General features: G+C 69.7%; 48 protein-coding genes (1 of these 48 running past the window's edge). 27 read left to right on the top strand and 21 right to left on the bottom strand.

The annotated features are described in order from the left end of the window. Nucleotides 1–176, top strand: partial view of a hypothetical protein gene (locus FMQ63_RS19405; protein ID WP_011551509.1) — the end only. 949 nt of this gene lie to the left of the window's left edge; only the last 176 of its 1,125 coding nucleotides appear in the window; its start codon lies off the left edge, out of view; the stop codon is at nucleotides 174–176. 12 nt (nucleotides 177–188) lie between these two features. Here the strand turns inward: FMQ63_RS19405 and FMQ63_RS19400 are convergent, their stop codons facing one another. The 8 genes from FMQ63_RS19400 to FMQ63_RS19365 form a co-directional block, all read right to left on the bottom strand. Continuing rightward, nucleotides 189–2,540, bottom strand: a complete 2,352-nt coding sequence (locus FMQ63_RS19400) for a Tex family protein (protein WP_011551508.1) — start codon at nucleotides 2,538–2,540, stop codon at nucleotides 189–191. A 59-nt stretch (nucleotides 2,541–2,599) separates the two neighbouring features. After that, nucleotides 2,600–3,157 (bottom strand): GNAT family N-acetyltransferase, encoded by a 558-nt coding sequence (locus tag FMQ63_RS19395; RefSeq protein WP_011551507.1) that lies wholly within the window; start codon nucleotides 3,155–3,157, stop codon nucleotides 2,600–2,602. 202 nt (nucleotides 3,158–3,359) lie between these two features. Beyond that, nucleotides 3,360–5,585 carry an alkaline phosphatase gene (locus tag FMQ63_RS19390; RefSeq protein WP_011551506.1) on the bottom strand — a complete coding sequence of 742 codons (2,226 nt, stop codon included), beginning with the start codon at nucleotides 5,583–5,585 and terminating at the stop codon, nucleotides 3,360–3,362. A 163-nt stretch (nucleotides 5,586–5,748) separates the two neighbouring features. Continuing rightward, nucleotides 5,749–6,840, bottom strand: coding sequence for a recombinase RecA (gene recA / locus FMQ63_RS19385; RefSeq protein ID WP_011551505.1), 1,092 nt, complete (start codon nucleotides 6,838–6,840; stop codon nucleotides 5,749–5,751). A 112-nt stretch (nucleotides 6,841–6,952) separates the two neighbouring features. After that, nucleotides 6,953–7,738 (bottom strand): hypothetical protein, encoded by a 786-nt coding sequence (locus FMQ63_RS19380; RefSeq protein ID WP_228556452.1) that lies wholly within the window; start codon nucleotides 7,736–7,738, stop codon nucleotides 6,953–6,955. Nucleotides 7,739–7,999: 261 nt separating this feature from the next. Further along, nucleotides 8,000–9,835, bottom strand: a complete 1,836-nt coding sequence (glmS, locus tag FMQ63_RS19375) for a glutamine--fructose-6-phosphate transaminase (isomerizing) (protein ID WP_011551503.1) — start codon at nucleotides 9,833–9,835, stop codon at nucleotides 8,000–8,002. A gap of 107 nt (nucleotides 9,836–9,942) precedes the next feature. Further along, nucleotides 9,943–11,343, bottom strand: a complete 1,401-nt coding sequence (gene glmU / locus FMQ63_RS19370; RefSeq protein ID WP_011551502.1) for a bifunctional UDP-N-acetylglucosamine diphosphorylase/glucosamine-1-phosphate N-acetyltransferase GlmU — start codon at nucleotides 11,341–11,343, stop codon at nucleotides 9,943–9,945. An 11-nt stretch (nucleotides 11,344–11,354) separates the two neighbouring features. Then, nucleotides 11,355–11,561, bottom strand: coding sequence for a hypothetical protein (locus FMQ63_RS19365; protein WP_011551501.1), 207 nt, complete (start codon nucleotides 11,559–11,561; stop codon nucleotides 11,355–11,357). 214 nt (nucleotides 11,562–11,775) lie between these two features. On the opposite strand from FMQ63_RS19365, the gene ggt reads away from it, so the two are divergent. The 3 genes from ggt to FMQ63_RS19350 all read left to right on the top strand — a co-directional run bounded on the left by ggt (nucleotide 11,776) and on the right by FMQ63_RS19350 (nucleotide 16,605). Beyond that, the gene (ggt, locus tag FMQ63_RS19360; RefSeq protein ID WP_011551500.1) at nucleotides 11,776–13,584 is read left to right on the top strand and encodes a gamma-glutamyltransferase; all 1,809 of its coding nucleotides are present in this window, start codon (nucleotides 11,776–11,778) and stop codon (nucleotides 13,582–13,584) included. Between the two features lie 3 nt (nucleotides 13,585–13,587). Next, nucleotides 13,588–14,370 (top strand): TatD family hydrolase, encoded by a 783-nt coding sequence (locus FMQ63_RS19355; protein WP_011551499.1) that lies wholly within the window; start codon nucleotides 13,588–13,590, stop codon nucleotides 14,368–14,370. Nucleotides 14,371–14,547: 177 nt separating this feature from the next. Then, entirely contained in the window at nucleotides 14,548–16,605 is a 2,058-nt protein-coding gene (locus FMQ63_RS19350; protein ID WP_020477752.1) for a M3 family metallopeptidase, read from the top strand. Between the two features lie 111 nt (nucleotides 16,606–16,716). Here FMQ63_RS19350 and FMQ63_RS19345 read toward each other — a convergent pair whose 3' ends face one another. Then, on the bottom strand, nucleotides 16,717–16,995 hold the full coding sequence (locus tag FMQ63_RS19345; protein WP_011551497.1) for a hypothetical protein: 279 nt from the start codon (nucleotides 16,993–16,995) through the stop codon (nucleotides 16,717–16,719). Between the two features lie 249 nt (nucleotides 16,996–17,244). Between FMQ63_RS19345 and FMQ63_RS19340 the strand changes: the two genes are divergently transcribed. The 6 genes from FMQ63_RS19340 to FMQ63_RS19315 all read left to right on the top strand — a co-directional run bounded on the left by FMQ63_RS19340 (nucleotide 17,245) and on the right by FMQ63_RS19315 (nucleotide 22,359). Then, the gene (locus FMQ63_RS19340; RefSeq protein ID WP_020477753.1) at nucleotides 17,245–17,472 is read left to right on the top strand and encodes a hypothetical protein; all 228 of its coding nucleotides are present in this window, start codon (nucleotides 17,245–17,247) and stop codon (nucleotides 17,470–17,472) included. 14 nt (nucleotides 17,473–17,486) lie between these two features. Next, nucleotides 17,487–18,434 carry an amidohydrolase family protein gene (locus tag FMQ63_RS19335; RefSeq protein WP_020477754.1) on the top strand — a complete coding sequence of 316 codons (948 nt, stop codon included), beginning with the start codon at nucleotides 17,487–17,489 and terminating at the stop codon, nucleotides 18,432–18,434. A 159-nt stretch (nucleotides 18,435–18,593) separates the two neighbouring features. Beyond that, on the top strand, nucleotides 18,594–18,971 hold the full coding sequence (locus tag FMQ63_RS19330; protein ID WP_011551495.1) for a response regulator: 378 nt from the start codon (nucleotides 18,594–18,596) through the stop codon (nucleotides 18,969–18,971). Nucleotides 18,972–19,061: 90 nt separating this feature from the next. Further along, on the top strand, nucleotides 19,062–19,883 hold the full coding sequence (locus FMQ63_RS19325) for an ABC transporter ATP-binding protein (RefSeq protein WP_020477755.1): 822 nt from the start codon (nucleotides 19,062–19,064) through the stop codon (nucleotides 19,881–19,883). After that, nucleotides 19,880–21,535: a hypothetical protein gene (locus FMQ63_RS19320; RefSeq protein ID WP_011551493.1), complete on the top strand. Its 1,656-nt coding sequence runs from the start codon at nucleotides 19,880–19,882 to the stop codon at nucleotides 21,533–21,535. Before FMQ63_RS19325 ends, FMQ63_RS19320 begins: the two co-directional genes overlap by 4 nt. A 38-nt stretch (nucleotides 21,536–21,573) precedes the next feature. Next, complete coding sequence (locus FMQ63_RS19315) at nucleotides 21,574–22,359, top strand: alpha/beta fold hydrolase (RefSeq protein WP_020477756.1); 786 nt, start codon at nucleotides 21,574–21,576, stop codon at nucleotides 22,357–22,359. 64 nt (nucleotides 22,360–22,423) lie between these two features. Here FMQ63_RS19315 and FMQ63_RS19310 read toward each other — a convergent pair whose 3' ends face one another. After that, complete coding sequence (locus FMQ63_RS19310; RefSeq protein ID WP_026113833.1) at nucleotides 22,424–23,686, bottom strand: vWA domain-containing protein; 1,263 nt, start codon at nucleotides 23,684–23,686, stop codon at nucleotides 22,424–22,426. 134 nt (nucleotides 23,687–23,820) lie between these two features. Here FMQ63_RS19310 and FMQ63_RS19305 point away from each other — a divergent pair, with 134 nt between their 5' ends. The 10 genes from FMQ63_RS19305 (at nucleotide 23,821) to FMQ63_RS19260 (ending at nucleotide 34,711) form a co-directional block, all read left to right on the top strand. After that, nucleotides 23,821–24,720 (top strand): histone deacetylase, encoded by a 900-nt coding sequence (locus tag FMQ63_RS19305; RefSeq protein WP_011551490.1) that lies wholly within the window; start codon nucleotides 23,821–23,823, stop codon nucleotides 24,718–24,720. A gap of 75 nt (nucleotides 24,721–24,795) precedes the next feature. Further along, a complete protein-coding gene (locus tag FMQ63_RS19300; protein ID WP_225909781.1) occupies nucleotides 24,796–25,512 on the top strand; it encodes a hypothetical protein in 717 nt (238 codons plus the stop codon). Between the two features lie 239 nt (nucleotides 25,513–25,751). Then, nucleotides 25,752–26,129, top strand: a complete 378-nt coding sequence (locus FMQ63_RS19295) for a peptide chain release factor-like protein (protein WP_026113834.1) — start codon at nucleotides 25,752–25,754, stop codon at nucleotides 26,127–26,129. A gap of 240 nt (nucleotides 26,130–26,369) precedes the next feature. Further along, entirely contained in the window at nucleotides 26,370–26,768 is a 399-nt protein-coding gene (locus FMQ63_RS19290) for a pilus assembly protein N-terminal domain-containing protein (RefSeq protein WP_020477757.1), read from the top strand. Then, on the top strand, nucleotides 26,765–27,472 hold the full coding sequence (locus tag FMQ63_RS19285) for a prepilin-type N-terminal cleavage/methylation domain-containing protein (protein WP_011551486.1): 708 nt from the start codon (nucleotides 26,765–26,767) through the stop codon (nucleotides 27,470–27,472). Before FMQ63_RS19290 ends, FMQ63_RS19285 begins: the two co-directional genes overlap by 4 nt. After that, a complete protein-coding gene (locus FMQ63_RS19280) occupies nucleotides 27,469–28,023 on the top strand; it encodes a hypothetical protein (RefSeq protein WP_011551485.1) in 555 nt (184 codons plus the stop codon). Before FMQ63_RS19285 ends, FMQ63_RS19280 begins: the two co-directional genes overlap by 4 nt. After that, complete coding sequence (locus FMQ63_RS19275; RefSeq protein WP_011551484.1) at nucleotides 28,020–29,207, top strand: PilW family protein; 1,188 nt, start codon at nucleotides 28,020–28,022, stop codon at nucleotides 29,205–29,207. The genes FMQ63_RS19280 and FMQ63_RS19275 overlap by 4 nt, the downstream gene beginning before the upstream one ends. Nucleotides 29,208–29,212: 5 nt before the next feature. After that, nucleotides 29,213–29,710 carry a hypothetical protein gene (locus FMQ63_RS19270; protein WP_011551483.1) on the top strand — a complete coding sequence of 166 codons (498 nt, stop codon included), beginning with the start codon at nucleotides 29,213–29,215 and terminating at the stop codon, nucleotides 29,708–29,710. 33 nt (nucleotides 29,711–29,743) lie between these two features. Further along, nucleotides 29,744–34,228, top strand: a complete 4,485-nt coding sequence (locus tag FMQ63_RS19265; RefSeq protein WP_011551482.1) for a PilC/PilY family type IV pilus protein — start codon at nucleotides 29,744–29,746, stop codon at nucleotides 34,226–34,228. Between the two features lie 60 nt (nucleotides 34,229–34,288). Further along, on the top strand, nucleotides 34,289–34,711 hold the full coding sequence (locus tag FMQ63_RS19260; protein WP_011551481.1) for an HD domain-containing protein: 423 nt from the start codon (nucleotides 34,289–34,291) through the stop codon (nucleotides 34,709–34,711). A gap of 98 nt (nucleotides 34,712–34,809) precedes the next feature. On the opposite strand, the gene acnA is transcribed toward FMQ63_RS19260, so the two are convergent. The 5 genes from acnA to FMQ63_RS19235 form a co-directional block, all read right to left on the bottom strand. Further along, nucleotides 34,810–37,539: an aconitate hydratase AcnA gene (gene acnA / locus FMQ63_RS19255; protein WP_011551480.1), complete on the bottom strand. Its 2,730-nt coding sequence runs from the start codon at nucleotides 37,537–37,539 to the stop codon at nucleotides 34,810–34,812. A 167-nt stretch (nucleotides 37,540–37,706) separates the two neighbouring features. Continuing rightward, nucleotides 37,707–38,969, bottom strand: a complete 1,263-nt coding sequence (locus FMQ63_RS19250) for a phosphatidylserine/phosphatidylglycerophosphate/cardiolipin synthase family protein (protein WP_225909780.1) — start codon at nucleotides 38,967–38,969, stop codon at nucleotides 37,707–37,709. A 138-nt stretch (nucleotides 38,970–39,107) separates the two neighbouring features. Further along, the gene (locus tag FMQ63_RS19245; RefSeq protein ID WP_011551478.1) at nucleotides 39,108–40,679 is read right to left on the bottom strand and encodes an FHA domain-containing protein; all 1,572 of its coding nucleotides are present in this window, start codon (nucleotides 40,677–40,679) and stop codon (nucleotides 39,108–39,110) included. A gap of 6 nt (nucleotides 40,680–40,685) precedes the next feature. Next, nucleotides 40,686–41,615 carry a YafY family protein gene (locus FMQ63_RS19240; RefSeq protein ID WP_011551477.1) on the bottom strand — a complete coding sequence of 310 codons (930 nt, stop codon included), beginning with the start codon at nucleotides 41,613–41,615 and terminating at the stop codon, nucleotides 40,686–40,688. Continuing rightward, complete coding sequence (locus tag FMQ63_RS19235; protein WP_011551476.1) at nucleotides 41,612–42,634, bottom strand: YafY family protein; 1,023 nt, start codon at nucleotides 42,632–42,634, stop codon at nucleotides 41,612–41,614. Before FMQ63_RS19235 ends, FMQ63_RS19240 begins: the two co-directional genes overlap by 4 nt. A gap of 312 nt (nucleotides 42,635–42,946) precedes the next feature. Here FMQ63_RS19235 and FMQ63_RS19230 point away from each other — a divergent pair, with 312 nt between their 5' ends. Continuing rightward, on the top strand, nucleotides 42,947–43,417 hold the full coding sequence (locus tag FMQ63_RS19230; RefSeq protein WP_225888583.1) for a hypothetical protein: 471 nt from the start codon (nucleotides 42,947–42,949) through the stop codon (nucleotides 43,415–43,417). A 16-nt stretch (nucleotides 43,418–43,433) separates the two neighbouring features. On the opposite strand, the gene proB is transcribed toward FMQ63_RS19230, so the two are convergent. Continuing rightward, nucleotides 43,434–44,567 (bottom strand): glutamate 5-kinase, encoded by a 1,134-nt coding sequence (proB, locus tag FMQ63_RS19225; protein WP_011551474.1) that lies wholly within the window; start codon nucleotides 44,565–44,567, stop codon nucleotides 43,434–43,436. A 122-nt stretch (nucleotides 44,568–44,689) separates the two neighbouring features. Here proB and hflX point away from each other — a divergent pair, with 122 nt between their 5' ends. Together hflX and FMQ63_RS19215 are read left to right on the top strand one after the other, a co-directional pair. Next, entirely contained in the window at nucleotides 44,690–46,342 is a 1,653-nt protein-coding gene (gene hflX, locus FMQ63_RS19220; protein WP_011551473.1) for a GTPase HflX, read from the top strand. A gap of 47 nt (nucleotides 46,343–46,389) precedes the next feature. Next, nucleotides 46,390–46,815, top strand: coding sequence for a hypothetical protein (locus tag FMQ63_RS19215; RefSeq protein WP_011551472.1), 426 nt, complete (start codon nucleotides 46,390–46,392; stop codon nucleotides 46,813–46,815). Between the two features lie 7 nt (nucleotides 46,816–46,822). Here FMQ63_RS19215 and FMQ63_RS19210 read toward each other — a convergent pair whose 3' ends face one another. Continuing rightward, entirely contained in the window at nucleotides 46,823–47,830 is a 1,008-nt protein-coding gene (locus FMQ63_RS19210) for an NAD(P)H-dependent glycerol-3-phosphate dehydrogenase (protein ID WP_011551471.1), read from the bottom strand. Between the two features lie 11 nt (nucleotides 47,831–47,841). Beyond that, nucleotides 47,842–48,750: a hypothetical protein gene (locus FMQ63_RS19205; RefSeq protein WP_020477758.1), complete on the bottom strand. Its 909-nt coding sequence runs from the start codon at nucleotides 48,748–48,750 to the stop codon at nucleotides 47,842–47,844. A gap of 401 nt (nucleotides 48,751–49,151) precedes the next feature. Here FMQ63_RS19205 and FMQ63_RS19200 point away from each other — a divergent pair, with 401 nt between their 5' ends. Then, nucleotides 49,152–49,736: a hypothetical protein gene (locus FMQ63_RS19200; RefSeq protein ID WP_011551469.1), complete on the top strand. Its 585-nt coding sequence runs from the start codon at nucleotides 49,152–49,154 to the stop codon at nucleotides 49,734–49,736. A gap of 24 nt (nucleotides 49,737–49,760) precedes the next feature. On the opposite strand, the gene FMQ63_RS19195 is transcribed toward FMQ63_RS19200, so the two are convergent. Then, on the bottom strand, nucleotides 49,761–51,770 hold the full coding sequence (locus tag FMQ63_RS19195) for a c-type cytochrome (RefSeq protein WP_011551468.1): 2,010 nt from the start codon (nucleotides 51,768–51,770) through the stop codon (nucleotides 49,761–49,763). Nucleotides 51,771–52,019: 249 nt separating this feature from the next. Here FMQ63_RS19195 and FMQ63_RS19190 point away from each other — a divergent pair, with 249 nt between their 5' ends. Continuing rightward, a complete protein-coding gene (locus FMQ63_RS19190) occupies nucleotides 52,020–53,549 on the top strand; it encodes a cell wall metabolism sensor histidine kinase WalK (protein ID WP_011551467.1) in 1,530 nt (509 codons plus the stop codon). Continuing rightward, a complete protein-coding gene (locus tag FMQ63_RS19185) occupies nucleotides 53,546–54,244 on the top strand; it encodes a response regulator transcription factor (protein WP_011551466.1) in 699 nt (232 codons plus the stop codon). Before FMQ63_RS19190 ends, FMQ63_RS19185 begins: the two co-directional genes overlap by 4 nt. Nucleotides 54,245–54,251: 7 nt before the next feature. On the opposite strand, the gene FMQ63_RS19180 is transcribed toward FMQ63_RS19185, so the two are convergent. Further along, nucleotides 54,252–54,950, bottom strand: a complete 699-nt coding sequence (locus FMQ63_RS19180) for a bifunctional 2-polyprenyl-6-hydroxyphenol methylase/3-demethylubiquinol 3-O-methyltransferase UbiG (protein ID WP_026113835.1) — start codon at nucleotides 54,948–54,950, stop codon at nucleotides 54,252–54,254. Between the two features lie 209 nt (nucleotides 54,951–55,159). Between FMQ63_RS19180 and FMQ63_RS19175 the strand changes: the two genes are divergently transcribed. Then, nucleotides 55,160–56,800: a hypothetical protein gene (locus FMQ63_RS19175; protein ID WP_043611747.1), complete on the top strand. Its 1,641-nt coding sequence runs from the start codon at nucleotides 55,160–55,162 to the stop codon at nucleotides 56,798–56,800. A 78-nt stretch (nucleotides 56,801–56,878) separates the two neighbouring features. On the opposite strand, the gene FMQ63_RS19170 is transcribed toward FMQ63_RS19175, so the two are convergent. Next, nucleotides 56,879–57,460, bottom strand: coding sequence for a hypothetical protein (locus FMQ63_RS19170; protein WP_011551463.1), 582 nt, complete (start codon nucleotides 57,458–57,460; stop codon nucleotides 56,879–56,881). Nucleotides 57,461–57,671 lie beyond the last annotated feature (211 nt).

Here is a 57,671-nt window from a genome sequence, read left to right as displayed (position 1 = left end):
ACCAGGCGGATGGCGGCTACGACGTCCGGGCCCTGCATGCCTGGACGCTGGGGCAGGCCCGGGACATCGCGAACCGCTTCGACACACGCAACGGGACGGACCGGTTCGCGAAGCTGCTGGCGCGCAACCAGGTGCTCGCGGGGGAAGTCCGTCCCTTCCCCATCGACGCGAAGTGAGGCGACGCCCCGTCAGCGCTTGAGCTTGCTGAACGGGTTGTTGAACGGCTCCGGGCCTTTCTTCTCACCGGGCCCCGAAGCCGGCTTCGGCCCCGGGCCGGAGGCAGGCCGGGCGCCCTGACGAGGCCCGCCGCTTCCGCCACCGCGCTCCGTCATGCGGCTCGGTCCCGTGGCCCCGCCGACGGGGGGACGGCCCGACGGCTGCGGCGCTCCACCCTCCTGCACCGCGCGCACGGAGAGCGCCAGCCGCTTGCGCGCCAGGTCCACGGTGAGCACGCGCACCGTCAGCCGGTCGCCCACCTTCACCACTTCGGAGGGGTCCTTCACGAAGCGCGTGGAGATTTGCGACACGTGGACGAGGCCGTCCTGGTGCACGCCCACGTCCACGAAGGCGCCGAACGCGGTGACGTTCGTCACCACGCCCTGGAGCACCATGCCCTCCTTCACGTCCTCCAGCGAGCGCAGGTCCTCGCGGTGCTGGGGCGCGGTGAAGTCGCCGCGCGGGTCGCGGCTGGGCTTCTCCAGCTCCGCCAGGATGTCCTTGAGCGTCATCTCGCCCAGGTCCGGGCCCAGGTAGCGCTTCAGGTCAATCTTGCGGACCAGCTCGGCATTGCCCACCAGCGCGCTCACGGCCACGCCCAAATCCTTGGCCATGCGCTCCACGACGCCGTAGCGCTCCGGATGGACGGCGCTGGCGTCCAGCGGCTCCGTCCCACGCACGCGCAGGAAGCCCGCCGCCTGTTCGAACGTCTTGGGCCCCAGGCCACTCACCTTCAGCAGCTCGCGCCGCGTGGTGAAGCGGCCCTTCGACGCGCGGTGCGCCACCAGCTTCTTCGCCAGGGACGGCCCCACGCCGGACACGTGCTCCAACAACTGCGGAGACGCGGTGTTGACGTCCACGCCCACCGCGTTGACGCACGAGTCCACCACCTCACCCAGCTTCTTCTTGAGCAGCCCCTGGTCCACGTCGTGCTGGTACTGCCCCACGCCGATGCTCTTGGGGTCGATCTTCACCAGCTCCGCCAGCGGGTCCTGGAGGCGCCGGCCAATGGACACCGCGCCGCGCAGGCTGACGTCCAGGTCCGGGAACTCGTCGCGGGCCACCTCGGAGGCGGAGTAGATGGACGCGCCCTGCTCGCTCACCGACACCACGGGGACCTGCGAACCCATCGCCTTCAGCGTGTCGCGCACGAAGACTTCCGCCTCGCGGCTGCCCGTGCCGTTGCCCACGGCGACGAGCTCCGGCTTGTGCTTCTGCACCACCGCGGCCAGCAGCTTCGCCGCGCGGGCGCGCTCGTCCGCTCCGCGCTCCGAGTAGAGCGTCAGCGTCTCCACCACCTTGCCGGTGACGTCCATCATCGCCAGCTTGGTGCCCGTGCGAAGGCCCGGGTCCAGGGCCAGCACCGCGCGGGCGCCCGCGGGCGGCGTGAGCAGCAGGTGGCGCAGGTTCTCCCCGAAGACGCCAATGGCCTGCCGGTCCGCGCGCTCCTTCAGCTCCGAGCGCAGCTCCGCCTCCAGCGACGGCCCCATCAGCCGGTCCCAGCTGTCCTCCACGGCGGCGCGCAGCTCCTGTGAGAAGATGGACTGCGGCTTCGTCACCACGCGCCCGGCCAGCAGGCCCTTCACCTCGTCATCGGGCAGGGAGAGCTTCACCTTCAGCACGCCCTCTTCCTCGCCGCGCAGCAGTGCCAGCACGCGGTGCGAGGGGGCCTGGGACAGGGGCTCCTCGTGGCCATAGTAGTTCTCGAACTTGGTCGTCTCGCCCTTCTTCGCGGGCACCACGTTCGAACACAGCGTGCCCCGGCGCGCGCTCACCTCGCGGGCCTCGCGGCGCAGGCCGGCGTCCTCGGCCACGCGCTCGGCGCAGATGTCGCGCGCGCCCGCGAGCGCCGCGGCCTGGTCCGGTACGTCCTTCTCCGGGTTGACGTAGGGGCGCACGCGCGCGGCCACGTCCTCGCCGCGACGACCGTCCTGCTTCCACACCAGGTCCGCCAGCGGCTCCAGCCCGCGCTCCCGGGCAATGGCGGCGCGCGTGCGGCGCTTGGGCTTGTAAGGAAGGTAGAGGTCCTCCAGCTCCGTGCGCGCCCTGGCGGCCTTGAGCGCCTTCGCGAGCTCCGGCGTCAGCTTCCCCTGCTCCTCGATGGAGCGGAGGATGGTGTCGCGCCGGGAGTCCAGCTCGGCGCGCTCGGTGGCCCGGTCGAAGAGGGTTTGAATCTGGACCTCGTCCAGGCCGCCCGTGACTTCCTTGCGGTAGCGCGCGATGAAAGGGACTGTGGCTCCGTCCTCTTGCAGCGCGAGGGTCCGGTCCACCTGCTCGGGCCTGAGGCCCAGCTCCTGGGAAAGCTCAGCGGCGTAGGGATGCATGACGCCGCTTCTATAACCCGGGCCCCCCACTGCTCCCAGAGACCGGTCGTCCGAAGCGCTCAGCCCGCGACGAACGCCGCGCGCCGGGCGTCCCACTCCGGGCGCAGCAGGCCCCAGAGTTGCTGGTCCCGGCGTTGCCCCTGGAACAGACAGTGCCCGCGCAGGGTGCCTTCCATCGTGAAGCCCACCTTGCGCGCCACGCCCTGAGAGCCCGTGTTCTCCGCCAGCGTCGTCAGCCACACCCGCTGGAGGTAGGGCAGCGTGAACAACTGCTCCAGCATCAACCCCACCGCGCGGGAGCCCAGGCCCCGGCCGTGGTGCGCGTCCGCCATCATGTAGCCCAGCTCGATGCGGCCATGCACGCGCGACAAATCCCGCGCGGACACCGTCCCCACGAGCTGCCCGTCCGCCTCCACGAACCACCGGAAGCTCCGCGCGCGGGGCTCACCCAACGCGCCCGCTTCCAGGATGCGCCGCAGGAGCAGCTCCCGCGTGTCGTCCTCCGTGTCCACGAAGCGCCGCGCGCCAGGGGCCGCCCGCATGTCCAGCCAGAAGTCCACGTGCTCCGGCCGGGCGCGAACGAGTCGGACATCGGAAACGGGAGCACCGGGCAACATGCCTCGCTTCTAGCGCGCCCCACGCCGCGGCGCAGCAATTCAGGAGGCCCGCGCGAACCAGGACCGGAAGCGCCTGCGCCATGCACCTTGCCGGCATTCCACCGGGCGCGCCCCACCCTGAAACGGCCGAGGGCCGCGGCCCGGAGCACGTGGCTCCCGGCGCGGCCCTCGCTCCTCACCGAACAGGTGAGGCATTCTCTCCTCAGGCGGAGGTGATGGTGCCGTCCTTGATGATGAAGTCGCGGCGGGTGAACTTCGCCGTCAGCTCGGAGGGCTGGCGCAGCGAGTAGTCCTTGGCGATTTCCGTGCTCGGGATGAGGTGGAAGGCCGCCTTCGCCTCCGTGCCGCCGACCTCCAGCACCACGAAGCCGTGGGCATCACCGTCCACGAACGCCATGCCGGGGTGCGCTTCCTTCAGCGACTTGTCCAGCTCCGTCACGATGTACCGGTACACCGTGCTGCCGGTGGAGAAGCCCGCGCCGATGACGGCCAGGCCCGCCAGCTCCTTGATGGAGCCGGAGGAGATGGCCGGCGTCGTCAGCGCGGGGATGCCGGACTCCACGGACGCGAAGGACGCGTGGATGTCGCCGGAGATGAACAGCGCGTTCTTCACCTGGCTGTCGCGCAGGAACTTCAAGAACTCCTGCTTCTTCGTGGGGAAGCCGTCCCACTGGTCCACGTTGAAGTAGAAGTCCTGGCGCAGCGTGGGGTCCGGGACGTCCGCCTTCTCGCTCAGCTTGAACACCATGGAGGTGAGCGAAATCGAGGAGACGATGATCTTCCACGCGTTGTCCGCCTGCACGGACTCCTGGAGCCACGCCTGCTGCTCGTTGCCGAAGATGCCCTCCGAGGCTCCCGCGGTGCCCATGTACTTGATGGCCGCGTACAGGTCGAAGATGGGCTTCACCACGACGTAGCGCGAGCCCTGGATGCCGAAGAGGCCCGTCTTGCCCATGTGCGCATAGGCCAGACCGCGCGGCGCGCCCGTCGCGGGGATGAGCGGAATGGCCGAATCGCCCGCCGCCTCACGCGCCTGGTTGACGGCGTTGAGCACCTGGTTGACGTAGAACAGCGACAGCCCACCGGAGACCCAGGCGCCCGCCTTCTCGGTCGCCTCTCCCGACGTGAGCCCGGCGGCGACGGCCTGCTGCACGTACACGCCCGTGAGGATCTGCTTGTAGGGCGCCAGCTCCGCCGCGTCGATGTCCACGTAGGCGAACATGTCGGACTGCAACTGCGCCTGCGTGGCCTCCGGCAGCGACGACAGCACCAGGGCCAGCTGCTCGGCCGGCACCGCCACCTTGCCCGGGTACGCGTCCTCGGGGATGAGGTGGTCCGGGCGGTACGTGCGCGTGTCCGTCACCAGCAGCTTCAGGTTCCGGCCGAACTCGAAGTCGCGGTAGATGCGCGTCGGCTGGGCCACCACGGCGTTGATGTCGATGGCGCCCGCGTCGCTCGCGCCGTGGTCCATGGGGATGTACTCGAAGAAGGCCTGCTCCGCGTTGCGGCGGCGCTCGGTCTGCTTCTCGTTGGTGCGCTCGTCTGTGTACGTGGCGACGTCGCCCCAGCAGTCGTCGGAGAACTCGTGGTCATCCCACGTGATGACGAACGGGTAGCGCTCGTGCACCTGCTGGATGACCTTATCCGTGCGCAGGGTCTTGTAGAGGTCGCGGTAGTTGGACAGCGAGTTGGCCGCGTAGAACGCCGTCAGGCCCGTGCCCTGGCGGAGCGCCTTCTCGGGCTCGCTGAAGACGATGCCGCGTCCGTCCACGGACTGGAACGACGCGTCGCCCGTCGTCTCGTAGACGTAGTCGCCCAGGAACACGACGAAGTCGAGGTCCTCGTTGAGCTGCAGCAGGTGCTGCCACGCGTTGTAGTAACGACCGATGTAGTCCTGGCAGCTGGCGAAGACGAACTTCACCGGCACGTCGTCGCCCGCGGCCGGCGCGGTGCGGGTGCGGCCCGTCACCGTGGAGTACTTCTGACCGTTCGCGTCGATGGTGAAGCGGTAGTAGTACGTCGTGCGCGCCGACAGGTTGGTGACCTTCACCTTCAACGCATGGTCGAACTGCGCCTGCGCGGTGAACTGCTGGTCCAGCACCACGCTGCTGAACGACTCGCTGGTGGACACCTCCAGCCGCACCTGCGTGTTCGCCCCCGCGTTGTCCGGGTCCACCGCCCGCACCCACAACACCACGCTGTCCGGACGCGGGTCACCCGAGCACACGGACTGCGGGAAGTACTTCTCGCCAGCATCCGACGTCGTCTCGTCGTCGGAACATCCGAACGCAGTGGTCGCGGCAACGGCGACGACGGCCTGGAGGAAACTGCGGCGTTTGAATCTATCGAACAAGGCGGGACTCCGGGTTGCGCGGGTTAGGAGACAGGGCCGCGAGTCTAGAGCGCTCTTCCACTCAGCAGGAAACATCCCCACGGAATGAAACGACAACGCATCGTGTCACCCACGCCCGGTGCGAACCCACGCGAAGGACGCCGGACACCAAGCAAAAGGGCCGCCCACCTCGCGGCGGACGGCCCTCTGGCTTTCATGGTGAATTGCCACCATCCGGGGAAAAGCCCCGGGGACCGGACTACTTCACGGCCTTCACACGGCCGCGCTTCTCGCTGCCACCTTCGGCCGGCGCGGACTCGTCCGGCGCCGCGGCGACGGGCGCACCCGACTTGCCGATGCCGTACTTCTCCAGCACGCGGCCTTCGATGTCCTTCGCGATCTCCGGGTGCTCGCGCAGGTACTCCTTCACGTTCTCCCGGCCCTGGCCGATGCGCTCACCATTGAAGGAGAACCAGCTGCCGCTCTTCTCCACGATGTTCTCGTTGGAGGCGAGGTCGATGAGGTCGCCCTCACGGGAGATGCCCGTGCCGTACATGATGTCGAACTCGACTTCCTTGAACGGCGGCGCGACCTTGTTCTTCACCACCTTCACGCGGGTGCGGCTGCCCACCACGTTGTCGCCATTCTTGATGGCGCCGATGCGGCGGATGTCCAGGCGCTGCGACGCGTAGAACTTCAGCGCGTTACCGCCCGTCGTCGTCTCCGGGTTGCCGAACATCACGCCAATCTTCATGCGAATCTGGTTGATGAAGATGACGCACGTCTGGCTCTTGGCGATGGTGCCCGTCAGCTTGCGGAGCGCCTGGCTCATGAGGCGGGCCTGCACACCCATGTGCGCGTCGCCCATCTCACCCTCGAGCTCCGCCTTCGGCACGAGCGCGGCCACCGAGTCCACCACCAGCACGTCGATGGCGCCCGAGCGCACCAGCATCTCCGCGATTTCCAGCGCCTGCTCACCGGTGTCCGGCTGGCTCAGCAGCAGGTCATCGGTGCGCACGCCCAGCTTGCGCGCGTAGCCCACGTCCAGCGCGTGCTCCGCGTCCACGTAGCCGCAGATGCCGCCGCGCTTCTGCGCTTCGGCGACGATGTGGAGACACAGCGTCGTCTTACCGGACGACTCCGGCCCGAAGATTTCGATGATGCGGCCCTTGGGCACGCCACCCACGCCCAGGGCGATGTCCAGCGAGATGGAGCCCGTCGGGATGGCCTGAACGTCTCGCATCATTGGCTCGTCGTTGCCGAGCCGCATGATGGACCCCTTGCCGAACTGGCGCTCCACCGCGGACATCGCCAGTTCGATCGCCTTTTCCTTCTCCTGATTCACGGCCATTGCTCGTAGCTCCTTGTATTGGCGAGCCACCCCGGCTCACCTGAACGCGCTTTTAGTACGCGATGGGTAGACCCTAGTCCACCCCTCTGACATCCGTGCTGCATCCTGCCGGTCAGCCCTCGCGGAGGGCAGCCAGGAAGGCGGCCACCAGCCCCGCCAATCCCACCCACAGCCCCGTGTGCGCCACGCCCAGGAGCGCAAACACCGCCCCCGCCAGGGACACCAGGGACAGCATCAGCAACCCCACGCGGTACACGGGCGTCCGGGGCGGAGCAAGCCACAAGGCGGCCATCGCCAGCAGGGACAGACCCACCTGGGAGGTGAGCAGGCTGGCGTCCCCTTTGTGGACCAGCGCTTCATGGACGAATTGCACCCCGATGCCTCCCACCAACACCGCCATGGACGTACCTGGCTTCAGGCGGTGCGCCTTCCGCTGCAGGGTGTTGGCGCGCAGGTGCGCCAGGTCCTCGGGCTGGACTTCCAGGGCGTAGGGGAAGCCCAGGGACAACAGAGCCTCCACGGCGGCCGCGCGGCAGGTGCGTCCCTTCGCATCCACCAGTCCGGTGAGCCGCCCGCTCTCCAACAGCCGGAGGAAGGTGTCCGCCACCAGCCGGTCTCCGCCTGTCCTGGCCATCCGGGACAGCTGGAGGTTCAGCCGCGCCGCCACCAGGGGACGCTCCGCCTCCGGCACCCGCCGGGCCTGCTCGGTCAACACCAGCACCGGCAGGGGGAGGTCCAACGGCGGCGTGGGCGTCCCCCGGAGCAGAGGAACCGGAGTGGCCTCCAGCGGCGCGGGCTCGGGCGGCGCCTCCCACGGCGCGACCTCCCCCAGTGGCGCCTCGTCCTCGCCCTCCATGGGCCGCTGCGTGGGCGGATGTATGCGAGGCGCGTCGGGCACGGAGGAAACTGTAGCCACGGCTCCCGGGGAGGTTCAAAGCGACGTGCCCCCGCAACATTCACCGGGCAACGGGGTTGATGTCGGAGTGGACGACGCGGCTTCGGACGCACAGGCAATGCGGAGGGTGGCGGAGGGAGACATGAGTGCCCGGGAGCGCGCGCCTTCACCAGGTGCCGCTCCCTCACGCACAAACGACGAAGCCCGAGCCCCCTTCGCGGGAGCCCGGGCTTCTGGCGCTTCACGTCCGAAGACGCGCGGCGGCTACTCCACCGTCACGCTCTTGGCCAGGTTGCGCGGCTGGTCCACGTCGTTCCCGCGCAGGTCCGCCACGTGGTAGGCGAGCAGCTGCAGGGGGATGGTGGCCACCACCGGCGCCAGCAGCGCGCAAGCCGCTGGAATCCGGATGACCTGGTCGGCCAGCGTGGCCACGTGCTCGTCGTCCTCGTCGATGATGGCAATCACCTTGCCACCGCGCGCGCGGACCTCCTCGATGTTGCCGATGATTTTCTCGTACGCGACGTGCGGCTGCTTCGGCGCGATGACCACCACCGGCATCTTCTCGTCGATGAGCGCGATGGGGCCGTGCTTCATCTCACCGCCCGCGTAGCCCTCCGCGTGGATGTACGAGATTTCCTTCAGCTTGAGCGCGCCCTCCAGCGCCACCGGGTGCATGGGGCCGCGGCCGAGGAAGAGGAAGTCCTGCGAGTCCATGTACTCACGCGACACGCGCGTCACGGCCGGCTCGCACTTGAGGACGTCCTCAATCATCTTCGGCACCTTCGTGAGCTGCGTCAGGTGCTCCTGCGCCGCCGGCACGGACAGGGTGCCACGCATGCGGCCCAGCTTGACGGCCAGCAGGAACAAGGCCACCAGCTGCGTGGTGAACGCCTTGGTGGACGCCACGCCAATCTCCGGGCCCGCGTTGGTGAGCACGGAGAAGTCGGCCTCGCGCGTCATCGCGCTGCCAATGACGTTGCAGATGGCCATGGCCGTGGCGCCGCGGGCCTTGGCCTCCTTGAAGGCCGCCAGCGTGTCCGCCGTCTCGCCCGACTGGCTGATGGCGATGGCCAGGTGCGTGCCGTCGACGATGGGGTCGCGGTAGCGGAACTCGCTCGCCAGCTCCACCTCGACCGGCAGGCGCGCCAGCGACTCAATCATGTGCTTGCCCGCGACACCGGAGTGCCACGACGTGCCGCACGCGAGGATGGTGATCTTGGTCAGCGAGCGGACCTTCTCCGCCGACAGGTTCCAGCCCTCGAAGTGGACGTCGCCTTCCGACAGGAGCATCCGGCCGCGCAGCGTGTCCGCGACGGCGCGGGGCTGCTCCCAGATTTCCTTGTGCATGAAGTGCTTGTGGCCGCCCTTCTCCGCCATCATCGGCGTCCAGTCGATGCGGCGGGTGGGCCGGTTCACCTTCTGGCCCTGGCGGTTGAAGATGTCCACGGCCGCCGCGGTGATGACGGCCAGGTCACCCTCTTCCATGTAGACGAAGTCGCGCGTGTGCTCGAGCAGCGCCGGCACGTCGCTGGCCAGGAAGTTCTGCCCCTGGCCCAGGCCCAGCACCATGGGCGAGGCGTCCTTGGTGCAGACGATGCGGCTGGGGTCGCTGGCCGTCAGCACGGCCAGCGCGTAGGTGCCCTTCACCTGGGCAATGGCCGCGCGCACCGCGTCCGGCAGCTCCAGCCCGCGCTCCAGCTCTTCGGAGATGAGGTGCGCGAACACCTCCGAGTCCGTCTCCGAGGAGAAGACGTGCCCACGCGAGCGCAACTGCTCCTTGAGCGACAGGTGGTTTTCGATGATGCCGTTGTGCACCACCGCCACGTCCTTGTACGTGTGCGGGTGCGCGTTCTCGTCGGAGGGACGCCCGTGGGTCGCCCAGCGGGTGTGCCCGATGCCGATGTTGCCTGGTGGCTGGTCCGCCACCACCCGGTTTTCCAAGTTGCGGAGCTTGCCCGTGGCCCGCACGACATTGAGCTTGCGCTGATTCAGCACCGCCACGCCCGCCGAGTCATAGCCACGGTATTCGAGCCGCTTCAGGCCCGACACCAGGATGGGGGCTGATTCCTTGTCACCGACGTAACCAACAATCCCGCACATAGTTGCACCTCTCTCTCACGCCCTCGCCCGCCGGAGCAATCCGCGGGATTCCCCTACATCCCTGCCGGGCCGCGCTCTGCCTGGTACCCAAGCAAGAGCCGCGCCGACTATCCCGCCCGCGCCTTCGCCTGCCGCGCCTTCTTGGTGGCCACCCAACCTTCCTTGGTCACCTGTGGCGTCCGGGACACAGCGAGGCTCCCTGGAGGCACATTTTTCGTCACCGTGGTGCCCGCGCCGACATACGAGCCGTCGCCGACCTTCACGGGCGCGACGAGCTGGGTGTCGGAGCCGATGAACACACCATCCCCCAGCTCAGTCAGGTGCTTGTTCACCCCGTCATAGTTACAGGTGATGGTGCCCGCCCCCACGTTGCACCCGGAACCAATGACAGCGTCCCCCAGGTAAGTGAGGTGGTTGGCCTTCGAACCTTTTCCGATGCGGGCCTTCTTCGTCTCCACGAAGTTGCCCAGATGCACGTCCTCGGCCAGCTCCGTCCCTGGGCGCAGCCGCGAGAAGGGGCCAATGACGTTGCGCTCCCCCACCCGGGCCTCTTCCAGCACGGAGTAAGGCTTGATGACGGTGCCGTCCGCCACGGTGGAGGCGTGCAGCACGCTGCCCTGGCCAATGGTGCAGCCCTTGCCCACCACGGTGCCGGCGGCCAGCGTGACGGAGGGACCGATTTCGGTGTCGGGCCCCACGGTGACGCCTTCCTCGATGTAGGCGGTGGCGGGGTCCTGTAGCGAGACGCCGGCGCGCATGTGCGCCTCGTTGATGCGCTGCTGCAGCACGCGCGCGCGGGCGGCCAGCTCCACCCGGTCATTCACGCCGGCCGTCTCCGTGGCGTCCGCCTCCACCGAGCCCACCGGGCCCCGCTTCGCGGCCATCTCCACCAGGTCGGTGAGGTAGTACTCGCCCTGGGCGTTCTGCGGTTTGATTTCAGCCAGCGCCTTCCAGAGGAAGTCCGCGTCCACGGAGTAGATGCCGGCGTTGCACTCGCGCACCGCGCGCTGCTCCGGGGTGCAGTCCTTGTGCTCCACGATGCGCGTCACCTTGCCACCGTCGCGGATGACCCGGCCATAGCCCGTGGGGTCCTCCAGGGTGGTGGTCACCATGGCCAGCTTGCCGCCCGCCTGGTCATGGGCGGCCAGCAGCGCCTCCAGCGTCTCGCGGCGCAGCAACGGCACATCGCCGTAAAGGATGAGGACCCGTCCGGAGTACCCCTTCAGGGCCTCCTCCGCGGAGCGCACCGCGTCCGCCGTCCCGCGCTGCTCGCGCTGGAGCGCGAAGCGCAGGGGGGCATCCGGGAAGAGGCCTCGGACGGCCTTTTCCACCGCTTCCGCCTGGTGGCCCACCACGGGGACCACCGACGTGGCGCCCAGTTCAAGGGCCCGCTTGAGGGGATACGCGCAAAGGGGTCGACCGAGGATGGGGTGAAGGACCTTCGCCTTCTCCGACTTCATCCGCGTGCCCTTGCCCGCGCACAGCACCACCGCCGCCAGAACGCTCATGCGGCGGAGAATTAGGGACAGCCAATCGAGTCGTCAACCGCGCGCGGATCAGAAGGCGTGACGGTGTCCACCGGCCGTGCCTTCGCACTGACCGAGACGCACAGGGTGTTGCGCTGAATCGTGATGCCGAAGCTGGGCTTCAAGAAGACCGTCACCTCGGCCGCGGTGGGCGCGGCGCCAGGTAGGGCCTTTTTCTCGGGTATGGCTTGCGTGCTCATACGCTCCCCCGGACGCGATTCATGATGGGACCAGGATGCACGCCGCCGGAGAACAATCCAAGAGGAAAAATGTTGTCAGGCTGAAATCCTGGTCCTGACCATACGGTTCGTGCATACCGGGACACATGTAGTCCGTCTGGTCCCCTGGCGTCGCCGGACTGGAGGGTAGGCTTTTGTCGCCCGGGTAACACATCACCCAGGACGAAAGCCAGCGATGGACTGTTCAGACAGCGCGAGGAGGGCTGAACCCGTGAAGGACACGAGCTTCCGCGGTGCGGTGCTGAAGCGAGGGCTGCTGGCCGCGGTGATGATGGTGGCGTGTGTGGCGCAGGCGGCGCGGCCCTACCGGGGCGGCGCGGTGGCCACGGCCTACCCGCAGGCGAGCGCGGCGGCGTTGGAGATGCTGGAGAAGGGCGGCAACGCCACGGACGCGGCGGTGGCGGCGGCCTTCGTGGCGGCGGTGGTGGGTCCCTACCACTCCGGCGTTGGCGGCGGCGGCTTCGCATTGGTGCACGACGCCAAGAGCGGCGACACGAAGGTGCTGGATTTCCGCGAGGTGGCCCCCAAGGCGGCCACGCGCGACATGTACGTGAAGGACGGCAAGGTGGTGCCGGGCCTGTCCACGGACGGCGCGCTGAGCGTGGCGGTGCCGGGCGCCGTCGCGGGCTACCTGGAGCTGCTCAAGGCGCACGGAAAGTTGAAGCCGGCGGTGGTGCTGGCGCCGGCCATCGCGGCGGCACGCAAGGGCATGTGGGTGACGCCGCGCTACCGCACCATGGCGGAGGGCCGGCTGGCCTGTCTGAGCCGGGACGCGGAGGCCTCACGCGTGTTCCTGGTGAAGAATGCCCAGGGCCAGTGGGAACCCCCGCCCGTGGGGCACGTCATCCGCCAGCCCGACCTGGCGCGTACGCTGTCCTCCATCGCGAAGGGGGGCGCCAAGGCCTTCTATGCGGGGCCGGTGGCGAAGGCCATCGCCACGTCGGTCCAGGCTGGCGGCGGCATCCTCACCCAGGAGGACCTCGCGGCCTACAAGACGCGGAGCGCCACGCCCCTGGAGGGCACGTACCGCGGCCACCGCATCCTCACCATGCCGCCGCCGAGCGCGGGGGGCGTGGCCGTCATCCAGGTGCTGACCGCGATGGAGCAACTGCGCCCCCAGGGCGTGACGTTCCGCGACGCGGAGGCGCTGCACCTCTACGCGGAAGCCGTGCGGCGGGCCTACGTGGACCGCGCGAAGTACCTGGGGGACCCGGCCTTCGTGGACGTGCCCCTGGCGCGGCTGGTGTCACCCGGCCACGTCGCGGACCTGGCGGGCTCCATCGACCCGAAGAAGGCCACGCCCAGCGCGTCGCTGCTGGCGCCGAAGGAAGGCGTGCGGGGCTCCACGCTGACGGACGAGCCCACCACCCTGACGCCCGAGCCGGAGAAGAAGAACACCACGCACATCTCCGTCATCGACAAGGACGGCAACGCGGTGGCGATGACGACCACGGTGAACTACGGCTTCGGCTCGTGCGTGGTGGCCAAGGGCACCGGCGTGCTGCTCAACGATGAGATGGATGACTTCGCCGCGCAGCCGGGCGTGCCCAACGCGTACGGCCTGGTGACGGGCGAGCCCAACGCCATCGCACCGGGCAAGGTTCCGCTGTCCTCCATGGCCCCCACGCTGGTGTTCTCCAAGGAAGACCCCCGGCGCGTCATGCTCGCGGTGGGCAGCCCTGGCGGCTCCACCATCCCCACCACCGTCATCCAGGTCATCAGCAACGTGGTGGACCACGGCATGGACGTGGCGCGAGCGGTGAATGAAGGCCGCGTGCATCACCAGTACCTGCCCGACGAGCTGTGGGTGGACAAGTGGGGCCTGGAGCCGGCGACGCTGTCCGTGCTGGAGGCCAAGGGCCACAAGGTGCGCCGCGTGGAGCAGTGGGGCGACGCGGAGGCCGTCTACAGCGACCCGAAGACGGGGCTGCGCTTCTCCGCGAGTGACCCGCGCAACGAGGGCGCCGCCCTGGGACAGGATTGAGCAGTGCCCACCCCACCGCCCATCTTCGACGCCCACCTCCACCCGGAGAGCCTGAGCGACCAGGATTTGGAGTCCATGCGCTTCTTCGGCGTGGAGCGGGCGCTGGTGGTGGCGCACCACTTCCCGGAGCCCACGTCCAAGGCGCTGCTGCGGCACTTCGACGACCTGGTGGAACGCCAGCTCCCCCGGCTGGAGCGCCTGGGCATCCGCGCCTACGCGGCCCTGGGCGTCCACCCACGCTGCATCCCCCGGCGCGGCTTGAGCGAGGTGCTGTCCGCGCTGCCTGACTACTTCCAGGGCGGGCGCGTGGTGGCCCTGGGCGAGACGGGCCTGCACACGGGCGGCGAGGAGGAAGAAGAAGCCTTCCTGGAGCAGCTCGCGCTGGCCCGCAGCCTCAAGCTGCGCGTGGTGGTGCACACCCCCACCACGGACAAGGAGCGCCACACGCGGCGCATCCTCACGCTCCTGCGGCAGTCGGGACTGCTGCCCTCGCGCGCGCTGGTGGACCACGCCAACGCCCGGACGGTGCGCACCATCCTGGAGGTGGGCCACTGGGCCGGGCTGACGCTGCACCCCGAGGCGCTCAAGGCCGAGCGCGCGGTGGTGCTGGTGCGGCGGTTGGGCAGTGAGCGGCTGATGCTCAACTCCGACGCGGGCGACGGCGCCGGGGACATCCTCGGCCTGGCGCGCGCCGCCAACCTGCTGACCAAGGCCAACCTGTCCGCGCGCATCGTCCGCCGCGTCACCCACGAGAACGCCGCTCGCTTCTTCCAGGTGGGCGACTGACACTCGCGCGGCGCCGTACCGCCACCGTGGCCGGCGCCCGTTGACCCGGGTCCGCCATCCTCCGTGGCGGAATCTTGCGATGAAACGGCGCGCTCTTCGTCATTCCCATCAGGAGCACGCAGCGGAAATAGGCCGGTCCCCCGCACGTTGCCCCCTCACCCGCGCTGGGAGTGGCATTTGCACCGCTTGGTCGTCTTCGTCGTCAGCCTCGCGCTCGCAGGCTGCGCTGGCTCGTCATCCGCCCAGCGCCCTGCGTCATCCACCGAACATCCGGTGCCGTCCACGCCGAGCCCCCTGGAGCCTGACGCAGGACGCCAACTGACCGCCACACCCGGGCGGTTCCTGGCGACCTGCCTGTGCGACGTGCAACGGGCCTCGGCGCGCATCAACGCCCTGCTGTCACTGCCCGAGCCCCGGAACGTGGAGGTGGCCCTCACCGCCTACGACGACGCCATCGCACTGCTGGACGACGCCAACGGCCGCGCGGGCATCGGTGCCAACACCCACCCGGACGCCGCGTTCCGCGCGGCGGCGGCGCGCTGCGCCCAGGCAGCGGATGGCATGCGCACGGACGTGTCGCTCAACCCCCACGTCTACGCGGCTCTGGCCGCGCTGGACCTGAGCGGGCAGGACACCGCCACCCAGCGATGGGTGGACCTGGTGCTGCGAAACTTCCGGCGCGCGGGGGTGAACCGGGACGAGGCCACCCGCGCGCGGCTGCGCGAGCTGAACGACGCCCTCACCCGGCTGGGGCAGGCGTTCAGCCAGCACATCCGCGAAGACGTCCGGCACGTGGACGTGACACCCGAAGCGCTGGAGGGCCTTCCCGACGATTACATCCGGGACCATCCGCCCGGGCCCGACGGCCGGGTGCGCGTCACCACCGACGCCTCCGACGCCCTGCCCGTCCTGACGTACGCGCGCGACAACGGCGCCCGCGAGGCGCTCTGGCGCGCGGGCCAGCAGCGCGGCCATCCCCGCAACCTGGAGACGCTGTCACGCCTGCTCCAGACGCGCCACGACCTGGCCACGCTCCTGGGCTATCCGAGCTGGGCCGCCTACGCGTCCGAGGACAAGATGGTCCGGCACCAGCACGTGGCCGAGGACTTCATCGAACAGCTCGCCACCGCCACCACCACGCGCGTGCAGGACGACTACACCGCGCTGCTGGAGCGCAAGCGGCGCGACGTGCCCGGCGCGTCCCACGTGGAGCCGTGGGAGCAGACGTACCTCAAGGAACAGGTGCGCGCGGAGCGTTACCGCTTCGACTCGCGCGACCTGCGGCCCTACTTCGAATACACGCGGGTGAAGCAGGGCGTGCTGGACATCACCTCGCGGCTCTTCGGGCTCACCTACCGCCGCGTCCCGGACGCGCCGGTGTGGCACCCGGACATCGAGGCCTGGGACATCTACGAGGGACCCACGCGTCTGGGGCGCTTCTACCTGGACATGCACCCACGCCCGAACAAGTACGCCCATCCGGCGCAGTGGGACCTGGCCACCGGCCGCGCGGGCAGGACGCTTCCCGAAGGCGTGCTGACAGGCAACTTCCCGCGTCCCGGCGCCCACCCCGCGCTGCTCCAGCACTCCCAGGTGCAGACGTTCTTCCACGAGTTCGGCCACCTGCTGCACCACGTCCTCGGCGGCCGGACGCGCTGGGCCGGCCTGTCCGGCTCGCGCACGGAGCGTGACTTCGTGGAGGCTCCCGCCCAGGTGCTGGAGGAGTGGGCCTGGCGCCCGGAGTCACTCCAGACGTTCGCCCGGCACGTCGTCACCGGCGAGTTGCTGCCCACGGAGACCATCCTCCGGATGCGGCGCGCGGACGCCTTCGGCAAGGGACTGTGGCTTCGCCAACAGCTCTTCTACGCGGCCGTCAGCCTCCAGCTCCATGCGAGCGACCCCGCAGGCGTGGACACCACCGCGCGGGTGAACGCGCTCCAGGAGCGCTACATGCCCTTCCCCGCAGTGGACGACACCTACGCCCATCTCTCCTTCGTCCAGCTCGACGGCTACTACTCCTCCGCGTACTACGCCTACCTCTGGTCGCTCGTCATCGCCCGGGACCTGCTCACACCGTTCCTGGAGCACGGGCTGATGGACACCTCCACCGCCCAGCGCTACCGGGACGCCGTGCTGGGGCCGGGCGGCTCCCGTGACGCGGCGGACCTGGTCCGGTCATTCCTGGGCAGGGACTACGGCTTCGAGGCGTATACCCGTTGGCTGGACGACGCCTGACGCTGCTCGTCAGGGCCTGTAAAAACCAAGGGCCCCGCGATGTGAATCGCGAGGCCCCTTGGGTTGTGAATCCGTCAACCCGTTGACACTCCGCTCACGCGGAGTCAGCGCTCAGTGCACCGCGGGTGCGGACACCGTCTGCTCGGGCTGCAGAGTGATGCCCTGGGAACCCGAATCGAAACGGACCTGCACGGGAACGCCCTGATAGCGGTACTGAGCCAGGGAGTCAGCCGCCTCGTCGAGCTGGCGCTGATAGCGCTCATCGAGCTCCACGGCGATCAGCAGCATCGTCTCGCCCGCGTCCTCGACGCCCGGGCGGTACACCTGGCACCGCTGGAACCGCGCCCAGCGACCGTTCTCCATCTTCACCAGCTCGCCGTCGTAAGCCATGCGCAGCTCCTCTGCCGTAAATCCAACGGAATCGAATGTAGGGCCGGATTAACTCCGTGTCATCCCCCTACTTGAAAATTCGTCAAAAGCCTGGAAGTCCAAGAGGTTACAAGCACAACTGGCAGGCATCCAGGCGAGGAGCCAGGGCAACTGCTCAAAAATGTAAATTGAGCGGGCCGTCAACGTGGTTAAGGCCGGCCTCGCGGGGCGGTGGCACGGGAGCAGTGCGTCACCTATGCTTTGGGGGAGATGAAGCTGCCCGGACTGTTCCGCAAAGAGCGCACCACCATCCAGGCTGCCGACGCGCAGGACCACGCCGAGCGGCTCCTCGCCGAGTCGCTGCGCATGCTGGGCCAGGTCTGCGCCAAGGTCGCAGACGCCATCGAGGCGCAGCGGCTGTCCCGCCAGGGGTATCCGCACAACACCTACCTGCGACGGACCGACGGCGACGAGGACGACACCGCCAAGAAGGCGTAGACGGGTGGCTCGCCATGGCCACCGACTCCGACGCTGACGTGCCCGTCCCCTGCCTGGCCTCCGCGCCCACGTGGCGGGACGCCGGCATCCGCATGCCCATGCCCGCCCTCCAGGACACGGAGGGCCCTCGCCTGCCCGAAGGACTGCCGCCCGTGGTGGACGCGCACGTCCACCTCTTCCCGGACCGGGTGTTCGACGCGGTGTGGCGCTGGTTCGACCAGTACGGCTGGCCCATCCGCTACAAGCTGCACACGCGACAGGTCGTGTCCTTCCTCCTGTCGCGAGGTGTCCACCGGGTGGTGGCGCTGCATTACGCCCACCGGCCAGGCATGGCCCGCGCGCTCAACGCCTACGTGGCGGAGGTGGCCCGGGAAGAGCCTCGTGTGCTGGGGCTCGCCACCGTGCTCCCGGGCGAACCCGATGCCACGGCCGTGTTGGAAGAGGCGTTCGACGCGGGCCTGCGTGGGGTGAAGATTCATTGCCACGTTCAATGCTTCTCACCTGACGCGCCGCACCTTCACGAGGTGTATGCCGCGTGCGCGAAGGCGGGCCGTCCGCTCGTCATGCACGCGGGGCGGGAGCCCTCCAGTCCCCACTACAATTGCGACACCTACGCGCTCTGCGCCGCGGAGCGGGTGGAGCGCGTGCTGAAGGACCATCCCACGCTGAAGCTGTGCGTGCCCCACCTGGGCGCGGACGAGTTCGACGCCTACGCGCGGCTGCTCGAGCGGCACGACAACCTCTGGCTGGACACCACCATGGCCCTGGCCGGGTACTTCCCCGTCCCCATCCCCCGCCGCGCGCTGGAGGTCCGGCCCGAGCGCATCATCTACGGCACGGACTTTCCCAACATCCCCTACGCCTGGGACCGTGAGCTGCGGACGATGCTGGGGATGAAGTTGGATGACGCGGTACTCGCGGGCATCCTGGGGCAGAATGCGCTCCAGTTGTACGGAGCGTGAGCCCCGTGGACATCCGGCTCCGGATGCAAGCCTCGTCCTCACGGGCCGTTCGCTGTTGAAAAGCACCGGGGCCCCTTCCGGAATGGAAGAGGAGTTCCCATCATCCTGCCCATAGAATTTCGCGGCGCCACACCCAGCCGCAGCTTCCGAGGCCCTGCCATGTCCCACATCCTGGTCGTCGATGACGACGCGAGCCACCGCACGCTCATCTGCGATGCACTCGAGGAAATGGGCTATCCCACGGTTCAAGCGGCCAACGGTCGTGAGGCGCTGGACCTGCTGGAGGGAGACATGCCCTCCGCCGTGCTGCTCGACTTGCGGATGCCAGTCATGAGCGGTTGGGGATTGCTCGACGCACTCAAGAAGATGCCCCGTGCGCGGGGTCTGCCCATCATCATCATCTCCGGCTACGGCTTCGAATGGGAGGCCGAGCTCGTGGGCGCCGCGGGCTACATCTCCAAGCCCGTGGACCTGGACAAGGTGCGGATGACGGTGCAGCAGATTGCCGGTCCGCCGGAGATGTCGCTCGTCCACTGAGACGGCACCGTAGGAGCCAGCGGGCATCCCCCTGTTGACGGGTGGGGATTGTCCCCCGGTGCCGGGCTCGGGTGAGATGGAGGACATTCCATGATGCCCTCTCCCACTGATGACCTGGCGGTCGACGCCCGCGGACTGCAGAAGCGCTTTGGCGGCTTCAGCGCGCTCAACGGCCTGGACCTGCAGATTCCCCGCGGCGCCTTCTACGCGTACCTGGGCCCCAACGGGGCCGGGAAGTCCACCAGCATCGCCTTGCTGACCGGGGTGTACGGTCCCGACGCGGGCTCCATCCGCATGCTCGGGGTGGACGCGGTGGCCAGGCCCATGGAAGTGAAGCGCCGCGTCGGCGTGGTGCCGGAGGAGCTGAGCCTCTTCGAGCGGCTCACCGGCCGGCAGTACCTCACCTTCTGCGCGCGCATGTACGGGCTGGACGGCGACGAGGCCGCCGCGCGCGCCACCGAGCTGCTGGAGCTGACGGAGCTCACCTACAAGGCCGGCGCGCTGGTGGCGGAGTACTCCAAGGGCATGCGCCGGAGGCTCGCCATCGCCGCGGCGCTGATCCACGCGCCGGAGCTGGTGCTGCTGGACGAGCCCTTCGAGGGCATCGACGTGCTGGCCGCCGGCGTCATCCGCGAGCTCCTGCGCGAGCTGAGTCGCCGAGGGGTGACGCTGCTGCTCACCACGCACGTGCTGGAGATCGCCGAGCGGCTGGCCACGCACGCGGGCATCATCCGCGGCGGCCGCATGCTGGACCAGGGGCCGGTGGGCTCGCTGCTGTCGCGATACGAGTGCCCGTCGTTGGAGGCGGTGTTCGAGAAGCTCATCTCCGTACCGGCCTCGCGCAACGCGCGCCTGTCCTTCTACGGTGAGGCGCCCGCGTCCGTGACGCCGCTGCGCCAGGAGACCGCATGAGCCGCCCCGCCGTGCCCGGCTTCTTCCGGCACCTGTGGCTGCTGTGGGGGCTGCGCTTCGACATCGGGTTGAATCAGGGCCCCGGACGCAGCCGGCTGCTGGCGGTGGCCGCATTCGCCGCGTCGAGCGCGCCGGGCCTCTTCCTGGGCCTGACGTTCTTCGCGCTGATGCGGCTGCGGCCCATCGCGGAGAGCGACGTGTGGCCCTACTTCATCCTCAACCTGCTGTGCTTCGTCACCTTCTCGGTGTGGGTGACGTGGCCGCTGTTGTCCGCGGGTGTGGATGACCACTCCGAGCTGAGCCGCTACGCCGCCTTCCCCATCTCCCCCTTCCGGCTGCTCATCGCGTCGACGGTGGCCAGCCTCTTCGAGCCGCGCGCGCTCGTCTTCTACGCGCCGCTCACCGGGGCCGCGCTGGGCTTCGCGTCCGTCTATGTGCTGTACATGCCGTGGCTGGCGGTGGTCCTCTACGTCCTCTTCGCGCTCCTGTGCGCGGCCTGGAGCCGGGTGGCGCTGTACGCCGTCATCAACGTGCTGCGGGCGAAGCACAGCGCGGAAATCATGGGCGGAGGACTGGCGCTCTTCCTCCTGGGCGCGTCGTTCATTCCGCCCATCGACACCTCGTGGCTGACGGCGGTGGGCGAGGCGGGCGTGGACGCGCTGGACATGTCCCTCATCATCAACGCGGCGGTGGCGCTGGGCCGCGTGCCCCCGGGGCTCTTCGGAGACGCGCTGGCGCAGCTCGCCTGGCACCGGCCCCGGGCGGCCATGTTCGAGGCGGCGGCGCTGCTCTTCTTCGCGGGCGTGGGCATGGCGGTGGCCTACGCGCTGCTGATGCGCTTTCACCGGCAGGCGGGCCGCGCGGGGGGCTCGAGCAAGGACTCGGGGGATAGCAACCCGTTCGCCACCACGCGGACGCGCTACACCACGCTGGTGACGCGCGAGGCCCTGGACCTGTGGCGCAACCCGCGCGCGCGGCTGCTGGCGTCGGTGCCCTTCATCCTGGCCATCCTGCTGAAGCTGCTGTCCGGAAGGGACTTGTTCGTGTTCCTCCTGGGCGGCTCGGCGGATGCGTGGCTGATGGGGGGCCTGTGCATCTACGGCGCGGTGGTGATTGCGTCCACGTTCTCCCAGAACACCTTCGCGTACGACGGACAGGGCTTCGCGGCCTTCCTGGCGGCGCCCCTGGACCTGGCGGACGTGCTGCGCGCGAAGAATCAAGTGCAGGGCGCGGCGGCGCTCGGGATGGCGGCAATGGTGGCGCTCTTCTACCGGGTGTACTTCGGCTTCGGCACCGGGCTGGACATGCTGTGCGCCATGGCGGCCGTGGGCGCCGTGGTGCCCATGCTGCTGGCCGCGGGCAACTTCCTGTCGCTGTACTTCCCGGTGAAGTTCCACGCGAGCCTCAAGCGGCGGGACAAGGTTCCGCTGACGGCCTCCATGCTGGGCATCCTCGCGGCCAGCGCGGGCTGCATGCCCTTCGGCTGGGCGCTCAAGCTGGCGGGCAAGGAAGGGCCCACGTGGCACACGGCGGCGATGATTCTCCTGGCCGCCGCGTTGAACGTGGCGCTGTATCGCGGGGTGCTTCCCCTGGCGCTGCGGCTGCTGGAGCGGCGGCGTGAAGTGGTGCTCCAGGCGGTGACGCGGGAGTAGCGCGCGCGGCCTTCCCGGGGGTGATAGACGGAGGGGCCATGCCCATCGCCGAGCTGAATGGACAGGGAATCTACTTCGAGGACTCCGGTGGAAACGGCCGGCCCATCATCCTGGGCCATGGCTTCCTCATGGACCACCGGATGTTCGACGCGCAGGTGGCGGCGCTCGCTCCCGAGTTCCGCGTCATCCGCTGGGATGCCCGCGGCTTCGGGCAGACACGCTGGGACGGCAAGCCCTTCACGCCGTGGGACTCGGCCGCGGACTGCGTGGCGCTGCTGGACCACCTGGGCATCGAGCGAGCCGTCGTGGGCGGCATGTCCCAGGGCGGATACAGCGCGCTGCGCGTGGCGCTGAAGCACCCCGAGCGCGTCCGGGCGCTGGTGCTGCTGAGCACCCGGGGCACCAACGACGACGCACCCACCCGCGCCGCCTACCAGCAGTCCGCCGACATCTGGGAGACGCAGGGCCCCATCGACCCGCTGGTGCAGGGGCTGGCACAGGCCATCATCGGGGACACGCGCTACTTCGACACCTGGCTGCCACGCTGGCGGCAAATCCCCGGCGGACACTTCGCCAACGCCATCCGCTCGCTCATCGACCGGGACGACATCTCCGGACGGCTGACGGAGATTCGCTGCCCCGCCATCGTCTTCCACGGGCTGGAGGACCACGGCATGCCCCCGGTCCACGGCGAGCACCTGCACCAGACGCTGCCCGGCAGCGTGCGCTTCGTCCCGGTTCCCGGCGCCGCACACGCGGCGAACATGACGCACCCGGAAGCCGTCAATCCGGCGCTGCTGGAGTTCCTGCGCGCCCACGCCTGACACGCGAAAGCCGCGGACGCCTCCAAGCGCGCCCGCGGCTTCCTGTCCCCCGCTTCGCTGACGCTCAGTAGGCGATGTTGTAGCGGGCGGCCTGCGCCTTCACGCCCTTCATCACGTTGGCGTCGAAGGCGTCCTCCTTCTCGGGAGCGTTCTTCGTCAGCCACGCCTCGCGCTCCGCGGCCAGCGTCTCCGCCTTCTTCTCCAGCGCCTTCTTCTCCTCGGAGAGCGCCCTCACCTTCGCGACCTGAGCCTCCTTGGACATGCCCTTGAGCTCGGTGGGGAGCTCGTCCGCTTTCACGCCATCCAGCGCGGACGGCGCCTCCACCAGGTCCACCGCGCCGCCCACCGCCTTGGGCGCGCTGCTCGCGGGGGCTCCCGCGGCCCCACCGCCGCGCGTCTTCTTCATGTAGCTGATGCGCTCGGCCGCCGCCTCCGGCGCCAGCGCCCCCATGGAAGCGGCGCGCGCCATGTTCTCCGCCTGGACCTCCCTGCGGCCCGTGTAGAGCGTCTTGGTGGCCAGCTCCGCGTTCACCTTCGCCAGCTCCGCGTCATACGGCGTGGCGACGGCGACCATGCCACCGCCCTGGTCAATGGAGTCGAAGGTGCCGTCCGTCAGCTTCGCCACGAACCGCCACGACGCCTCCGTCTCTGCATCCCCGCCGCACCGCACGGTGTTCACGACGATGTGCTTCTCCCGGGCCTTCTTCGCCCAGTGCTTGAAGTCCCAGTCGTCGTTGCGCTGCGCCGGGGGCGCGTCCCCCACCAGGAAGATGGCCTTCATCACCTCGCGGTTCTTGCTCCAGGACAGCTTGGACACGGCCTCGCCCAGCCCGCGCCCCACATGCTCGGGCGTATCCCCGCCGCCACCCGCCTCGAACTTGCGCAGGTTGGCGAACACCGTGTCCAGGTCGTCGCTCAGGTCGAAGCGCTTCGTGACGTAGTCGTCGCCCACGTCGCGGTAGGCCACCAGCCCCACCTTCAGGTGCGGCGTCGGACGGCCCTGCGCGATGCGCGAGGCGATGGAATAGATTTTCCGCTTCGCCCCCTCCAGCAGCCCGCTCATCGAGCCCGTCGTATCCAGCACGAACACCACTTCAATCTCCGGCCGGGCGGCGGCGGGGACCTGCTGCTGCTGGGACGGCGCCGGCTGCGCGGGCTTCTGGTTCGGAGCGGGCTTCGCCTGAGCGGCCGGCGTCGCCGTCTTGGCGGGCGCGGGCTTCTCCACGGGCTTGAGAATCGGGCTCTCCTCGGCCAGGGACAGGGCAGCGGACAGAGCGGTGACGAGCGCGGCCGACAGCGCGGCGCGCGACAGGGACTTGCGGTCCATGGCGTTCTCCAAGGGGAAGGACGACGGCGAGGTTCGAAACGAATGACTTCGCCCCTGGGTCTACGCCCCCGGTCGATTTCTCACACGCGCCGCCGGTTGCACCCGCCCGGCCCTGGAGTTAGGGCACCTTCCGCGTGCGCGTCTTCCATTCGGACAGCTACGAAGTCCCGTTGCCTCCCGGCCACCGCTTCCCCATGGAGAAGTACCGGCTGCTGCGCGAGGCGCTCCTGGAGCGGGGCGTGCTCACCCCGGAATCCCTCACCGAATCCACGCCCTGCCCACGCCAGGACCTCGCGCGCGTCCACACGCCCCGCTACCTCGACGCGCTGTCCCAGGGCACCCTCACCGACGCCGAGCAACGGCGCCTCGGCTTCCCCTGGTCCCCCGAGCTGATGCGGCGCTTCTCCGCCGCGGTGGCGGGCACCCTCGACGCCGCCCGCGCGGCGCTCCAGGACGGCATCGGCGGCAACCTCTCCGGCGGCACGCACCACGGCTTTCCGGACCACGGCGAGGGCTTCTGCGTCTTCAATGACATCGCGGTGGCCATCCGCGTGCTCCAGGCCTCGCGTGACATCCGCCGGGCCGTGGTGGTGGACCTGGACGTCCACCAGGGCAACGGCACCGCCGCCGTCTTCACCGGCGACGACTCCGTCTTCACCTTCTCCATGCACGGAGAAAACAACTTCCCCTTCCGCAAGCAGCCCTCCCACCTCGACGTGGGCCTGCCAGACGGCACGGGAGACGCGGCATACCTGGACGCGCTCGCCCTGCACCTGCCCGAGGTGCTCGACAGCGCGGGCGCCTGCATCCTCTTCTTCCAGGCGGGCGTGGACCCGCTCACGGAAGACGCGCTGGGACGGCTGTCCCTCACTCACGCCGGACTGAGAGCGCGCGACAGGCTGGTGCTCGAGGCCGCACGCCAACGGGGCATCCCCGCGGTGCTCACCCTGGGCGGCGGCTACGCGAAACCCCTGTCCGCCACGATTGATGCGCACGTGGGCACCTATGAAGTGGCCCGTGCGCTGTTCCGCTGAGCCCGCCTGCTCTGGAGCGGCTTGCCCGGGTGCCACGGTGGACGGATGCTGGCACGCACCAGGAGATTCAAGAACATGACCCCATCCCTCCGCCGGTCCCTTTTCCGGGGCCTGTTCCTCGTCGGCAGCGCGCTCGCTTTGTCCTGCGGCAGCGACGGGCCCTTCTTCCGCATCGCCTTTGACCTCCCCGACACCCTCACCGCCATTCCGGGCGAGAGCCTTCCGGTGGACATCACCGTGCGGCGCGAGGGCGACGACCAGAGCGCGTTCCGCATCAACCTCCAGAATGCGCCCGAGGGCGTGACGCTCACGCCGGAAATCGTCCTGCCCGAAGGCGAGCCCAGCGTCACCGCGACCGCCACCTACTCGGTGGCGCAGGACACGCAGGCCCGGGGCATGATGCGCGCCCAGCTGATGGCCACCAACGCCACGGAGACGTTCGCGGCCAGCGCCAACATCTTCCTCGTCATCCTTCCGCCGCCCGTGGCCCAGCCGGACTTCTCCGTCACCATCGAGCCGCGCCAGTTGGACCTGTTCGCCGGTCAGAACGAGAAGGTGCGCATCACCGTGACGCGGGCGGAGGGCTTCACCGGCCCCGTCACCGTCGCCCTGGAATCGCCCACCCGCCGCATCAGCATGCCCACGGTCACCATCCCCGCGGACCAGACGTTCGTGGAGCCCTACATCGACACCGACCGCGGCATGACCCGCGTGCCCGTCGCCGCCTCCATCACCGCCACCAGCGAGGACGGACGGCAGGCCAGCACGGGCACCACCATCAACGTGCGCTAGCACCGCCACGCGAGGCGCACGCCGCCGGCCCTCCGAGCGGCCCACGGACGAGGGGCCAACCCACTGGCCTCAGGGGGCTTCGTCCCGGAGCCGCCTCATGCCCGAATCCATTCGAGGGCCCACCCCGGTCAACTTGAAATCCCCCGTCAGACTGACGACGGGGCCCCGTCCAGCGCCGGGGCCTGCACGCACGGCAGCAGTGCGCGAAGGGGCCTGGGAGGGATACCTTGAAGACAGCCATGAGCATTTCACCCACCCGCCGGCAGGCCGCGCTGGACGCCCTCAAGCTGGACGACGAGTCCCTCCTGAAGGCGTGTGAGGTGGACTACTTCATCGCCTCGGGCCCGGGGGGCCAGCACCGCAACACCACCGCCAGCGGCGTGCGCCTCACGCATGCCCCCACCGAGTTGTCCGTCAGCGCCACCGAGCGCCGCAGCCAGGTGCAGAACAAGGGCGTGGCGCTGGAGCGTCTGCGCGAGGGACTCAAGGTCCTCACCTTCGTGCCCAAGGTGCGGCGGGCCACCAAGCCCACCGCCGGCTCCAAGCGGCGGCGCCTGGAAGGCAAGAAGCGCACCTCCGAAAAAAAGGCCCTGAGAAACAGCAAATCCGGCTGGTGACCCAGGGTCCATCAGGACTCCAGTCACCCTGTCGCCGGACAGTCAGGGTGCGCCTAAAGTTTGCGAGCTCGCAGACGTTGCGAGGTCATCTGCTGCTCGCAGGGACCTCCTCCTGGGAATTTGCCATGGAGTGTCGGGGACTTGGCCCGCCAGGCAGGGAGGCACGAGGTGTGCAAAGACACCCGCGTGTCTCCATTGCCCCAGCCCCCAGGGGTCATTGTGCCCGCAGGACATTCCCCCATGCCCTTGCTCACAGTTTTTCCGACGCCTTCCCAGAAGTACCGTTCCCGCGCGCCCCGCTGGAAGCTGTGGGCGCCCCTGGCACTGACGCTGGCCGCCTCCGCCGCGTGGGCCCAGGACGCCGCCACCGCCGCCGCGCCTGAGCCGGACTACGCCGTCGAGGCGAAGAACGCGCAGCCGTCCGGCCTGGTGGTGCAGGTGGAGCCCCTTCATCAGACGCAGTTCATCGTGGAGAACGCCGAGCGCGTGAGGGTCCAGTCCTCCGCGGTGGTCGAGGCGTCGCTCGGTGAGCCGAATCAAATCATGGTCCAGGGGCTGAGCCTGGGCGTGTCCGAGGTGCTCGTGTGGCGCCAGGGCAGCAGGCAGCCCCTGAGCGTGCGCGTGGAGGTCGCCAAGTGAGCCGGCGCGACGCACGCGGAATGACGCTGCTGGAGGTCAGCATCGTCCTCGCCATCATCGCGGTGCTGGCCGCGCTGGCCTACGCGGGCTACGCGCAGCTCAGCGCGCGGGCGGGTCCGCAGAACGCGGCCGCCGACCTGTCCGGCGCGCTCGCCGAGGCCCGGGCCCGCGCCGTGGACCGTCAGGCCGACGTGTGGCTCATCATCTACCCGGACATCAATCCGGAGGGTCAGGCCGGCGCGGGCCATGGCGCCTGGTTCCTGCTGGAGGACCGCCTGCGCAACTTCGGAGACGCCGCGGGCGCCGGCGGACAGCTGAGCTTCGGCACCTTCTCGCCCCCGCTGGACATCCAGCCTTCCGCGGACCAGGGCCGGTTGATGGACGCCATGTACATGGACCGCTACTCGCAGCGCACCGTGCGCTTCGGCGCCAGCGGCAACCTGGCGTGGACCGGCATCTTCGAGGGACTGGCCCCCACGGCCTGCAGCTTCTGCAGCGGCGCGCCGCGGCGGGGCGCCATCGTCTTCCGCGGTGACGGCTCCGCGCGCTTCGTGGACGGCGCGGGCCAGCCAGTCATCCCCGCCGGCAACGGCGCCGTGAATCGGGCCGCGTCGCTGGCCCTTCTCTCCACCGACGGGCAGCGCGAATACCTCTTCGCCGTCTCCGCGCCCGTTGGCTTCGTCGACATGAGGGTCAACCGATGAGGCGCCTGAATCCCGCATCCCGCCGAGCCCACATGCGCGGCGCCACGCTCATCGAAGGCATGGCGGCCGCCGCCATCCTCGCCATGGGCATCAGCGGCGTCTTCGGCGGGCTCATCTTCGCCAGCCAGCAGAACGCCGCCGCCAACCGCCTGTCGCAGGCCAGCGCCATCGCCTCGCAGGTGCGCTCCGGCATCCAGCTCCAGGGGCGCGCCCGCCTCTTCGCGGACGTCGGGCCGCTGTCCAGCGCGCGCTGCGCCGGCGCCGCGGAGACGCTCGAGCTGGCCGGCGGCCTCGCGACCCTGCCCGACGCCTGCGTCGTGGACCTGGACGCCTTCGAGACCGCGGCCGGAGACCCGCTGCTCCGCGTGGTGCCCGGCTACTCGCCGGAGGAGAGCGAGCACTACCGCCGCGTCCTCGTCTGGACGCCGGCGCAGGCCATCGACTCGGTCGCGGTGGTGGTGTCCTTCCGCAGCGCCGGCCAGCGCCGCTACGTCAAGCAGTTCGTCGCGCTCTACAACCCGGCGGAGAACGGCGCGGGGGTGGAGCTGTGAACGCCCCCAGGACGCACGCGCGCCGCGGCTTCACGCTCATCGAGTTGCTGGTCGGCATCACCGTCTCCTCGGTGGTGCTGCTGGCGGTGGCGGGGACCATCATCGCCGTCAACAACATCTTCCAGAGCAACACCGTCTCCAAGACGGCCGTCGAAGGCAGCCGCGTGGGCTCCGACTTCCTCAACCGCACGCTGCGCTACGCGGGCTACGGGCTGGACCCCGCCATCGCCTTCGACTTCGGCACGATGGGCCTGCCGGAGGCCCGCAAGGACAACTACACGCAGGAAGTGGAGGACTGGGGCAACTTCGTCACCGACGACCTGGCCTTCCGCTACCGCGACCCGATGTTCCTGCGCCGCGGCCAGCTCGACGGCACCGGGGCGGAGCCCTTCCAGTTGGAGCTGGAGCCCGCCGCGACCTTCGGCCAGCCGCTGCGCCAGGGGCAGGCCATGCTCATCGCCTGTCCGGGCGGTCAGGACTACTTCCTCGGGCGGCTGACGGCGGACGTTGCCGCGGATGGCACCAGCGCCACGCTGAACACCGCGCTCGCCGCGGGCCTCCCTGGCGATGTGCCCAAGTCCTGCATGACGGACACCGGCCGCATGCCCTTCGTCATGCTGGTGCATGAGAAGCGGCTGCGCGTGGAGGCGTACGGTGGGCGCCCGTACCTGGTGGTGAAGCACGGCTGGGCGGAGAACGCCGACTTCGACCCCATCGCCGTGGACGTGGAGTCCTTCCAGGTCAGCTACCAGATGAACCGGCCGCCCGCGAATTCCGCCTGCTGCGCCGGCCTGCCCGCGCCCGACGGCGCCGTGGGCAGCGGCATGGCCTGGGTGCTGGGTGACGAGGACGCCGTCGTGCTGCCCAAGTACGACGACCACGTTCCCGCACCCACGTACAGCACGCCGTACGACGCGCCCCTCCGCTACAACATGAACCCAGCCAACATCCGTTCGGTGGGCGTGGGCCTCACGGTGCGCTCGGCGCGCCCGCTGCCCTCAGGCACGAAGAACCAGGGCCGCAGGCTCTTCAACGCGGACCCCGTGAATCCCGAGGACATGTTCTTCCGCACCACCGTGGAGACGTCCGTCCGCATTCCCAACATGACGTCCCGCGCCTTCTTCATCCCCGAGCTGCGCGCCGAAGGCGTCGCCGGTGACATCAAGAACGTCTGGGGAGGCTAGCCATCATGACCCACTTCGCCTCACGCCGGGGCAGCGCCCTGGCCATCACCCTGATTGCCCTGACGGTGCTGCTGCTGCTCGTGGTGGGCGCCATCACCTTCACCGGCCGCAACCAGTCCGCCGCCGTGGCCAAGACGCGCAGCGACCGCGTGGAGGCCTGCGCGGAGACGGCGCGGCGCTACCTGCTTTCGCGGCTGAAGGTGTTCGGCACCGGCGCCGTGCCCGTCACCAGCATCAGCCTGGAGCAGGTGCTGCAAGACGACCAGGTCGTCGCCGACAGCAGCGTCATGCGCACCGCCCACCTGGGTGACACCGCGTCGGCGCCCACGGCCGCGGTGCTCGCCTCGTCCTCGTTCAGCAGCGGCAAGGACCAGGTGAGCGACGCGGCCAACACCCTTCGAGAAGGCACGGCCGGCGGCAGCTACTACCGCGTGGTCGTCATGTGTGACGAACCCGGAGGCCGGCAGGCCGAGACCGAGTTCGTCTTCCGCTTCGGCATCTGACCCCTTCCGACTCCGCCCTTCCCCGAGCCCCCCATGAAGGCACTCTTCTCCACCCTGACAGCCCTGTCCGTGCTGCTGGCCGCCCCTGGCGCGCTCGCGCAGGACCCGGCGTCTTGCAGCCTCCAGTCCACCTCCCGCCTGGACGCGCTGCTCAACCCCGCGCGCGGCAGCGACGAGCGCTTCTTCACCAGCCCCAGCGGCCCGCCCAACATCCTGCTCATCCTGGATACGTCGGGCTCCATGGCGTACTGGCCCATCGCCTGGAGCAACAACGACTCCCACAGCTATTCCAAAAACAGCTCCGGCACCTTCCCCGGCTGCCGTCAGGCCAACATCGACGAGCTGAACTACGACGCCAACGTCGCGTACCCGCGGATGTGGCTGTCGCTGACCAACCAGGACTCGCCCTGGTTCGTGCCCACCAGCTACTACCGCTTCGATGGCAGCGGCAGCACCTCGCAGTCCAGCTTCGGGATGACCCGCAACCCGGTGAAATTCAACGAGCCGCCGCCCAACACTGTCATCAGTGGCACCGCGGCAGAGGCGTGCGCCCAGGTGGTGGACTCCGGCAACAACAACACCCAGGCCGCCGCCCGCGCCGCGTGCGCGCAGTGCCTCGCGACGAAGGGCTACTTCCAATACACGCAAGAGAAGCGCGTGGCTTCCGGTAACTTCCTCAACTTCTATTCGCCGCGCGGCCACTCCGCCGTCAACGTCATCAGCCAGGTGCTCAAGGACTCGGAGCGCACGCGCTTCGGTGTGGTGACGTTCTCCGCGAGCAGCGAAGCCACCGACACGGCGAAGTGGAGCGGCCAGGACGTGGTGCGCTTCGAGCGCTTTGGCCCCAGCTGCGGCGACTCGCTCAGCGGCGCGAAGCGTGAAGATCACCGCAACAACCTGCTCAGCAAGATGCGGAACGGGCTGCGCTTCAACACGGGCACGCCCCTGACACAGGCCATGTGGGGGGCCAGCACCTACTTCCGCTCCGCCGGCAGCGACCCATTCCCCGACTGGTTCGGCAGCGACTACCTGCGCGACTCGGGCTTCAACGACGAGGCCGCGCCCGGACGAGCCGCCACCTGCTTCACCTGCGGCTTCAACGCCATGATTCTGCTCACGGACGGGGAGCCCAACGAGCCCGGCGGTGACTCCGCCCAGGTCCCGGCCCAGGTGCGCAACCTGGACGTCCCCTGCTCCAACTGCGCCGCGGCCAGCCAGGGCAGCAACAGCGGCGGCTCCAGCAGCCACATCCACCGCATCGCCAAGTGGATGTGGACGAACGACCTGCGGCCGGAGCTGTCAGGGTCGCAGGCGGTGGCCACCTACACCGTGGGCTTCGCGCTGACGAACACGCAGGCCATCAACCTGCTGCGCGTCACCGCGGACGCGGGCGGCGGGCGATTCTACGCGGCCACCAACTCCAGCCAGCTGAAGACGGCGCTCCAGGCCATCGTCGACGACGTGCAGAACCGGAACATCGCGTTCGCCGCCGCGGCCATCTCTTCGTTCCAGACGGGCAGCTCCACGCTCAGCGCGCTGATGCCGCGCATGTCGCCCGCCTCCGGTGACAGCGCCTGGCGCGGCGACTTGTGGCGCTTCAACCAGTTCAACGAGTTCGTGGAAGGTGTCGACAAGAACGGCGACGGTGACATGGACGACATCTTCGTCGTGGACCGGGACGGGGACATCGTCGTCGAGGACACCTCTGGCAACTTCGTCAAGGACGGAGGCAGCACCCCGGCCGCCCAGTTCTGGGAGGCGCGCCGCGCGCTGATGGCCCGGGCGCTGACCAGCCGGAAGATCTACACGGTGACGGACAGCAACCAGGACGGGCGCCTCACCGCCGCGGACAACGCGGCGACGCCCATCGAGTTCACCGTGGAGAACCGCGAGGTGCTGAAGAGCTACTTCGGCATCCTCGGCACCCCCGTCTGCCCGACGGTGCAGTCGCTCAGCCCCCTGGACATCGACCCGGGCACGTTGATGACGGGCCTCCGGCTGACGCCCCAGCAGGCCGCCGCGGCCATGAGCGTCGCGGTGCCCGGCTTCGGCAACCTGGCGCAGGCGCAGACCTGGGTGAACGACATCTGCGTGCGCACGCTCATCCAATACGTGCGCGGCCAGGACCTGGCGGACGAGGACGGCAACGGCAACCGCACCGAGGTGCGCCGCTCCGTGCTGGGCGACATCTTCCACTCCGCGCCGGTGCTGGTGGACCCGCCCATGGACAAGTTCCTGTGCAACCTGGGCATGAGCAACCAGTGCACGCGCACGCTCTACAGCCAGCAACTGGGCGTGTCGCCCACGCCGCTCGCCACGGAGAGCATCAGCCGCTGCGGCAACACCGTGGAGGTGGACGCGTATGACGCGTACCTGCACCGCTACCGCCGCCGCGACAAGCTGGTGCTGGTGGGCGCCAACGACGGCATGCTGCACGCCTTCCGCGACAGCACCGCGAGCAACGACAACTGCGAGGGCGGCCTGCCCATGATTGAGTACTCGCCCAGCAACGGCGAGGAGGAGTGGGCCTTCATCCCGCCCGACCTGCTGTCGCGCCTGCACGAGATGGCGGGCGGCCACCAGTACTACGTGGACGGCGACATCATGGTGCGCGACGTGTGGGCGGACGGCTCGGACGGCTCGCAGCCGGACGGCATCAAGCAGTCCACCGAGTACCACACGATGGCGGTGATTTCGGAGGGACGCGGCGGCGTGCACTACGTGGCGCTGGAGCTGCGCGCGGACTCGGGCACCGGCCGCTTCGGCGCGCCCCGGATGCAGTGGATGTACCCGCAGCCGGACTCCCCGGAGGCCGCCCTCTTCGGCAAGACGCTCTTCTCGCTCAGCCCCAAGCCGCCGCCCATTGGCCCCGTGCTGGTGGAGGCGGGCACCGCGGCCGGTCCCGTGTCCCGCTACAACGTGGAGACCCAGGAGCGGTGGATGGTGGCCCTGTCGGGCGGCTGGTCCCCCGGCCAGGAGAAGGGCCGCGGCATCTACATGGTGGACGCGTGGTCCCCCGAGGTGAATGGCCGCACCGACAACCTGTGGTGGAAGTTCGAATACGACCCGAACGCCAGCGGCGAGCAGCACGGCCCCGCCCAGCACCTCACGCATAGCGTGGCGGCGCCGGTGGCCCTGGTGGACTACGGCGTGGGGGGCAACGTGCAGCAGGACGGCTTCTTCGATACGGCCGTCTTCGGTGACATGCGCGGCCAGCTGTGGGTGGCGCGCATGTCCGTGCCCGGCGCGCTGGACCCGAGCACGGGCCTCATCCGCAACTGGAGCGCCGCGCGCGCCTTCCAGATGGACCGGGACGCCGTGGGTCCGTCGGGCGGCCAGGGCGACAGCCTCACGCGCACGTGGCCCTTCTATTACGTGCCCTCCATTGGCATCCAGCCGGGCACGGGCGCCATGCGCGCGCTCGTCGGCACGGGTGACCGCTACGCGCTGCTGGATGACCAGGCCGGCATCTGCCGCTTCGACAACCCGCAGGCCTGCGCGCGCTACGGGTGCGGCAACGTGGAGGTGGACTACCGCGTGGACCGCATCGGCGAGAACATCACCCAGTCGCGGCACCAGTGGACGCAGCGGGGACTGGCACAGTCCACGCTGACGCGTGGGACGGCCTCGCAGCCCGCCTGTGGCGACCCGGGCCAGACGGTGGTGTCGGCCCGGTTCACCCGACACGAGGCCCGCTCCTGCCCGGGAGCACCCCAGGACTACACCTCCATGAGCCCCGCGCGTGTGGAGTGTGGCAAGGACGCCGAGGGCAACTTCCGCTGCCTCGACGTGAGCAACGTGGCGCCCAACTTCGCGGACCTGGAGCTGACCCGCACCGTCAACGCCATTGGGAAGAATCGCTTCTACGGCGTGCGCGTGTACGGTGTGGCCGGGCAGACGTTCGCCGAGGATGCCACCGCTGTTTCCGCGGAGGGCCCCATGACGGCGAGCCAGTTCGACGCGGAACGCCTGAGCGACCGCACCAACGACAACGACACCAGCGGTGACCTGGTGGACGTGACAAACATCACCTGCGACGCGTCCGGCGCCTGCTCCGCGACGGGCGCCCTGCCCGATGGCAAGGGATGGATGCTGGAGTACACGGACAACCACACCCACAAGACGGCGGGCGGCGCGGCCACGGTGGCCAGCTGCACGCTGTGGAACGTCATCTACCCGTCGCAGGACGGCGAGGTGTGCAGCAGCACCGCCGCCCGGGCCCGCTTCTACCAGGCGGACTTCCTCAGCGGCCTGCCCAACTGCGCCGCGTCCTTCGAGAACGCGCGCTACCAGGAGCGCGCGGTGCTGTCACCGCCGCCCGAGCCCGCCACCGCGGTGATGATTTCGCCCACGGGCAGCGTGAAATACAGCGCCGTCATGCAGGAGCCCGGACAGCGCCAGGCCACCTCGGTGGACGTGTCGGAGAACAGCGAGGTGCTCCAGAACGTGTACGAGCTACCCCTCACCCAGGAGCAGCACGCCTGCCGCCACGAGAACGCGGCCAGTTGCCTGCCGTGATGACGTGAAGGCCGCCCTCCCCGCTCGCCTGGGGAGGGCGTCTGGCGTTAGAAGACGGGCATGCCCGCACTCGAAGACGCCATCGCGCTCGCGGTGGCCGCGCATCAGGGCCAGCGAGACAAGGCCGGCCAGACGTACATCCTCCACCCGCTGCGGGTGATGATGCGGCTGGACACGGACGAAGAGCGCACCGTGGCCATCCTCCACGACGTGGTGGAGGACACGCCCTACACGCTCGAGCGCCTGCGCGAGCTGGGCTACGCGGAAAACGTCCTGGGCGCGCTGGACGCGCTCACCCGCCGCCAGGACGAGACGTACGAGGCCTTCATCGAACGGCTGCGCCCGCTGGCGCTCGCCCGCCGCGTGAAGCTGGCGGACCTTGAGGACAACATGGACGTGCGGCGGCTGGCAGCGGTGACGCCCAAGGACGCCGAGCGCCTGGCCCGCTACCGCGCCGCCTGGGCCCGCCTGCGCGAGCCCTAGAAGACACGACGGCCCGGAGCGCCACGGGGGCGACTCCGGGCCGTAGTGCTACCAGCGCCCGCCGAGGAAAGCAGGGTGCCGGTTCCTTCCTCTCCGCGCTAGCCCTTGGCCAGTTGGCGGAGCACGTACTGCAAGATGCCGCCGTGGCGGTAGTAGTCGAGCTCGTTCGGCGTGTCGATGCGGCACACCACCGTGAACTCCTTGGTGCCGCTCTCGCCCGTGGCCTTCACGGTGAGCTTCTTCTGCGGCGCCAGGTCCTGCGCCACGCCGGTGATGTCGAACTTCTCGTGGCCGGTGAGGCCCAGCGACTGCGCGTCCTGGCCCGCCTCGAACTGGAGCGGCAGCACGCCCATGCCCACCAGGTTGGAGCGGTGGATGCGCTCGAAGCTCTTGGCGATGACGGCCTTCACGCCCAGCAGCATGGTGCCCTTGGCCGCCCAGTCACGGCTGGAGCCGGTGCCGTACTCCGCGCCCGCCAGCACCACCAGCGGCGTGCCCTCCGCCTGGTACTTCATGGACGCGTCGTAGATGCTCATCCGCTCGCGCGTGGGGATGTGGACGGTGACGCCGCCCTCCACGCCCGGGACCAGCAGGTTCTTCAGGCGGATGTTGGCGAAGGTGCCGCGCACCATCACCTCGTGGTTGCCGCGGCGCGCGCCGTAGGAGTTGAAGTCCTTGGGCTCCACGCCGTTGGCCATGAGGTACTTGGCCGCCGGGCTCGTCTTGGCGATGTTGCCCGCGGGGGAGATGTGGTCCGTGGTGACGGAGTCACCCAGCAGCGCCATCACGTGCGCGCCATGGATGTCCTGCGTCGCCTTGGGCTCCTTCGGCAGGTTGTCGAAGAAGGGCGGCTTGCGCACGTAGGTGGACGTGTCGTCCCACTGGAACGTGGAGCCCTTGCCCACCGGCAGCTGCTGCCAGAGCGCGTCGCCCTCCATGGCGTTGGCGTACTGGCTGCGGAACTGCTCCGGCTTCACGGAGGTGCGGATGACCTCCTGAATCTCCTCGTTGGTGGGCCAGATGTCCTTGAGGAACACGGGACGTCCGTTGGGGTCGGTGCCCAGCGGCTCGTTGTCCAGGTCCATGCCCACTTCGCCCGCCAGCGCGTAGGCCACCACCAGCGGCGGGCTGGCCAGGTAGTTCATGCGCACGTGCGGGTTGATGCGGCCTTCGAAGTTGCGGTTGCCGGACAGCACCGCGGCGACGACCAGGTCCCCCTCGGTGACGGCGTTGGCCACGGGCTCCGTCAGCGGACCGGAGTTGCCGATGCACGTCGTGCAGCCGTAGCCCACGATGTGGAAGCCCACCGCCTCCAGGTAGGGCAGCAGGCCGGCGTCGCGCAGGTACTCGCTGACGACGCGGCTGCCCGGGGCCAGGGACGTCTTCACCCACGGCTTCGGGTTGAGGCCGCGCTCCACGGCCTTCTTGGCCAGGATGCCCGCGCCCACCAGCACCGCCGGGTTGGAGGTGTTGGTGCAGGACGTAATCGACGCAATCACCACCGCGCCGTGGCCCATCTGGTAGCTCTGGCGGCCGTTCTTCACCGTGACCGTCTGAGCCAGACGCTCGGGCGGCACCGCGGCGGCGGCGGCCTTGCCCTTGCCACCCTCCTCGTCCTCGCCCTTGCTCTTGCCGGCCGACAGCATCTCCACCAGCGACTTCTCGTAGCCGGACTTCATGTCCTTGAGGGGCACGCGGTCCTGCGGGCGCTTGGGGCCGGCGAGGCTGGGCACCACGGTGGACAGGTCCAGCTCCAGCGTGTCGCTGAAGATGGGGTCCTCGGCGTCGTCACGCCGCCACAGGCCCTGCTCCTTGGCGTAGGCCTCGGTGAGGGCCACCAGGTCGTCAGGACGGCCGGTGAAGCGCAGGTAGTTGAGGCTCTCCTCGTCCACCGGGAAGAAGCCGATGGTGGCGCCGTACTCGGGCGCCATGTTCGCGATGGTGGCGCGGTCCGGCAGGGACAGGTTCTTCAGGCCGCTGCCGTAGAACTCCACGAACTTGCCCACCACGCCCTTCTTGCGAAGCATCTGCGTGACGGTGAGCACCAGGTCCGTGGCGGTGGCGCCCGCGGGCAGCTTGCCGGAGAGCTTGAAGCCCACCACCTGCGGAATCAGCATCGTAATCGGCTGGCCCAGCAGCGCGGCCTCCGCCTCGATGCCGCCCACGCCCCAGCCCACCACGCCCAGGCCGTTGATCATCGTGGTGTGGCTGTCGGTGCCCACCAGCGTGTCCGGGTACACGGTGCTGCCCTGGCGGAACGTCACGTGCGCCAGGAACTCCAGGTTGACCTGGTGGCAGATGCCGATGTCCGGCGGAACCACGCCAAAGCCCTTGAACGCGCTCTGGCCCCAGCGGAGGAACGCGTACCGCTCACGGTTGCGCTCGAACTCCAGCTCGGCGTTCTCCTTGAACGCGGCGGACGTCGCGAAGGAGTCAATCTGCACCGAGTGGTCGATGACCAGGTCGGCCGGGTTGCGCGGGTTGATCCTGTCCGGGTTGCCGCCCATGGAGGCCAGCGCCTCACGCATGGCCGCCAGGTCCACCACCGCGGGTACGCCCGTGAAGTCCTGGAGCAGCACGCGGGCGGGGTGGAAGGAGATTTCCACGTCCGGCGTGGCCTTGGGGTCCCACGCCAGCATCTTCTCCACGTGCTCGCGCTTCACCACACGACCGTCCTCGTGGCGCAGCAGGTTCTCCAGCAGGACCTTCAGCGAGAACGGCAGGCGGTTCACCGCCGGGTGGGTTTTCGCCAGCTTGCCCAGGCTGAAGAGGTCATAGGTGGCAGAGCCCACCTTGAGCTGGGACTTCGTGCCGAAACTGTCGGTCATGTGTGTTGCCGTCCTTCCTTGCGCGGGATGCGGGAACTTCTAGGCCCCCCGTTGACGCGTTGCAAAGGGTTCCTGCGAGCGCATTGAGGGCCGGACGCTTCGAGCCGCGGGTGTGCAGCCCCGCTCATCGGAACCATGCGGCCCGCTGAGGACCGGACAGGCGTGGCTCAAATGATTTTGCGAAGCAGAGACAGTGCCCGCTCCAGCAGCTTCTGCCACAGGGGCCGGCGGCGGAACTCCGCCAGCGTCACCTCGCGGCAGTCCCCGCAGTCGCCGCGGAAGGAGTCCTCCAGTTGCTGCCCCAAGCGAGGGTCGGCGAAGACCGCGTTCACCTCGTGATTGAAGGCCAGGCTGAGGCGCTCCAGGTTGAATGAGCCGATGGTGCCCCACACCCCGTCCACCACGGCCGTCTTGGCGTGCAGCACGCCGCGCTGCCACTCGAAGATGCGGACGCCCGCGCCCAGCAGCCGCTCGTAGAAGGCCCGGGCCATGAACTCCAGGATGGGGTGGTCGCTGCGAGCGTTGAGCAGCAGATGGACCTCCACCCCGCGCCGGGCCGCCTCGCGCAGCGCCATCACCATGCGCCGGTCCGGAATGAAATAGGCGGCGGCCACCAGCACGCTGCGCCGGGCCCGGCGGATGGCGTGCAGGTAGGCCCGGTGGATGCTTCGCCGACTGGACAACACCACCAGCCCCACCGCGCCGCGCCGAGGCGGAGGGTTGCGCAGGCGCTCCAGCCGCCGGGTCAGCCGGTGGAAGCGGCCCTGGAACATCATCCGCCACGTGGCGGAGAAACACCGCTCCAGTTCGTGGACGGCCGGCCCTTCGATGCGCAGCACATCGTCCCGCCACGCCGCGCCCATCTCCGCGGGCGCCCAGTGGGCGGAGATGTTCACCCCACCGGTGAAGGCCACCTCGCCGTCCACCACCAGGATTTTGCGGTGGTCCCTCCGCAGCAGGTGCCGCAGCCCGCGTGACAGGCTGAAGGGCTTGAAGGCGCGGATGTCCACGCCCCGCGCGCGCAGCCCTGCGAAGAAGCTCCGGCGGCTCGTCCAGGAGCCCACCGCGTCGTACAACACCTTCACGTGCACGCCGCGCTCGGCCGCCTCCGCCAGCGCCTGGCCAAACAGTTCGCCGACGGCGTCGGAGACGAACATGTACGTCTCCATACGGACATAACGGCGCGCCCCGCGGATGGCCTCCAGCATCGCCGGGTAGGCCTCCACGCCGTCGCGCAGCAACTGGCATGCGTTGCCCTGCACCACCCCGTGGCGGCGCGGCAGGTAGTAGCGCGTCAGGAGCCCCCCGGAGACGCCGGGGCTCCACACCGGCCCATGCTCCGGCACGGGCGCTGGGGGCGTGGGCGCACGCCGCGGCGCGCCCGTGTCCACTTCCCCCGACTGCTCGGTCAACGCCTCCTGGTCACGCATGGCCTCCCAACGGTGCGGATGCCCGCGCGACCCGGCAACCCGAGCCGCATCGCAGCCCGTCTTCCAGTGCCAGCCGGTGTCCGGAAGCCAACGGGACAATCCCGCGACTTCACGGACACCGGAAAGCCGTGGCGCAGCCTAGAGGCCGTACTCCGCGCGCTTGGCGTCCGCGCGGGTGGCGCACGGCTGGTCGAACTCCGGGAAGTACTCCTTCACGTGGTCCAGGGTGGCGGAGGCGCTCTTGTAGTTGCCCTGGTTGTAGTAGCCCTCCACCTCCAGCAGCAGCTTGGAGCAGGTGCGGTCCAGCTCCTGCTGCGCCGCCTTCATGCGCTCCTGGGCGTCGTAGTAGAGGTCGGGCTTCGGCTCCGGGTGGGCCTCCAGCATCAGCCACGACACGCGGAAGGACTTCCAGGCCTCGTAGCGGTTGCGAGCGCCGATGTCCGGCGTCTGGAAGTGCTTCAAGCCCCGCTTGTGGTACTCGGTGGCCTCCCGCACCAGTTCCTCGGGCAGCAGGTCCGGCAGGAGCGCGCGCTCCACCCAGATGTTCCAGATGACCCACGGGTCTTCGCCCGGCGGATTCTTCACGTTGTCGAAGATGATGCGGTTGGGCTCGCCCTTCTTCAGGTGCTGCGCCGGAATCATCAGTTCGATGGAGCGGTCCTGGCTGGCCAGCGTGTCGGGCGGCACCTTGCCCACGTCCACGCCGTTGACGCTCACCACGACCTCGTCCTTGGAGATGCTCTGGGCCTGGTAGTGAAGGATGACCACCGCGCGCGTGGCGGCGGTGTACTCCCACTCGAAGACCTTCATGTCCGGGCGATCCCACGTCACGCCCGGCCCCAGGCCGAACGAGTCGCGGATGGGCTGGCCGGTCAGCATCGAGGGCTCCTCGCCCACCGGCTGACCGTCCTCGCCGCTCAGCACCAGCCAGTAGAGGACGCCGAACAGCGCGAGCACCATGGCCACGCCGCCACCGATGATGCCGGTGCGCACGCCCTGGCTGGCGTCCGCCCAGAAGAGCTTCGCGCTGGACACCACGCCGGGGGACTCACGCCGGATGCGCGCGCGCTCCGCCGCGGACAGGCCACCACCGCCCGAAGCGGACGGCGCCGGACGGGCCCGGGCCGGCGGGGGCGAACTGGACGGCCGCTTCGCGGGCGGTGCCGCTGGCGCCGAGCGCTCGATGGCCGCCGGCCGTGAGCCGCTCTGCCCCTGGGACACGGGGCGCAGGGCCTGCAGGTTGGAGCGGGTGGCACCCTCGCGGATTTCGTTCAGCTCCTCCTGGTCGGCACCTTCCGGGGCCAGCGCGACGCCCTTGTTGCGCTGCCGCTTCAGGGAATCCAGGGAGACGATGCGCGTGCTGCCATCGCCTTCCTGGGCGCCGGCGGGGAGCTCTTCTTCGCCCGTGGCCGGCTCGTCCGTCAGCATGGCGAAGATGAATGTCACCGGCCCCAGGGTCAGCTTGTCGCCGTCCTCAAGCACCTGCGTCTTCACCGGACTGCCGTTGATGAGCGACCCGTTGGCGCTGCCCTGGTCCTCGACGGCGTAGGCATCACCGTCGAGGAAGATGCGGCAGTGGCGCCGGGACACACCCGGGTCGAACAGCGCGACGTCGCAATCCGTCGAACGGCCGATGAGAACGGAGTCCTGGTCGAAGACGAACTCCTTACCGGCTTCTCTACCCTCGGAGATCGTCAGCTGGAAAGGCATGGGGGGTTACAATCCTACAGAGGCCCGCGCCGCTCGGGCAACGGCCGCGCGCGCGGAGGCCGGTTCCATGACCTGCGCCTCGCCACCGAAAGACAGGACCCACTGGGTGAGCCAGCGTTCGCTGTCCCCCGCCACCAGCACCTCCACGCCCCCGTCGGCAAGCGGGCGGGCGTCCTGGCCGAAGCGCTCCTTCACATAGGGTGCGGCCACGGGGGAGAAGCGCACGCGCACCGAGGAGTCCGTCAGGCCCCGCGCCGGGTTGGGCACGTCCGCCCGGGCGTCCGCGGGCGGCTGGAAGGACACGTCCGTGACGAGGATGTCCTCCATCCGGTCCAGGCGGAACAGGCGCGCGTCCTGCCGGGTGTGGCAGTAGCCCTGCAGATACCACTGCCCCCGGTGGCTGAGCAGCTCGTAGGGGCGCACGGTGCGCGGCTCCGGCGACCGGCCGGGGCTGGCATAGCCGAACGTCACCTCCAGGCGCTCGATGATGGCCCGGGTGAGCGGCCCCAGGGCCTGGGGCGCCTCCGTGGACGCATCAATCTTCCGGTACATCTCCCGGTAACGCTCGCGGGTGGCGGGCGGCAGCACGCGCTCCAGCTTCTGGAGGGCGCTCTGCAATGCGTCCCCCGTGGCCGGCCGCAGCAGCTCCGCCGACGCGGCCAGCGCCGCGGCCTCGCCCGGCGTCAACCGGGGCGGCGCGAAGAGGCGCTGGTCCAGGTCCACGTAGACGCGGTCGTTGTCCACGTAGATGTCGATGTAGTCGTCCGGGTTGAAGGGCGGCCGGCCCACGCAGGTGAGCAGGTCCAGCTCCTCCAGCAGGTCCTCGCGGCTGATGTTGAGGGCGCGCGCGAGCGCGTCCACCGTGACGCCGGGGTGCTTGGAGACGTAGGGAACCAGGAACAGCAGGCGGCGGAGCCGCTCGTGGACGTTGCTCATGTGCTCACCTTGTCCAGCGAATCGTCGTGGCACGACACGATGCGCGAGGCCATCTCCCGCAGACGCGCCTGCGCCCGCTCCGGGCCCTCCACGCGGCAGTCCGGCCCCAGCGCCAGGCAGAAGCGCATCAGGCCGTCCACGAACGTGACCGGCAGCCGCGCCCGCACCGCCCCCTCCTCCGCCGGCTCCAGCGTGGCGCCGGGCAACAGGCTCGCGGCCCGCGAGGCGAGCGTGCCCGACAGGTGGAGCACCACCTCCTCCTGCTCATGGAAGCGGTGCTGCCACGGGAAGTACGCCACGTGGGCCTCCAGCGAGAAGTCCGCCGGCACCTGGAAGTCCGGTGTGCGCGGGCGCGCCGTGTTCACCTTGAGTTCGCGAATCCGGTGGACGTGGAAGGTCCGCAATTCCTTGCGCAGGTGGCAGTACCCCACCAGCGTCCAGGCGCCGCGGCGCAGCGCCAGGCCATACGGGTCCACCCGCCGCTGCGTGGTGCCCGCCTGCTTGGGGCTGGCATACGTCAGGTCCACCCACTTGCGGGCCGCGCACGCATCCCAGAGCTGCTCCAGGCGCGCGGAGATCTCCTTCTCCTGGCCCTCATGCACGGAGCCCAGCTCCATGCGCACCCGGGGTGTAGGCAGGGATTGACCGGCGAAGAAGCCGATCTTCCGCAGCGCGTGCGCCAGGTCATCCCGGCCCGGGAAGGCCCCCGACGCCAGCGCCGCGGAGCCGGCGGCGTAGAGCACGGCCAGCTCCTCCTTGGAGAGGTCCGCCTCCGGGAGGTAGTAGGCGTCCCGGTCGACGATGTAGCCGTCCCGGCGCTCGTCATCTCCTTGCACGTACGTCAGCGGAAAGCCCAGCTCCACCAGCTCCGCCTTGTCGCGCTCGAACTTGCGCTCGGCGGCATCATCGGAGCCGCCGTAGTCACCAGGGAAGTGCTCGCGCAGCTCGGCCCAGGAGATGGGCTCGCGTGCGTCGAGCAGAAGGGCCACGAGGTCGAGGATGCGTTCAGTGCGGTCCATTGGAAAGGTCGGCGACGATGCCGGGCGGACCCGAGAGGGTCAAGAAGTGGACGTGTGGGTGGGAAACAGGTGAGAGGGCCGCTCGCGTCCGGCGAGATAGCCGGACGCGCCTGAACAAACAAGCAGGTAATCACCTGTACGCACGGCTGTACTCATTGCGGCTGGCAACGACTTGGGCGGGGGGCTCGCACTGCGGGCATGATCTGGGTTATTGCTGCTCCATTCCGTGGAAGTGGAAGCGACGTGGACAGGCCTGCCTGTCCGGATGCCGCACGGCCGAAGCGGCGAGCGGAGCCTCCGAAGGGACTCACGATGAGCGGCATCACCCTCGTCCGTAATGTGGTGGCCGGGTTGGCGATGTTCGTGGGCTTCACGAGCATGGCCGCGCCTGCGCCCGTGCGCGCGGAGCCCCTCTACTTCGCCGTCGAGGTCCGCCGTGACGGGCGGCTGGTGGCCCAGCCCAAGCTGCTGGGCGAGACGGGCCGCACCCTTCGCGCCGAGCGCCGCCGTCCGGGAGCGCCCCTTCCCGACTACCGGCTGGTCCTCACGCCCAAGGCCGAAGGCCAGTCCTTCCTCCTCCAGCTCGACCTGCTCCTGCCCGAGGCGAAGGGCCACTCCGAGCTGGCGCTGCTCCACGGCCAGGAGCGCAAGCTCCAGCTTGGCCGCGTCCCCGGAGAGCTCGAGGTCTCCCTGCTGCTGATGAAGGTGGACTCGCCGGAGTTCCGCGCGCTCATGCAGTTGGGCGAAAGCGGCGGCAAGTCGCTGTCCACCTCGTCCATCTGAGCAACGCCCTGCCCGGCTACAGCACGGCCAGGTCGTCGCGGTGCACGGCCTCGTCGAGGTAGCGGTAGCCCAGCACCGCTTCGATGTCCGCCGTGCGATGTCCGGCGATGCGTCGCAGCTCGTTGGCGTCGTAGGCCGCCAGCCCCCGCGCGAACACGGCCCCCTCCGCGTCCACCAGGTCCACCGGGTCTCCGCGCCCGAAGTCCCCCTCCACGCCGCGAACGCCGCTGGGCAGCAGGCTGCGCTTGCCGGTGACAATGGCCTCGCGCGCGCCGGCATCCACCGTGAGCGTCCCGCGTGCGCGCAGGGCATGGGCAATCCACGCGGCGCGGGCACTGCGGCGGCTGCCGGTGGGTTCGAAGTGGGTCCCCACGTCCGCGCCTTCCAGGACGGCGCGCAGGCGGCCGGGCACGGCGCCGGACGTAATCACGCAGTGAATGCCGGAATCGGACGCGCGCGCGGCCGCCCGCACCTTGGTGCTCATCCCGCCCGTCCCCACCCCGCTGCTCGTACCGGTGGCGAGCGCCAGGACCTCGGGCGTCACCTGCATCACCGTGGCCAGCAGCTCCGCGCCTGCGTCGCGCCGGGGGTCTCCGGTGTAGAGGCCCTCCACATCCGACAGCAGGACGAGCGCGTCGGCATCCACCACGCCGGCCACCAGCCCCGCCAGCGTGTCGTTGTCACCGAACTTCAGCTCGTCCACGGAGACGGTGTCGTTCTCGTTGATGACGGGGACGACGCCCGCCGTCAGCAACCGCTCCAGGGTGTGCTTCACGTTGAGGTAGCGGCGGCGCTCCTGCACGTCCTCGTGGGTGAGCAGCACCTGGGCCACCGCCTTCCCATGCGCGGCGAAGGCCTCTTCGTAGGCCTGCACCAGCCGGCTCTGCCCCACCGCCGCGCACGCCTGCTTGCCCGGGATGTCGCGAGGGCGCGAGGGCAGGCCCAGCCGCTCGACCCCCAGGGCAATGGCCCCGCTGGACACCACCACCAGCTCGCGGCCCTGCGCGGCCCACAACAAATCCTGGCCCAGCGCATCGAAGTGCTGACGGTTGAAACGTCCGGTGGCGTTCGTCAGCGCGTTGGTGCCGATTTTCACCACCACCCGCCGGGCGGAGCGTAGGGCGGTGCGTCCCGTGGAAATCGAACTCACAGGGCGTCAGCGTAGGTCAGAAATGGAAGACGCGCGCGTCCGGCGTGTTTTCCCCACAGCGGCAGTCATAAAGTCGTACGAAAAAGGTGGGGGCCCCAATGCCTCCGCCAGGAGAGCACGGTTTGAAGGAAATCTACGGCAACACCCTGGGCCTCAAGTCGAGCGAACAGCACCGGTTGCGCAACACCTTCCGCCGGCGCGTCCCACCGCACGAAATCGTGTCGCCCGAGCTTGCCCGGCATCTCACCGAGCTGTCGCGTGAGCTGAACCGGCAGGTGGGTGTGCTCGTCAACCGGAAGGGAGAAATCGAGCACGTCATCGTGGGCAACGCTCACAAGCTCGAGCTCCCGGACATCGGCCGCGCCCGCGCGGGCCAGGTGCGTCTGCGTGGCCTCCGCCTGGTCCACACCCACTTGAAGGGCGAGCCGCTCACCAAGGACGACCTCACGGACCTCGCGCTGCTGCGCCTGGACTGCGTGGCGGCCGTTGGCGTGGGCCACGAAGGCCTGCCCGGCGTCCTGCACTACGCCTACCTCATCCCGGAGAACGGCTCCGGCGACTTCTGGCACGTCGAGACGCTGCCCTCCGTCCACGTGGCGCAGCCGGACCTCATGGACACGCTGGGCGCGCTGGAGGAGGAGTTCAACCGCAAGGCGGCGTCGCGCAAGGTGGGCGGCCGTGAGAAGGCCATCCTCGTGGCGGTGTGCCTGGACGGCAACCGCGCCCTGGCCGAGTCCAGCCTGGCGGAGCTGAAGGAGCTGGCGCGCACCGCGGGCGTGGAGGTCATCGACTCCGTGCTCCAGGTGAAGCGCGAGGCGGACCCGCGCTACCTCATCGGCCGCGGCAAGCTGGAGGAGCTCAACCTGCGCTCCATGCAGACCATGGTGGACCTGCTCATCTTCGACAAGGACCTCACCCCGTCCCAGGGCCGCCACATCGGCGAGGCCACCAGCCTCAAGATCCTGGACCGCTCACAGCTCATCCTCGACATCTTCGCGCAGCGCGCGCAGAGCGCCGAGGGCAAGCTCCAGGTGGAGCTGGCACAACTGAAGTACCGGCTGCCACGGCTGGTGCAGAGCGACGATTCGCTCAGCCGGCTCATGGGCGGCATTGGCGGACGAGGCCCAGGCGAGACGAAGCTGGAGATCGACCGCCGCCGCGTGCGCGAGCGAATCACCCACCTGGAGAAGCGCATCGACGCGATTGGCCGGGAGCGCAGCGTGCGCCGGGCCCAGCGCAACCGGCGCGAACTGCCCGTCATCTCCATTGTCGGCTACACCAACGCCGGCAAGTCCACGCTCCTCAACGCGATTACGAACGCAGAGGTGCTGGCGGAGAACAAGCTGTTCGCCACGCTGGACCCCACCAGCCGGCGGCTGCGCTTCCCGCAGGAGCGGGAGGTCATCATCACCGACACGGTGGGCTTCATCCGGGACCTGCCCAAGGACCTGGTCGCCGCCTTCCGCGCCACGCTGGAGGAGCTGTACGACGCCAGCCTGCTGCTCCACGTCGTGGACGCGGCGGACCCCGCCCGCGACGAGCAGGTGGAGGCGGTGGAGAACATCCTCGAGTCGCTCGACTTGATGGAGAAGCCGCGCCTCATGGTGTGGAACAAGGCGGACCTGCTTCCGCCGGACGAAGTGGCGGCGCTGCTGCGCACGCGGGGCGGCGTGGCCATCAGCGCCGCGACCCGCGAGGGCCTGGCGACGCTGCTGGCCAAGGCGGACACCACGCTGTTCGCCGAAGGCGCCACCGAGGCCATCGGCGCCATCTGAGCCCGCGGTTGCCGCGCAGGCACGGCTCCCCGTAGAGTCGGGGGGCCGTGTCGACTCCATCGCTCACACCCCTGCTGCTGGCCCAGGCTGACTACGCGAAGCCTGTGTCCTCTCTGTCTCCGAAGTACTTCGAGCTGCTGGAGCAGAACAGCCACATCATCTACCCCGTCCTGGCGATTCTGACGCTGGTCATCATCGCCGCGGGCGTCCTCCAGGCGTGGCGCACGCAGGACCTGGACGGCCTCCAGAAGAACGAGTTCAAGCGCGCCATCGTCAACGAGCTGCGCCGCAACATCAGCGGCATGCCCGGTGACTTGCTGGCGAAGTCCGTGGGGCTGGACCGGCTCAAGACGAACCGCCTGCTGGAGCAGATGCAGCAGGAGGGCCTGGTGGTGAGCCACACCAACTCCCAGCGGCTCACCGTGTGGCGCGTCCGCGGCGCCACGCCGGACGCCGCGCCGCGCCGCTACTGAAGGCCGCTCAGACGCCCGCCAGCTCCGACTTCGGCTGGCGCGTCATCAGGTCCACCACCGCCGTGCGCGCGCTCTTGCCCTCGTGGGCAATCAGGTACACCTGGTGGCAGATGGGCAGCTCCACGCCCGTCTTGAGCTCCAGTTCGTGCGCACTGCGGGCCGTCTTCACACCTTCGGCCACTTCCTTCATGTCCGCGAGGATGTCCGGCAGCTTGCGGCCCTTGCCCAGCTCCATCCCCACGTGCCGGTTGCGGCTCAGCTCGCCGGTGCACGTCAGCACCAGGTCGCCCATGCCGGACAGACCGGAGAGCGTCAGCGGGTTGGCGCCCTTGCGCACCGCCAGGCGCGTAATCTCCGCCAGGCCGCGGGTGATGATGGCCGCGCGCGCGTTGTGGCCCATGCCTAGGCCGTCCGCCATGCCAGCGGCAATCGCGATGACGTTCTTCAGCGCGCCGCCGTACTGCACGCCCACCACGTCCGTGGAGGTGTAGCTGCGGAACGTCTCCGTCTGCAGCGCCTTCTGGCAGCGCAGCGCCACCTTGTCCCAGTGGGAGGCGATGGTCACCACCGTGGGCATGCGCCGCGCCAGCTCCTTGGCGAAGCTGGGGCCGGACAGCACCGCGAGGTACGGGTGGAACTCCTCCGGCAGGCAGTCCTCCAGGAGCTCCGTCATCGTCAGCAGCGTCCCGTTCTCGATGCCCTTCGACACCGTAACGATGGGGACATGGCGCGGCAGGTACGCCTGGGCCTTCGCCACCACCTCGCGCGTGGCGTGGCTGGGCGTGGCCAGCACCACCAACTCCGAGCCCACGAGCGCCTCCTGGAGGTCATTCGTGGCGCGCACGCGCTCCGAGATGGGGATGCCCTTCAGGTAGGTGGGGTTTTCGTGCTGGGTGTTGATGGCCTCCACCACGGAGGACTCACGACCCCACAGACGAACCTCCTCGCAATTGACCGCGAGCACGTTCGCCAGGGCGGTACCGAAGGAGCCGGAGCCGATGACACTGCCACGCATGGAAGACCTCGCTAGAAACCAGTCACGACGCCAAAGGTGATGACGGGCATGAAATCCGTCTCGTCAGGCCGGGTCCGGATGTCCCCGCCAATCGTCAGAGCGTAGGACGTTTTCTCACTCACGGGGATTTCCGCGCCCAGCCGCACCGGAAAGGCGCCGGACAGCTCTACGTCAGGGGGCAGGCCGCCCAGCGGCACCCCTTGAATGGGCTCGGTGTCCAGCGCCATCAGGTAGCGGACGTCCAGGAACAGTCGCGGCGAGCGGGCGCCCGGGAGTTGGAGATTGCCGACGATGCCGGGCAGCACGTTCCAGTTGCGACGTCCGCTGTAGTAGCGCGCGCCCCGGTCCTCCACGCTCGCGGGCCGCAGGAAGAAGGCGTGGCTGCCCTCCACCGCCACGCCCACGCTCCACCGGGGCCCGCCGTCGAGCACCATCCACCGCGCGCCCACGCGCAGCTCGCTCATCAACCCGTAGGCGCTGTCCACGCCGGCCAGCACGTCCACGCGGCGATGGACGCCCACCGCGACTCGCGCGGACACGATGGGAAAGCCCAGGGCCAGGCCCACGGCCATGCCCCCTGCCCCCACCGTCTGGGCGCCGAGCAGGCTCACGCGGTTGGGGACGGGCGGCGGCCTGACGGGGGCCGGCGGCGGCCGGGGCGCGGGGATGGCGGCCTCGTCGACAGGCACCAGCGGCGGAACTTCGGGCAACTGGGGCAGCGTGGCCGCGTCCTCCTCCTCGGGGACAGCGGTGGCGCCCGGGAAGGACTCCCAGGCCGCGTCGTCCGGAGCTTCGTTGCGAGCGGGCGCGGGGACCTGGCCGGGCTGCGCCCAGGAGGTGTCCGGCGCCGGGTTGCGCGGAGGCGCCCCAGGAGGCTCCGCTGGCGCAGAAGCCGTCGCGGGCGCGGTTCCCGAGGGCACACGTGCCGGAGCCCCGCCTCCAGACGCAGGCGCTCCTGGCTGGGACGGCGCGGATGCTTTCGACGAGCCCGCCGATGGGACACGCGCCTTCGAAGCCTCGGCGCCCGACGCCCTTGGCTGCGACGGCACGGCAGCCAGGGGAGCGCCCTCCGCCGGACGAGCCTGGACGTCTCCCACCAGGGCAAACACGAGCAAGGGCAAGGAGGGGGCGGAGCGCATGGTGGGAAGCCTCAGCTTAGTCCGACGGGCGTATAAGGCACGAGGCAAGCCCGCCCGCTCGGAGGCCAAACCGGGCCGGCGTCCGGAAGCGGGCAGCGACATGCGGGAAACGTCGCCGCGCGAGGCATCCTCCGGTCTACCATCCGCGCCGCTTCGGCAGGCGCACACGGGAGTCACACGGGATGAGGGCTGGAGGGCGCGCGGCATTGTTCATGGCACTGGCACTGGCGGCATGCCGGAGCCGACCTTCCGACACACCCGCGGTGGACGCGGGCACCCCAGCGCCCCCCGCCGAGCGCGCGGCGCTTCCCGACTGCGAGGTGCTGCTGCCCGCGGACGACCGCGAGCTGATGCTCCCCGGCTTCACCATGAAGCAGGAGCGCGCCTGCCCGACGTGTGGCCCGCTGTGCAGCTTCCGCTCGGACGCGGAGCCCGGCCTCGCCGTCTCCATCACCTGGGACTGCAACGCCCGCTACGCCCAGTCGGACATCCACGAGTTGATGGCCCCCACCCTCCAGGCCGGCGGCGTGGAGGTGCCCGCGCTGGGCCGTGCCGCGGTGCGGCGCGCGCCCGCCCAGGGCATGTCCCAGGTGCTGGCCTGGGATGACGACACGGACTGCGCGGTCGTCGTCACCTGGCTGGGCGGTGAGACGGAGCGGGCCGTGGAGGTGGCGCGCTCGGCGCTCATCGCCACCAAGCCCGCCGTGCTCGACGCGGGGACTCCCGGTGCCCCAAAAGAGGACGCGGGAGACTCCGGCGAGCCCTGAGGCCCCCCGGACAGATTCCGTCCCCTACAGCGTGAGCAGGTACTCCACCAGGTCGTCGACCTCGGTGTCGGTGAGCTGCGCCGTCATGCCGTGCCGGTTCGACTCGCGGCCCTGCATCAGCCGGTCCTTCAGCGACACGGCGCTGCCGTCATGCAGGTACGGCGCGGTGCGGGCCAGCCCCAACAGCGACGGCGTGTTGAGCCCCTGCTTGCGCACCACCGGGTCATCCTGGAGCAGCCCCGAGGTGACGAAGGTGCCCACGTCGGCCTGCGTGTTGAGGGTGAAGTGCGCCCCTCCGTGGCAGGTGTCACACGCGGCCTTGCGGAACACGGCCTCGCCGCGTGTCTGCGCGTCGGTGAGGACGTCGGCCCTGTGCGGGTTGTCCGGCGCGGGCAGCACGTCGATGAAGTCGGACAGCTGCGCCACCATGACGCCGTCCAGCACCGTCCCACCCATGCGGTGGCGCACCGTCGCGTCGAGGAAGTCCCGCATGGTGGAGAACTCGCCGCTCCAGTGGAACGGCCCCGTCTTCGTCATGCTCCGGCCCGCGAGGCTGGGCGTCTGACGAGGCCCGTCCGGGAAGCCCCAGACGTGGCCGTCCTCGCGGCCATCGGGATGGCAGCTCGCGCACGACGCGCCCACCGACGTACTGGCCATGCGCGAGTCCAGCGCGCTGAAGAACAGCTTGCGGCCCGCCACCTCGTTGGGCGCCAGCACGTCCCCGGCGATGGGCAGCGGCGCGCCGTCCGTGCGGATGTTGGCGGTGCCACCCGCGCCGTCGCTCACCAGCGTCGTCACTGTGTGGTCGAACGCGTTGTAGACATAGGCCTTGCGCCCATCCCGCGTCATCGCGATGCCGGTGGGGCCGGAGCCCACGCGCACCAACTGGCGCACCGTGCTGCCCAGGCCCGACCTCAGGTCCGAGCCCGAACGGCGCCCCGTGGGGATGATGGCGACGTTGTCCGTCTCCCGGTTCACCACGAAGGCCCACAGGCCCGTCGGGTCCACCACCGCCGCCACCGGCCCCTGGATGGGGTGCGTCGACTCCGGGCTGATGATGGTGGAGGGCGGGAAGTCCGGTGACAGGTCCGGCGGCGGACGGCACCGGTCCAGGTCATCCACCCGGGGCGAGCCCGTGTCCGTGTCGAAGGTGACCAGCCCTGGCGCCACCACGCCGCCCGTGTTGCAGGGCCCACCACCGCCGTAGAGCGAGCCCCCGCTCGGCGCCGTGGGCGTCCCGTCTGGAGACAACGGGTCCTCCCGCGCCCACATCACCGTCGCCAGCGCGCGCTCTCCATCCGGCGTCACCGCGACGCTCGACATGCTGCGCGGCTGGAAGCGGATGTCCGCGGGCGGAAGCCGCGGCGACAGCCCGTTCGGGGACGCGGCCACGTTGTCCCGGACGTTGGCGCGCGCGTACAGGTCCGTCTGCTCACGCACCACCCGGGGCCGGTCCGCGTCCGTCAGGTCCACGGAGACCAGGTCGCCCTGGCGAAAGCGGGTGATGAGCGCGCGCTTGCCGCCCTGCGCCAGCGCAATGCCCCGGGGCTCATCCCCCACCGGCAATTCCCAGCGCACCGACAGCGAGCGTGTGTCCACCGCCATCAACGAGCCGTGGCTCGACGTCGCCAGCGCGGTGCTGTTCACCACGTACAGCGTGTCCCCGGCGGGCGACACCGACAGGCCCACGGGCTCCACCCCCACCGCGATGCGGGCCGCCTCGTTCCAGTCCCCCCGGCGGATGACGGACACGCTGCGCGAGCCGCGATTGGAGACGTAGACGGTGTCGTCCGGCCCCACCGCCACGCGCTCGGGAAGGAGGCCCACCTTCACCTCGCCCACCTTTTCACGACGCGCCGTGTCCACCACGGCGAGGACGCCATTGTCCGAGTCCACCACGTAGAGAAAGGCGTCATCCCGGCTGAGCGCCACCGAGCCCGACGCCTGGGTCCAGGTCGCCTGGGCGTCGCGGTCTTCACACGCCGGAAGCGCGAGCATCGAGGCCAACACCGTGGCCAGGACCATCCGTCTCATGGAGGGGTTCCCTTCCTCGCGGCAGCCCGTCCCACCCACCAGACACCGGGCGGCCGCGTCCTGAGCGGGGAAGAAGGCGGCCGGCCCACGTCGCACGCCTGCCCCGCGGCCGCCCATGCTTGCACCAGAATACCCCCGAAGTCGATGACGTCCGCACACACTCCAGGTGGGTGGTGCACACTCCCTGTCGCGGGCGTGGATGAAACGCCACGAGCGTGTAGCGCCGGGTAGGGGTAAAGGAGAGGGGTCGTGTCCCGCACTCCGCCCCGATTCCTCAACTTCCGGCGCACGTTCGCGCTGCTCATCGTCCTGGTGGTGGTGCCATCCGCCGGCCTGTCCGGCTTCGGGGTGGTGGCCATCATCAACGAGCGCGCGGCCGTGGAGAAACGGCTGGAGGCCGCCTGGCGCGGCACGCTGGAGTCACTGTCGGAGGAACTGCCGGGCATCCTCGCCTCGGCGAGCCTGGAGCCGGTGAATGGCCAACTCCAGTTCATCCTCCCCGACGGGCAGCCCGTGTCGGAGCCGGACGGCGCATTCCAGTTGGAGGACGGACAGGTCCGCACCCGGGACCCCCAGCTGGCGGAGGCGCTCGCCACCGTGGTGCCCGAGGCGGGCGGACTGCCCACCGAGCCCACCGTCTTCTCGCTCACCACGGGCGGGCGCGCGGTGCTGGTGGCCGCCGAGCGACGCGGCAGCGTGGTGCACGGCGTGCGGCTATCGGTGCAGCAGTTGGAGGCCCTGCTGGCCGAGCGCGTGGACCCCCGAGCCGTGTCCAGCGAACCGGTGCGCTTCGCCCTGCTGCCCGTGCCCCGGGAGCCCTCCGAGGGCGGACTGATGGGGCGGCTGGTGTCCGAGGTGGCGCAGGCGCGCGCCAGCGCCCTGGGGCCCACGGGGCTCGCTGAGCGCGTGCTGTCCTCGCCCCTCCAGGACTTCCGGCTGGTGGTGCTGCCCACCGGCGAGGACCCGGTGGCGCGCGCGTCCACGCGCAACCGCGTGCTGTACGGCGTGCTGCTGGGCGTGTTCTACCTGACGCTCACCTTCGGCGTCGTCTACACCGGCCGCGCGCTCTACCGTGAGGCGCAGCTCTCGCGGATGAAGACGGACTTCGTGTCGCTGGTGAGCCACGAGCTGCGCACACCCCTCACGTCCATCCGCATGTTCATCGAGACCCTGGCCCTGGGGCGGCTGAAGGACCCGGCGCAGACGCAGGAGGTGCTCACCCTGCTGATGCGCGAAACGGAACGCCTGTCCATCTTCGTCGAGCGCGTGCTGGACTGGGCGCGCATCGAAGGCGGGCGCAAGGTGTACCAGCGCGAAATCGTGCCGGTGTCGGAACTCGTGAACGCGGCGGTGGAAGCCTTCCGAACCCAGCGCATGGAGGACGGCGTGGACCTGACGGTGGAGGTGTCAGACGGCTTGCCCGCGCTGGACGTGGACCGGGCCGCGGTGGCCGGCGCGCTGCTCAACCTGCTGCAGAATGCCTACAAGTACAGTGGGCCGGACAACCGCCGCATCACCCTCCAGGTCCGGGGCAGCGGCAAGGGCGTGGACCTGACGGTGGAGGACAACGGCGTGGGCATCGCTCCGCAGGAGCGCACTCGCATCTTCGAGCGCTTCTATCGCGTGGACAACCTGCTGACGCGCAGGACGGAAGGCAGCGGGCTGGGGCTGGCCATTACCCGGCGCATCATCGAAACCCACGGAGGCCGCATCTCCGTGCAGAGCGAGCCAGGCAAGGGAAGCCGGTTCACCATCCACCTGCCGGCGGGGAAGGCATGAGCGACAAGACGCGGAGCATCCTGGTCGTGGAGGACGACCTGTCCATCCTCACGGGCCTGTCCATGAACCTGCGCTTCGAGGGCTACGAGGTGCTCCAGGCCCAGGATGGCCGCACCGGCCTGGCGCGCGCGCTGGACGAGTCGCCAGACCTGGTGGTGCTGGACGTCATGCTGCCGGAGCTCAATGGCTTCGAGGTCCTCAAGGAGCTGCGCCAGCGCGGCCGGGACACGCCCGTCGTCGTGCTCTCCGCCAAGGGCATGGAGACGGACAAGATTGTCGGCCTCAACCTGGGCGCGGACGACTACGTGGTGAAGCCGTTCGGCCTCCAGGAGCTGCTGGCCCGAATCAAGGCCGTGCTGCGCCGGCGCTACCCCTCCGCGGGGGCGGGTTCGCCGCCGCCGGTGACCTTCGGCGACGTGAGCGTGGACATGGCCGCCCGCACGGTGGCACGCGCGAGGACGCCGGTGGAGCTCACCGCGCAGGAGTTCAAGCTGCTGGCGCACTTCCTCGCGCACCCTGGACGCACCTTCACCCGCGAGGAGCTGCTGTCCGGCGCGTGGGGCTACCACTACGAAGGCAGCGCCCGCACCGTGGACAACTTCATGCGCCAGCTGCGCCTGAAGTTCGAGCCCGACCCGGAAGCCCCCCGCCACTTCCTCACCGTGCGCGGACTGGGCTACCGCTTCGAGCGCTGACGGGCGCTCACGTTCCGGCGATGCCGATGTGGCGCGAGTCCTCCAGGTCGAAGGGCTTGCCGTCGAAGCGGCCGTAGCGCTCGCGCGGCACCAACCCCGCCGCGGTGAGCGCCGCGTCCAGTTCCTCCGGCGTGAAGTGCCGCAGCTTGAGGCGGCGGATGGGGCTGGGCCCACCGGGCGCACGCCGCTCGCGCAGGTGGAGGGTGAAGAGCGGGCGGCGAGGCTCCAGGCCGGCGCTGGGCGCCTCGTCGTCTCGGGGGATCACGGGCTCGCGGGGCGTGTTGAGCACGTCGTAGACGAAGGAGCCATCCGGCGTGAGGTGGTGGCGCACCGTGGCGAGCAACGCCTCCAGGTCGTCCTTTCCCGGCATCAACCCCAACGCGTGCTGGGGCGCGAGCACCAGTGGGAAGCGCTCGTCCAGGCGCAGCGAGCGGAGGTCCGCCACCAGGAAGCGCGCCCTGCGTGAGACGTCCTCGGGTTCCGAGTTCCGCCGCTCCTCGGCGGAGCGAATCATCACCCCCGAGGGGTCCACGCCCACGGCGTCATAGCCATCTCCCGCCAGCGCCCACACCACCCGGCCATTGGCGGCTCCCAACACCAGCACGGGCCCGCCATGCTCGGCCGCCTGGCGTGTGTAGAACAGGAGGTCCGGCTCCTGAGCGACAAGAGAAAGTGGCATCCGGCCCCGCGCGTCATGACCACCCATTCGAGGAAGGAAGTAGCACGAATCCGGCCTCGCCCGGGACAGGCACGTACACACGCTGGGAAGCGGATTACCCACATCGTGTCCGGCGCCCGACGGACACACCACGCTCCAGGGCTGCTCGTGCTGGCACCGTCCTTGCGAACGAACGGGGATTGAACACGACGACCCACTTCGGGCCAGTCGGCTTTTCAGCGGGGAACGGTGACGAGATGAAGCGCGGATGGGGATGGGCGGGCGCGCTCTTCGTGGCGGGTTGGGTGTGGACGGGCTGTGGCTCGGGGGATGGCGCGACGGGCACCGAGGGCATGGACGTCCCGCCCTCGGAATTCCCCCAAGCCCCGGAAGGCGATGCAGGCACGCCGGACTCGGGCACGCTGGACTCCGGGACACCGGACGAGCCCGACGCGGGAGAACCGGATTCGGGCACGCCGGACGACGACGGTGGCACGCCGGATTCGGGTACGCCGGACGACGACGGTGGCACGCCGGACGGGGGCCCCGTGGAAGTGCCCCTGCCCACGCCTTCCGCGGCGAACTGGGAGTTCTTCGGCCGCGAGGCGGGCGGCCCCCGCTTCATCCACGGCGTGAGCGCGGACGCCTCCGGTAACATCTGGGTGGCGGGCGGCGAAGAAGGGCTCTTCCTGATGAAGAAGGGTGAGCGCACCTTCCGGCGTTACACGATGGCGGAAGGCCTGCGCCCGTACGGCTACATGCCGGACGGCAGCGCGCCGCCGGGACCGAAGTACCTCAAGGTCATCTCTGTCGCGGGCGCTTGGAACGACACCGTCTTCGTCGGCTACGAGGGCATGCCGGGCGACGGCGCGCTCCACTGCGAGAACAACTGGGACAGCAACGTACCGGACCCCGCGCGATACAAGAGCGGTGACGCCGACCGTGTCTCACTGCGCGCGGACGGCACGCTCGACGTCGTGCACTACGACATCTTCTCGGGACCGAACGTCGTCGACGCCGAGCTGCGAGGCCGCGAGAAGCTCTGCAACATCTGGCGCATCGCCTATGACGCGAAGACCAACAGCGTCTGGTTTGGCGCCAACCACGGCTTCGCCCGCGGTGATGCGGACTACCGGGGCGACCCGACGTGCAACGGGCAGTTCCACTGCTGGGGCGTGGAGGAGCACTCGCACCCGGGCATCAACGCGTACATCTACTCGAACCCCACGGCGGACCGGGCCCAGTACGGAGAGGACCGGAGCCGGTGGAGGGTTCAGCCCGCGCTGCTCACGGATGCGTACTGGGGCCTGGGCGTGCGTCCGGACGGGGACGTCTGGGTCGGCGGCGCCAACCGGACGACACGCTACTTCTACGGCACCGTCGCGAACGATTTCTGGGAGGGCCAGACGCGTACGGAGTCCCGGGCCTCCGCATGGAACCGCATCGACATCTGGAAGGACGCGGTGGGCGAGGAGCGCTACTCCCGTCCGGAGCAGCGCACGGATGACCTGGTCTCCGGCATCGCCGTCGTGGGCACCTCCGCGTGGGTGGGCTCCTTCGGCCACGGCCTCGCGGAGCTGAACGACAACGGCCAGGTGGTGCGCACGCTGAAGAACGAACTGGCCGCGCCGCACGTGGCCAGCGTGGCGGCGGACCTGGCCAACGGCAGCATCTGGGCCGGTCACAGCTGGGGCGGCGGCCTCTCCCGTGTCCGGGGCGGCTCCGTCTCCCACTACGGCCTCTCCGTGTTCGGGCGTGAGCTGTCCAGCATGCGCGTGCCGGACATCCAGGTGGACCGCTCCGGCCCGCGGCGCCGCATCCTGGTTGCCTTCCAGGGCTCTACGCTGAGCGACGGCACCGTGATGCCGGGCACCATCGGCATCTACTCCGGGGAGTGAGTGGTCCTTCGAATGGAACGTGGGCGGCGGCCGGGCTTCTTCGCGGGAGCCCGGTCGTCGCCTGTTCGCGGATCGTGGCTACCTGTACCAGGGGTACGTCAGGTTGGCCGGGAGCAGGAAGCCCCACCCCGCATCGATGACGATAGGCGCTTGGCCGGGCTTGCCATACACCTGCACCGGTACTTGGGTGACACCTTCCTTGTATGGGTACTGCAGCGGTTTGTCCCCCTGGAGGAAATGCACGTTCCGGAGCACCACGCGCTGTTGCTCCGGGCTGTACAGGGTGGCGACGAACAGGAAGTGCTCGTCATCTCCCGGCACTCGCTTGCGCTCCACCGTCATCAGCAACGACGTCCGTTCATCGGACTCCACGCTTCTCACCAACCTCCGCGTGTAGCGGGGCGCCAGCCAGAAGGCGGCCAGACCGATGACAATCAAGAGACTCCCCCAGATGGGGAGCTGGGCGCTGAACGGCCATCGGAACCTTCCGGAATCGAGCGCCCGCTGGAACGATGACGCGCCGTAAAGCACCGCCAACGTCCCCAACGCCACGCCCACGCTGGCCCAGCGGAAGGAGCCCGCGAGGCGCTGTCGCAGCGCATCAATCAATTCGTCACGATTCCCCTGCACGGGCTTCACCTTGGGACGCGCATCCGTCACCCCAGAGGACCTCCAGGTTCACTGACCCGTGTCCTAAACCGCTCCGCTTCGTGCCGATAGCCTCCGTCGACCGCGCACCGGCCCTGCCGGGCGTGCAAATTCCGCCCGTCGCGGGCCGGCGGACTTCCATGAGCCGCCGTGCGGCGACGCCGGACTGCCCGCTCGCCTTCGTCACGCCCCGGGAGCCCGCCCCGCCCACCTCCGACCGGTC

This window comes from Myxococcus sp. CA005 (assembly GCF_006518205.1).
GTDB classification, from domain to species: Bacteria; Myxococcota; Myxococcia; order Myxococcales; family Myxococcaceae; genus Myxococcus; species Myxococcus xanthus.
Note: the sequence above shows the minus strand (reverse complement) of the source record. Positions and strands in the feature narration are given on the sequence as shown.

Coding starts and splice junctions, on each gene's coding strand:
- FMQ63_RS19400 (WP_011551508.1), bottom strand. CDS start 2,540: ATGCATCCCTACGCCGCTGAGCTTTCCCAGGAGCTGGGCCTCAGGCCC.
- FMQ63_RS19395 (WP_011551507.1), bottom strand. CDS start 3,157: ATGTTGCCCGGTGCTCCCGTTTCCGATGTCCGACTCGTTCGCGCCCGG.
- FMQ63_RS19390 (WP_011551506.1), bottom strand. CDS start 5,585: ATGTTTCCTGCTGAGTGGAAGAGCGCTCTAGACTCGCGGCCCTGTCTC.
- recA (WP_011551505.1), bottom strand. CDS start 6,840: ATGGCCGTGAATCAGGAGAAGGAAAAGGCGATCGAACTGGCGATGTCC.
- glmS (WP_011551503.1), bottom strand. CDS start 9,835: ATGTGCGGGATTGTTGGTTACGTCGGTGACAAGGAATCAGCCCCCATC.
- glmU (WP_011551502.1), bottom strand. CDS start 11,343: ATGAGCGTTCTGGCGGCGGTGGTGCTGTGCGCGGGCAAGGGCACGCGG.
- FMQ63_RS19365 (WP_011551501.1), bottom strand. CDS start 11,561: ATGAGCACGCAAGCCATACCCGAGAAAAAGGCCCTACCTGGCGCCGCG.
- ggt (WP_011551500.1), top strand. CDS start 11,776: ATGGACTGTTCAGACAGCGCGAGGAGGGCTGAACCCGTGAAGGACACG.
- FMQ63_RS19345 (WP_011551497.1), bottom strand. CDS start 16,995: ATGGCTTACGACGGCGAGCTGGTGAAGATGGAGAACGGTCGCTGGGCG.
- FMQ63_RS19340 (WP_020477753.1), top strand. CDS start 17,245: ATGAAGCTGCCCGGACTGTTCCGCAAAGAGCGCACCACCATCCAGGCT.
- FMQ63_RS19335 (WP_020477754.1), top strand. CDS start 17,487: ATGGCCACCGACTCCGACGCTGACGTGCCCGTCCCCTGCCTGGCCTCC.
- FMQ63_RS19330 (WP_011551495.1), top strand. CDS start 18,594: ATGTCCCACATCCTGGTCGTCGATGACGACGCGAGCCACCGCACGCTC.
- FMQ63_RS19325 (WP_020477755.1), top strand. CDS start 19,062: ATGATGCCCTCTCCCACTGATGACCTGGCGGTCGACGCCCGCGGACTG.
- FMQ63_RS19320 (WP_011551493.1), top strand. CDS start 19,880: ATGAGCCGCCCCGCCGTGCCCGGCTTCTTCCGGCACCTGTGGCTGCTG.
- FMQ63_RS19315 (WP_020477756.1), top strand. CDS start 21,574: ATGCCCATCGCCGAGCTGAATGGACAGGGAATCTACTTCGAGGACTCC.
- FMQ63_RS19310 (WP_026113833.1), bottom strand. CDS start 23,686: ATGGACCGCAAGTCCCTGTCGCGCGCCGCGCTGTCGGCCGCGCTCGTC.
- FMQ63_RS19300 (WP_225909781.1), top strand. CDS start 24,796: ATGACCCCATCCCTCCGCCGGTCCCTTTTCCGGGGCCTGTTCCTCGTC.
- FMQ63_RS19295 (WP_026113834.1), top strand. CDS start 25,752: ATGAGCATTTCACCCACCCGCCGGCAGGCCGCGCTGGACGCCCTCAAG.
- FMQ63_RS19290 (WP_020477757.1), top strand. CDS start 26,370: ATGCCCTTGCTCACAGTTTTTCCGACGCCTTCCCAGAAGTACCGTTCC.
- FMQ63_RS19280 (WP_011551485.1), top strand. CDS start 27,469: ATGAGGCGCCTGAATCCCGCATCCCGCCGAGCCCACATGCGCGGCGCC.
- FMQ63_RS19270 (WP_011551483.1), top strand. CDS start 29,213: ATGACCCACTTCGCCTCACGCCGGGGCAGCGCCCTGGCCATCACCCTG.
- FMQ63_RS19265 (WP_011551482.1), top strand. CDS start 29,744: ATGAAGGCACTCTTCTCCACCCTGACAGCCCTGTCCGTGCTGCTGGCC.
- FMQ63_RS19260 (WP_011551481.1), top strand. CDS start 34,289: ATGCCCGCACTCGAAGACGCCATCGCGCTCGCGGTGGCCGCGCATCAG.
- acnA (WP_011551480.1), bottom strand. CDS start 37,539: ATGACCGACAGTTTCGGCACGAAGTCCCAGCTCAAGGTGGGCTCTGCC.
- FMQ63_RS19250 (WP_225909780.1), bottom strand. CDS start 38,969: ATGCGTGACCAGGAGGCGTTGACCGAGCAGTCGGGGGAAGTGGACACG.
- FMQ63_RS19245 (WP_011551478.1), bottom strand. CDS start 40,679: ATGCCTTTCCAGCTGACGATCTCCGAGGGTAGAGAAGCCGGTAAGGAG.
- FMQ63_RS19240 (WP_011551477.1), bottom strand. CDS start 41,615: ATGAGCAACGTCCACGAGCGGCTCCGCCGCCTGCTGTTCCTGGTTCCC.
- FMQ63_RS19235 (WP_011551476.1), bottom strand. CDS start 42,634: ATGGACCGCACTGAACGCATCCTCGACCTCGTGGCCCTTCTGCTCGAC.
- FMQ63_RS19230 (WP_225888583.1), top strand. CDS start 42,947: ATGAGCGGCATCACCCTCGTCCGTAATGTGGTGGCCGGGTTGGCGATG.
- FMQ63_RS19210 (WP_011551471.1), bottom strand. CDS start 47,830: ATGCGTGGCAGTGTCATCGGCTCCGGCTCCTTCGGTACCGCCCTGGCG.
- FMQ63_RS19200 (WP_011551469.1), top strand. CDS start 49,152: ATGAGGGCTGGAGGGCGCGCGGCATTGTTCATGGCACTGGCACTGGCG.
- FMQ63_RS19195 (WP_011551468.1), bottom strand. CDS start 51,770: ATGAGACGGATGGTCCTGGCCACGGTGTTGGCCTCGATGCTCGCGCTT.
- FMQ63_RS19185 (WP_011551466.1), top strand. CDS start 53,546: ATGAGCGACAAGACGCGGAGCATCCTGGTCGTGGAGGACGACCTGTCC.
- FMQ63_RS19180 (WP_026113835.1), bottom strand. CDS start 54,950: ATGGGTGGTCATGACGCGCGGGGCCGGATGCCACTTTCTCTTGTCGCT.
- FMQ63_RS19175 (WP_043611747.1), top strand. CDS start 55,160: ATGAAGCGCGGATGGGGATGGGCGGGCGCGCTCTTCGTGGCGGGTTGG.